The 43,131-nt window shown below is 65.6% G+C and carries 38 protein-coding genes and 3 tRNA genes; 3 read left to right on the top strand and 38 right to left on the bottom strand.

The window, feature by feature from the left end; translation table 11 throughout:
- Positions 1-4: 4 nt before the first annotated feature.
- The 29 genes from QMX81_RS09700 to QMX81_RS09560 form a co-directional block, all read right to left on the bottom strand.
- Positions 5-1,606: a winged helix-turn-helix domain-containing protein gene (locus tag QMX81_RS09700; protein WP_282260981.1), complete on the bottom strand. Its 1,602-nt coding sequence runs from the start codon at positions 1,604-1,606 to the stop codon at positions 5-7.
- A 52-nt stretch (positions 1,607-1,658) separates the two neighbouring features.
- The gene (locus QMX81_RS09695; RefSeq protein ID WP_282260979.1) at positions 1,659-2,843 is read right to left on the bottom strand and encodes a glycoside hydrolase family 18 protein; all 1,185 of its coding nucleotides are present in this window, start codon (positions 2,841-2,843) and stop codon (positions 1,659-1,661) included.
- Positions 2,844-3,179: 336 nt separating this feature from the next.
- Positions 3,180-5,291, bottom strand: coding sequence for a polyribonucleotide nucleotidyltransferase (gene pnp / locus QMX81_RS09690; RefSeq protein ID WP_121038382.1), 2,112 nt, complete (start codon positions 5,289-5,291; stop codon positions 3,180-3,182).
- Positions 5,292-5,438: 147 nt separating this feature from the next.
- Positions 5,439-5,699 carry a 30S ribosomal protein S15 gene (gene rpsO / locus QMX81_RS09685; RefSeq protein ID WP_038687260.1) on the bottom strand — a complete coding sequence of 87 codons (261 nt, stop codon included), beginning with the start codon at positions 5,697-5,699 and terminating at the stop codon, positions 5,439-5,441.
- A gap of 172 nt (positions 5,700-5,871) precedes the next feature.
- Positions 5,872-6,783 (bottom strand): tRNA pseudouridine(55) synthase TruB, encoded by a 912-nt coding sequence (gene truB, locus QMX81_RS09680; protein WP_282260970.1) that lies wholly within the window; start codon positions 6,781-6,783, stop codon positions 5,872-5,874.
- Positions 6,784-6,901: 118 nt separating this feature from the next.
- A complete protein-coding gene (gene rbfA, locus QMX81_RS09675) occupies positions 6,902-7,333 on the bottom strand; it encodes a 30S ribosome-binding factor RbfA (RefSeq protein ID WP_121038388.1) in 432 nt (143 codons plus the stop codon).
- 75 nt (positions 7,334-7,408) lie between these two features.
- Positions 7,409-10,045 (bottom strand): translation initiation factor IF-2, encoded by a 2,637-nt coding sequence (gene infB, locus QMX81_RS09670; RefSeq protein ID WP_259261443.1) that lies wholly within the window; start codon positions 10,043-10,045, stop codon positions 7,409-7,411.
- A 95-nt stretch (positions 10,046-10,140) separates the two neighbouring features.
- Positions 10,141-11,652 carry a transcription termination factor NusA gene (gene nusA, locus QMX81_RS09665; RefSeq protein ID WP_121038394.1) on the bottom strand — a complete coding sequence of 504 codons (1,512 nt, stop codon included), beginning with the start codon at positions 11,650-11,652 and terminating at the stop codon, positions 10,141-10,143.
- A 4-nt stretch (positions 11,653-11,656) separates the two neighbouring features.
- Positions 11,657-12,247 carry a ribosome maturation factor RimP gene (rimP, locus tag QMX81_RS09660; protein WP_121038397.1) on the bottom strand — a complete coding sequence of 197 codons (591 nt, stop codon included), beginning with the start codon at positions 12,245-12,247 and terminating at the stop codon, positions 11,657-11,659.
- Positions 12,248-12,904: 657 nt separating this feature from the next.
- Positions 12,905-12,981 (bottom strand) — tRNA-Met (locus QMX81_RS09655).
- A 153-nt stretch (positions 12,982-13,134) separates the two neighbouring features.
- Positions 13,135-13,211: transfer RNA gene (locus QMX81_RS09650), tRNA-Met, on the bottom strand.
- 121 nt (positions 13,212-13,332) lie between these two features.
- The gene (nuoN, locus tag QMX81_RS09645; protein WP_176989302.1) at positions 13,333-14,793 is read right to left on the bottom strand and encodes an NADH-quinone oxidoreductase subunit NuoN; all 1,461 of its coding nucleotides are present in this window, start codon (positions 14,791-14,793) and stop codon (positions 13,333-13,335) included.
- 36 nt (positions 14,794-14,829) lie between these two features.
- Positions 14,830-16,338: an NADH-quinone oxidoreductase subunit M gene (locus QMX81_RS09640; RefSeq protein WP_282260951.1), complete on the bottom strand. Its 1,509-nt coding sequence runs from the start codon at positions 16,336-16,338 to the stop codon at positions 14,830-14,832.
- A gap of 23 nt (positions 16,339-16,361) precedes the next feature.
- Positions 16,362-18,581: an NADH-quinone oxidoreductase subunit L gene (gene nuoL / locus QMX81_RS09635; RefSeq protein ID WP_282260949.1), complete on the bottom strand. Its 2,220-nt coding sequence runs from the start codon at positions 18,579-18,581 to the stop codon at positions 16,362-16,364.
- Positions 18,582-18,588: 7 nt separating this feature from the next.
- Positions 18,589-18,894: an NADH-quinone oxidoreductase subunit NuoK gene (nuoK, locus tag QMX81_RS09630; protein ID WP_282260947.1), complete on the bottom strand. Its 306-nt coding sequence runs from the start codon at positions 18,892-18,894 to the stop codon at positions 18,589-18,591.
- A complete protein-coding gene (locus QMX81_RS09625; RefSeq protein ID WP_121041162.1) occupies positions 18,891-19,547 on the bottom strand; it encodes an NADH-quinone oxidoreductase subunit J in 657 nt (218 codons plus the stop codon). The genes nuoK and QMX81_RS09625 overlap by 4 nt, the downstream gene beginning before the upstream one ends.
- A gap of 9 nt (positions 19,548-19,556) precedes the next feature.
- Positions 19,557-20,045 carry an NADH-quinone oxidoreductase subunit NuoI gene (nuoI, locus tag QMX81_RS09620; RefSeq protein WP_121038409.1) on the bottom strand — a complete coding sequence of 163 codons (489 nt, stop codon included), beginning with the start codon at positions 20,043-20,045 and terminating at the stop codon, positions 19,557-19,559.
- A gap of 3 nt (positions 20,046-20,048) precedes the next feature.
- Entirely contained in the window at positions 20,049-21,140 is a 1,092-nt protein-coding gene (nuoH, locus tag QMX81_RS09615) for an NADH-quinone oxidoreductase subunit NuoH (RefSeq protein ID WP_121038412.1), read from the bottom strand.
- Positions 21,137-23,371, bottom strand: a complete 2,235-nt coding sequence (gene nuoG, locus QMX81_RS09610; protein ID WP_282260942.1) for an NADH-quinone oxidoreductase subunit NuoG — start codon at positions 23,369-23,371, stop codon at positions 21,137-21,139. Before nuoG ends, nuoH begins: the two co-directional genes overlap by 4 nt.
- Positions 23,368-24,708: an NADH-quinone oxidoreductase subunit NuoF gene (gene nuoF, locus QMX81_RS09605; RefSeq protein WP_123730636.1), complete on the bottom strand. Its 1,341-nt coding sequence runs from the start codon at positions 24,706-24,708 to the stop codon at positions 23,368-23,370. Before nuoF ends, nuoG begins: the two co-directional genes overlap by 4 nt.
- Positions 24,709-24,711: 3 nt before the next feature.
- Positions 24,712-25,239, bottom strand: coding sequence for an NADH-quinone oxidoreductase subunit NuoE (nuoE, locus tag QMX81_RS09600; RefSeq protein ID WP_121038421.1), 528 nt, complete (start codon positions 25,237-25,239; stop codon positions 24,712-24,714).
- Positions 25,240-25,333: 94 nt separating this feature from the next.
- On the bottom strand, positions 25,334-26,641 hold the full coding sequence (locus tag QMX81_RS09595; protein WP_121038424.1) for an NADH-quinone oxidoreductase subunit D: 1,308 nt from the start codon (positions 26,639-26,641) through the stop codon (positions 25,334-25,336).
- Positions 26,638-27,390, bottom strand: a complete 753-nt coding sequence (locus QMX81_RS09590) for an NADH-quinone oxidoreductase subunit C (RefSeq protein ID WP_121038427.1) — start codon at positions 27,388-27,390, stop codon at positions 26,638-26,640. The genes QMX81_RS09595 and QMX81_RS09590 overlap by 4 nt, the downstream gene beginning before the upstream one ends.
- A gap of 32 nt (positions 27,391-27,422) precedes the next feature.
- Entirely contained in the window at positions 27,423-27,977 is a 555-nt protein-coding gene (locus tag QMX81_RS09585; RefSeq protein WP_019182677.1) for an NADH-quinone oxidoreductase subunit B, read from the bottom strand.
- The gene (locus QMX81_RS09580; RefSeq protein ID WP_026069699.1) at positions 27,968-28,324 is read right to left on the bottom strand and encodes an NADH-quinone oxidoreductase subunit A; all 357 of its coding nucleotides are present in this window, start codon (positions 28,322-28,324) and stop codon (positions 27,968-27,970) included. Before QMX81_RS09580 ends, QMX81_RS09585 begins: the two co-directional genes overlap by 10 nt.
- A 112-nt stretch (positions 28,325-28,436) precedes the next feature.
- Positions 28,437-28,521, bottom strand: a tRNA-Leu gene (locus QMX81_RS09575).
- A 49-nt stretch (positions 28,522-28,570) separates the two neighbouring features.
- Positions 28,571-29,011, bottom strand: a complete 441-nt coding sequence (gene secG / locus QMX81_RS09570) for a preprotein translocase subunit SecG (RefSeq protein ID WP_121041164.1) — start codon at positions 29,009-29,011, stop codon at positions 28,571-28,573.
- 55 nt (positions 29,012-29,066) lie between these two features.
- Positions 29,067-29,822, bottom strand: a complete 756-nt coding sequence (tpiA, locus tag QMX81_RS09565) for a triose-phosphate isomerase (protein ID WP_121038430.1) — start codon at positions 29,820-29,822, stop codon at positions 29,067-29,069.
- 357 nt (positions 29,823-30,179) lie between these two features.
- Positions 30,180-31,115, bottom strand: coding sequence for a 2-oxoglutarate and iron-dependent oxygenase domain-containing protein (locus QMX81_RS09560; RefSeq protein ID WP_152154493.1), 936 nt, complete (start codon positions 31,113-31,115; stop codon positions 30,180-30,182).
- Positions 31,116-31,511: 396 nt separating this feature from the next.
- Here QMX81_RS09560 and QMX81_RS09555 point away from each other — a divergent pair, with 396 nt between their 5' ends.
- On the top strand, positions 31,512-32,663 hold the full coding sequence (locus QMX81_RS09555) for a glycosyltransferase family 4 protein (protein ID WP_121038436.1): 1,152 nt from the start codon (positions 31,512-31,514) through the stop codon (positions 32,661-32,663).
- Positions 32,650-33,504 (top strand): polysaccharide deacetylase family protein, encoded by an 855-nt coding sequence (locus QMX81_RS09550; RefSeq protein WP_121038438.1) that lies wholly within the window; start codon positions 32,650-32,652, stop codon positions 33,502-33,504. Before QMX81_RS09555 ends, QMX81_RS09550 begins: the two co-directional genes overlap by 14 nt.
- A gap of 71 nt (positions 33,505-33,575) precedes the next feature.
- Here QMX81_RS09550 and glmM read toward each other — a convergent pair whose 3' ends face one another.
- The 5 genes from glmM to trpB form a co-directional block, all read right to left on the bottom strand.
- The gene (gene glmM, locus QMX81_RS09545) at positions 33,576-34,928 is read right to left on the bottom strand and encodes a phosphoglucosamine mutase (RefSeq protein WP_152154498.1); all 1,353 of its coding nucleotides are present in this window, start codon (positions 34,926-34,928) and stop codon (positions 33,576-33,578) included.
- Positions 34,928-35,812 carry an acetyl-CoA carboxylase, carboxyltransferase subunit beta gene (gene accD / locus QMX81_RS09540; RefSeq protein ID WP_019182669.1) on the bottom strand — a complete coding sequence of 295 codons (885 nt, stop codon included), beginning with the start codon at positions 35,810-35,812 and terminating at the stop codon, positions 34,928-34,930. Before accD ends, glmM begins: the two co-directional genes overlap by 1 nt.
- A gap of 138 nt (positions 35,813-35,950) precedes the next feature.
- Complete coding sequence (gene trpA, locus QMX81_RS09535; protein ID WP_183073746.1) at positions 35,951-36,757, bottom strand: tryptophan synthase subunit alpha; 807 nt, start codon at positions 36,755-36,757, stop codon at positions 35,951-35,953.
- A 7-nt stretch (positions 36,758-36,764) separates the two neighbouring features.
- A complete protein-coding gene (locus QMX81_RS09530; protein WP_282260923.1) occupies positions 36,765-37,463 on the bottom strand; it encodes a hypothetical protein in 699 nt (232 codons plus the stop codon).
- Positions 37,460-38,686 (bottom strand): tryptophan synthase subunit beta, encoded by a 1,227-nt coding sequence (gene trpB, locus QMX81_RS09525; RefSeq protein WP_121038450.1) that lies wholly within the window; start codon positions 38,684-38,686, stop codon positions 37,460-37,462. Before trpB ends, QMX81_RS09530 begins: the two co-directional genes overlap by 4 nt.
- Before the next feature lie 95 nt (positions 38,687-38,781).
- Between trpB and QMX81_RS09520 the strand changes: the two genes are divergently transcribed.
- On the top strand, positions 38,782-39,672 hold the full coding sequence (locus QMX81_RS09520) for a LysR family transcriptional regulator (RefSeq protein WP_282260920.1): 891 nt from the start codon (positions 38,782-38,784) through the stop codon (positions 39,670-39,672).
- Between the two features lie 75 nt (positions 39,673-39,747).
- On the opposite strand, the gene QMX81_RS09515 is transcribed toward QMX81_RS09520, so the two are convergent.
- The 4 genes from QMX81_RS09515 to QMX81_RS09500 all read right to left on the bottom strand — a co-directional run.
- Positions 39,748-40,404, bottom strand: a complete 657-nt coding sequence (locus QMX81_RS09515; RefSeq protein WP_088433287.1) for a phosphoribosylanthranilate isomerase — start codon at positions 40,402-40,404, stop codon at positions 39,748-39,750.
- The gene (gene truA / locus QMX81_RS09510) at positions 40,401-41,174 is read right to left on the bottom strand and encodes a tRNA pseudouridine(38-40) synthase TruA (RefSeq protein WP_282260917.1); all 774 of its coding nucleotides are present in this window, start codon (positions 41,172-41,174) and stop codon (positions 40,401-40,403) included. Before truA ends, QMX81_RS09515 begins: the two co-directional genes overlap by 4 nt.
- A gap of 49 nt (positions 41,175-41,223) precedes the next feature.
- Positions 41,224-41,607 (bottom strand): VOC family protein, encoded by a 384-nt coding sequence (locus QMX81_RS09505; protein ID WP_121038459.1) that lies wholly within the window; start codon positions 41,605-41,607, stop codon positions 41,224-41,226.
- Positions 41,604-43,131 (bottom strand): FimV/HubP family polar landmark protein (locus QMX81_RS09500; RefSeq protein ID WP_282260909.1); only part of this gene is annotated, 1,528 nt, incomplete at its 5' end. The genes QMX81_RS09505 and QMX81_RS09500, both read right to left, overlap by 4 nt.

Here is a 43,131-nt window from a genome sequence, read left to right as displayed (position 1 = left end):
TTTTTTATACCAGACCGCCGGCGGCCGGCGCGGCGGGGGGGCCGGGGTGGGGTGGGGCCCCCCCGGGGGCGCCCAACACCTGGGCACGCTGGGCAGATACGTCCGCCTCGATCGTGTCGAGCAGTCCCTGCCAGCCGGCCGCACCGTGCAGCGGCGCAAACAAGGGGGTGGCGCGCAACCACGCCGCATCGCGGAAGCCGGCGTTCACCGCGTGATGCAGGGCCGCCAGCGCTGCGGCGGCGTCGCCCCGCGCCTGCAGCAACAACGCGCGTTCCAGCGCGGTATCCGACCAACCATCGTCCGCCTGGCCCTCCAGCGCATGCAGGCGCGTGGCGACCCACGCCGGCGTGGCGGCCTCATCGCCATACAGCCCGGCCAGGGTCTGCCCCATCGACTGCTGCGGACGCAGGGCACGGCTACGCTCGAAGGCCTCTGCAGCGCCCTGCCGGTCCCCCTTCAACAGCAGCAGTTCGCCTTGCAGGCGCAGCAGTTGCGGATGCGGCGTGCCGCGGGCCAGCGCCTGATCGAGCGCCTGCTGCGCCTTGCCCGGCTCGCCCATCGCCAGCAGGCTGTGCGGCCAGGCGATGTTGGCGAACACATTGTCGGGATAGAGCTGGAAGTTGTGTGCATGGCGGCGCGCGGCGGCATCGGTGAAACCGAGCAGCTCCAGTTCGCGCGCGACCTGCACGTCGCGGAAGCGAACCCGCTCGGGCGCGCGCAGCGACAGGTTGTCCTGCAGCGCCTGCGCAAGGTACCCGCGTTCCTGACGCAGATAGGCCAGCGAGGCGCGGGTGCGCTCATCATCCGGGTCGCGCTGCAGGGCCTGCTGGTAGTCGGCCATGGCCTGCGGCATCGCGCCGAGGCAATCGTAGGCGTAGCCCCGCGCCGCCCATCCGGCCGCATCGTCCGGCGCCATGCGGACCCCCTGGCCGGCCAGCACCAATGCCTCCTGCGCGCGCTCGCGGGCGCCATTGAACAGGCAGGCATCCGCAGCCAGCGCCCGCGCGAGCCCGCGCCGCGCCGCCAGTGATTCGGGGTCGATCTGCAGCGCCTGGCGGTACAACGCCATCGCGCGCTCGTTGTTGCTGGCCTGGCCGATGCCCGCGTAATACGCAGCACGCTGCAGCACCGGATCGGCAGGCGACACCGGCGCGGTGCCGGGGCGGATCACGATCAACGCGCCAACCGCTGCGGCCGCTGTCATTCCCGCTGCCATCCAGACCCAGTGTGTACGTCCGTGCCTGCGTGTCGCGCGGGCACCCTCAGTGGTACCGGTGGCAACGGTGTCGTGCATCACCGGCTGCGGCGGTGTGCACAGCTGGTAGCCACGGCCGCGCACCGAGCGCACATACCGTGGCCGTCGGCTGTCATCGCCCAAGGCCTGCCTGAGCAACTTCACCCGCTGGCTGATCGCATCCTCGCCGACCACCGCCGGTGCCCACACCTGCTCGGCCAGCGTGTCGAAATCGACGACGGCGTCGCCATGCGCCAGCAGACACTCCAACAGCCGCCAACTCAGCCCGTTGACCGGCAACACCTCATCCCCGCGCCGCACTTGCTGTGCGGTGCGGTCGATGTGCAGATCCAGCAGGCGGACGGTCTCCATGCCGGCAAGCATAGGGCACGTGCCTGCGTCGCGGTGCCCCTTCCCGCGGGGCTTACTTCGCAGGGCCCTGGAACGGCGCCACCATCGCCTTGAGCAGGCTGCCCTGCGCATCGTCGCCGGTCAGCTCCCACATGAAGACACCGCGCAGGCCGCTGTCCTTGGCGAACTTCGCGCGCAGGCCGATCGAGGTGGGATCCTCGAAGCTGACGAAGACCTTCTCGGTGGCGTTGTACAACCACGGGCTCTGCGCAACCCGGTGCCAGTGCCGCTGCCAGCCGGGTTGGCCGAGCATGCTGGCCTGGATCTGCCGCCAGTCGCCGGCCGGATGCGGCACGCTGTAGGGCTGGTAGAGGCCATGATTGGCGTCGCCTTCAAGCTTGAAGCCGCGGCCGTAGAACGGCATCCCCAGCACCAGCTTCTCCTTCGGCACGCCCTGCTGCTCGTAGTAGGCCACCGCGCCGGCCACGCTGTTCCAGCGCTTCAGCCCGGGTGCCAGCGGATCTTCGGGCACCTCGTGCAGCGGCGCGTTGAAGGTGGACACCGCTGAAAAGCCGGTGCCCATGTCGTAGCTCATCAGGTTGATGAAATCGAGCGTGCGGCCGAGCGCCTTGAGCTCATAGCTCCGTGCCGGATCATACGGCCCATCGGTCTGCACGCGGCCGGCCGGCAGTGCGGCGGTGACCAGCCGGTGCTGGCCGTCGGCCTTGTCCAGCGCATCCAGCTGGCGGCGGAACTCGCGCACCAGCAGGGTCATGTTGCGGCGATCCTCCGGGCGGTCGGTGATCTCGGCCGGGCCGCCATACACGGGGAACTCCCAGTCGATGTCCACGCCGTCAAAGCTGCCGCGATGACGCTCGAAGAACATCGCCACGCAGGAAGACACGAAGCGCTGGCGGCTTTGGGCGGTCAGTGCTGCATCGGAGAAGCCCCCGGCGTTCCAGCCGCCGATCGAGATCAACGTGTGCAGCTTGGGATGCGCGCGCTTGAGCGTGGCCAGCGCCTTGAAGTGCGCATCCGCCTCCGGCGCGACCACGCATTGCCCTTGATCGATGGTGGCGAACGCGTAGAACAGATGGGTCAGCGTATCGGCCGGAATGTTCTCCACCGGATAGCGCTCGGCGGAGCCGCCGGGGTAATACGCACCGATCACCTTGGGCAACGGCTCGGCGGCGGAAGCGGCCTGCGGCATGACGCTGGCGATCAGGACGGCGAGGACAGCGACAGTAGAACGGAACATGGGATCTCCCGGATCGAAGGCGAGGCCACGTTAGCAGCGCGATGTGGTGTGTGGGCGCTTTACGCGGTGATGTCCTGCGAATCCGTCCGGCGGACACGCACGGCTGACCCGCGCGGGCCTGGCGACGGTCTGCAGGCCGCGCAGCGCGAGCGGGTAAGCGCCACAGACATGTCACCCGAGGGCGTCGACTGCGGCGCATGAACACGCAATCTGTCCCGCACGCCCCGCTGCGCAGAACGCGGGCACAAAAAAAGCGGGCCGAAGCCCGCTTTTTTCTTGTCTGCGTAGGCGTGAGGACCGACGGTCCTCACCTACCGCGAGATCGGCGTGGGCCGATTACTCGGCGGCCGGGGCGCCCTCGCCTTCTTCGACGGCCTTCATCGACAGGCGGATACGGCCCTGCTTGTCGACTTCCAGCACCTTGACCTTGACCACATCGCCTTCCTTCAGCACATCGCCGACCTTCTCGACGCGGTCGCTGGAGATCTGCGACACGTGGACCAGACCGTCCTTGCCCGGCAGGATCGTGACGAACGCACCGAAGTCCATGATCTTGGCGACCTTGCCTTCGTAGATGCGGCCCGGCTCGACGTCCGAGGTGATCTGCTCGATGCGGGCCTTGGCAGCCTGCGCAGCGATGGCATTGACCGATGCGATGACGATGGTGCCGTCATCCTGGATGTCGATCTGGGTGCCGGTTTCCTTGGTGATGGCCTGGATGGTGGAACCACCCTTGCCGATCACTTCGCGGATCTTGTCCGGGTGGATCTTGATGGTCAGCAGGCGCGGCGCGTAGTCCGACAGCTCTTCGCGCGGGGCGGTCAGGCCGTGGGCCATTTCACCCAGGATGTGCAGACGGCCAGCCTTGGCCTGCTGCAGTGCCTGCTTCATGATCTCTTCGGTGATGCCTTCGATCTTGATGTCCATCTGCAGGGCGGAGATGCCCTCAGCGGTACCGGCGACCTTGAAGTCCATGTCGCCCAGGTGATCTTCATCACCCAGGATGTCGGACAGGACGACGAAGCGCTCGCCTTCCTTGACCAGACCCATGGCGATACCGGCCACCGGCGACTTCACCGGCACACCGGCGTCCATCAGGGCCAGCGAGGAACCGCAGACCGAGGCCATCGACGAGGAGCCGTTGGATTCGGTGATTTCCGAGACCACGCGGATGGTGTACGGGAAGGCTTCCAGCGACGGCATCACTGCCAGCACGCCGCGCTTGGCGAGACGGCCGTGGCCGATTTCGCGACGCTTCGGGCCCATCATGCGGCCGGTCTCGCCCACCGAGTAGGGGGGGAAGTTGTAATGGAAGAGGAAGTTTTCCTTGTACTCGCCGGCGACGGCATCGATGACCTGGCCATCACGGGCGGTGCCCAGGGTGATGGTCACGATGGCCTGCGTTTCACCGCGGGTGAACAGCGAGGAGCCGTGGGTACGCGGCAGGATGCCGGTCTTGACCGAGATCGGGCGGACGGTGTCCAGCGCACGGCCGTCGATGCGGACCTTGGTGTCGAGCACCGAGTTGCGCATGGTGCTGTATTCCAGCTCGCCGAATTCCTTCGACAGCTCGGCCGGGTTCCAGCCTTCGGCGGCCACACGGCCAGCCAGCGACTCGACCACGTCCTTCTTGATCGCCGAGATGGCGTCACGGCGCTGCAGCTTGTCGCGCACCTGGAAGGCTTCGCCCAGGCGCGGGCCGATGGCTTCCTGCAGGGCGCTGATCAGCACGTCGTTCTTGGCCGGGGCTTCCCAGGTCGACGGCTTGGTGCCGGCTTCCACGGTCAGCTCGTTGATCGCGTTGATGACCTTCTGCATTTCGCGGTGACCGAAGGTCACAGCGCCCAGCATCACGTCTTCGGACAGCAGCGCGGCTTCGGATTCCACCATCAGCACGGCGTTGGCGGTACCGGCGACAACCAGCTCCAGCTCCGAATCCTTCAGTTCGGTCACGGTCGGGTTGAGGATGTACTCACCGTTCTTGTAACCCACCTTGGCGGCGGCGATCGGACCCTTGAACGGGGTGCCGGCCAGCGACAGCGCAGCCGAGGCGCCGATCAGGGCAGCGATGTCGCCATCGATGTCCGGGTTCAGCGACATCACCGTGGCGATGATCTGAACTTCGTTCTTGTAGTCTTCCGGGAACAGCGGACGGATCGGGCGATCGATCAGGCGCGAAATCAGCGTCTCTTTTTCGGTCGCGCGGCCTTCGCGCTTGAAGAAACCGCCCGGGATACGGCCACCTGCGTAGAACTTCTCCTGATAGTCGCAGGTCAGGGGGAAGAAGTCCTGGCCCTCACGCGCGCTCTTGGCGGCAACGGCGGAGACCAGCAGCACGGTGTCGTCGAACTTGACGATGACGGCACCGCCGGCCTGACGGGCGATTTCGCCGGTTTCAAGCGTGACGGTGTGCTTGCCGTACTGGAAGGTTTTGGTGATTTTTGCCACGGGGGTTTCCTTGGATGATGCTTTCTTCAATGGACCGCGGGCGACCCTTGCCGCCGACGGGTGACCGGTTGTCCGGCCCATACGTTTGATGCGGTACTGCCAAAACAAAACCGCGGCGCATTCCTGCGCCGCGGTGGGGGTTCGTGCTTAGCGACGCAGGCCGAGCTTTTCGATCAGGGCCTTGTAACGCGGAGCGTCTTTCTTCTTCAGGTAGTCCAGCAGGCTGCGGCGGCGGTTGACCATCTGCAGCAGACCACGACGGCTGTGGTGATCCTTCTTGTGGGTCTTGAAGTGGCCGGTCAGCAGTTCGATGCGGGCGGTCAGCAGAGCGACCTGGACTTCCGGGGAGCCGGTGTCAGCCGCGCTGCGCTTGTTGTCTTCAATGACTTTCTGGGTGTCGATCGACATATCTGTTTTCTCTTGGATGCGTGGCCCGCAGAAACGTCCCATTGACGTACCGCGCGACTCGCCGTTAACGAAAGGATGAACCCGCAGAACGCGGGAAGCCTGAAAAGGCCGCGGAATTGTAACGTCCGCGGGCGTCAGGAACAAGGACCGGGGTGGTGCCCGGGCGGCTCGCTCAGAGGTTGAACAGGCGCTGCGGGGCCAGCAGACCGGTCTCGTCGACCTGGCCCAGGCCCTGGATTGCCTCCGCCGGGCCGAAGACCACCACCCCACCCTGCGGCCAGCTGGCGTCCCGGATCCGCTGCCCGACGCGGAAGCGACGGATCTGCTCGTCGTCCAGCGTGACCCGGGGGTAATGGGCCAGACCCGCGTCCAGCGGCAGCAGCAGGGCCTCCATGCCGGCTTCATCGCCCTGCTCGGCCAAGGCGCGCAGGGTCTCCAGGGTGACCATCGGTGCCTCACGGAAGGGATCCACCCAGAGCCGGCGCAGGCCGGCGATATGGGCGCCGCAGCCCAGCGTCTCGCCAAGATCGCGGGCCAGGCTGCGGATGTAGGTGCCTGAACCGCAGGTCACCCGCAGCGACAGCCGGGTCGGTTGCTGCGCCAGCACCTCCAGGGCGTGGACCTCCACATCGCGCTCCGGCGCTTCGATCGCCTCGCCACGGCGGGCCTTCAGGTACAGCGGCTCGCCGCCCTGCTTGAGCGCGGAGTAGATCGGGGCGCGCTGGCGGATGCGACCGCGCAGCGGTGCCAGCGCCGCCTCCAGTTCGGCCGCACTGATGGCCGGGACCGGGCGCTCGCGCAGCACGGTGCCATCGGAATCGTCGGTATCGGTGGTCTGGCCCAGCACCACCTCGGCGTCATAGGCCTTGGCCGAGCCGAGCAGCAGGCCCGCGATCTTGGTCGCTTCACCGAAGCACAGTGGCAGCAGACCGGTGGCCAGCGGATCCAGGCTGCCGGTGTGGCCGCCCTTCTCGGCGCGGTACAGGCGGCGGGCCACCTGCAGGGCCGCGTTGGAGCTCATGCCGGTCGGCTTGTCGAGCAGCAGGATGCCATCCAGGCGGCGGAATGAAATTCGGGGTGCCATGCATTCAATTCAAAACGGCGCCGTGTGGCGCTGCCGGTCAATCCGGCCTCCGGCGGAGCGGTCGCACTGCGACAGGCCCCGCCCCATAAGACAACAGCCCTTTCGGGCTGTTGGTCCATCAGGCTTTCTTTTCGCCTTCGTCGGCGTCTTCGCCTTCGTCGTCTTCGCCGCCGTCATCACCCTGCCGGCTCTTCTCTGCCGCCAGCGTATCGGGCAGATCGCGCAGGATGTTGTCGATGCGCTCGCCGCGATCCACCGAATCATCGTAGTGGAAGTGCAGCTCGGGCACGTGGCGCAGCTTCATCGCACGCGCCAGCTCCATCCGCAGCTCCCAGGCCAATTCCTTCAGGCCTTTCATGGCCTCCACCGAACGTTCGGGCATCAGCGCGGTGACGAAGATCTTGGCATGCGCCATGTCACGGGTGATTTCCACGTCGGAGACGCTCACCGAAGGCAGGCCGTGTACACGCACGGCGTTGTGCACGAGCGTCCCCAGTTCGCGGCGGATCTGGGCGGAAACACGGTCGGTTCGATGGAAGGTCTTTGGCACGGTAGGCGGACTCGTCTTGAAGGGTGATGCGTAAGCGAAAAAGCCGGACCGCGCGATGCGGTCCGGCCTGGAACATTACAGGGTGCGCGGCACTTCGATACGCTCGAAGCACTCGATCTGATCACCCGGCTTGACGTCGTTGTAAGCCTTCACGCCGATACCGCATTCGGTACCGTTGCGGACTTCTTCGACGTTCTCCTTGAAGCGACGCAGCGATTCCAGCTCGCCTTCGAAGACCACGACGCTGTCGCGCAGGACGCGGATCGGCTTGCTGCGCTTCACCGTGCCTTCGATGATCATGCAGCCTGCGACCGCACCGAACTTCGAGCTGCGGAACACATCGCGGACCTGGGCGATACCGATGATCTCTTCGCGGATTTCCACGCCGAGCAGACCGGAGGCCACCTGCTTCACCTGATCGATCACGTCATAGATGATCGAGAAGTAACGCAGGTCCACACCGTTGGACTCGATGATGCGACGCGCGGAGGCGTCGGCACGCACGTTGAAGCCGATCACGGTGGCCTTGGAGGCAACCGCCGAGTTGGCGTCCGATTCGGTGATGCCGCCCACGCCGGAGTGGATCACGTTGATGCGGATGTCGTCGTTGGACAGCGCGACCAGTGCCTGGCTCAGCGCCTGCACCGAACCCTGCACATCGGCCTTGATCACCAGGTTCAGCACCTGCTGGCCATCGCCCTTGCCCAGAGTCGCCATGATGTCTTCCATGCGGCTGCCCGCGGACTGCACCAGGCGCGATTCACGGCGCTTGGTTTCGCGCTGCTGCGCAACGTCCTTGGCCAGACGCTCGTCTTCAACCACGACGAAGTCATCACCGGCATCCGGCACGCCGGACAGACCCAGCACCTGCACCGGAATCGACGGGCCAGCCTGATCAGGCTGTGCGCCGGTTTCGTCGAACAGGGCGCGCACGCGGCCGTACTGGATACCGCAGACCAGGTAATCGCCCTTCTTCAGCGAACCCTGCTGCACCAGCACGGTGGCGATCGGGCCACGGCCCTTGTCCAGCGAGGACTCGATGACCACGCCGGTGGCGCGACCGTCGGCCACGGCCTTCAGTTCCAGCAGTTCAGCCTGGATCGAGATCGCGTCCAGCAGGTCATCGATGCCCAGACCGGCCTTGGCCGAGATCTCGACCATCTGCACGTCACCACCGAAATCTTCGGAGACGACCTGCTCGGTGAGCAGCTCGTTCTTGACGCGCATCGGATCGGCACCGGACTTGTCGATCTTGTTGATCGCCACGATCAGCGGCACACCCGCCGAACGGGCGTGCTGGATGGCTTCCTTGGTCTGCGGCATGACGCCGTCATCGGCCGCCACCACCAGCACCACGATGTCGGTCAGCTTGGCACCGCGGGCACGCATGGACGTAAACGCCGCGTGGCCCGGTGTATCCAGGAAGCTGATCACGCCCTTCGGCGTTTCAACGTGGTACGCACCGATGTGCTGGGTGATGCCACCGGCTTCGCCCGTGGCAACCTTGGTGCGGCGGATGTAATCCAGCAGCGAGGTCTTGCCGTGGTCGACGTGGCCCATGATGGTGACCACCGGCGGACGTGCCACCGGCTCGCCCTGGTTGCCACCGGCCAGCGCCAGCAGCGCGTCTTCGGCGTCGTTGGTGTTGGCACGGATCACGTTGTGGCCGAGTTCTTCGGTCACCAGCGCGGCGGTGTCATGGTCGATGGTCTGGGTGATGGTCGCCATGACGCCCATCTTGAACAGCGCCTTGACCACATCGCCGCCCTTGACGGCCAGCTTCTGGGCCAGATCGGCGACGGTGATGGTGTCGCCGATGGTGACGTCACGCACGATCGGCGCGACCGGACGTTCGAACCCATGGGCACCACCGCCGCTGCGCGACTGGTTGCTGTCACGGCGGCTGCCGTGCTGCACGCGCCCGGTCGGACGACCGCGCGAGTTGCTGTTGTTGCCGCGGCGGGCACGATCGGCGGCCGACAGATGCAGCTGGCCGGCGAAGCGGTTGCCACCATCGTCATCGCGCTTGGCGCCCGGACGGTTGTTGTTGTTGTTCGAGTTGCGATCGTCCGAACGCGGTGCCGGACGGGCAGCCGACGGTGCAGCCGGGCGCGCGTTGCGGGCCGGTGCATCGGCAGCAGCCGGCTTGGCCGCAGCCGGGGCCGGCGGTGCGTTCTTGGCCGCTTCAGCAGCGGCTTCGGCCGCCTTGCGCTCGGCTTCGGCACGTTCCTTGGCGTCGATTTCTTCCTGACGCTTGCGGGCGATTTCTTCGTCGCGCGCACGGTCCTTCTCGGCCAGTGCGCGCTGCTCGTCCAGATTGCGCTGGCGGGATTCCTCCAGCTTGCGCAGGATGTCGGCGCGCTCCTCATCCGCGGTCATCGGCTTGCCGCTGGCGTCCTTCATGTAGGTACGCTTCTGGCGCACTTCCACGTTGACGGTCGTCTTGCTGCGGCCGGCACTGACGGTCACTTCCTGCAACTTGCGACGGTTCAGGGTGATCTTCTTGGCGGCTTCGTCGGTGCTCTCGACGGGCTGCTCGGTCTTGCCGTGCGAGCGACGAAGGAAGCCCAGGAGCTTCACCTTTTCGGTACTGGTCACGACCTGGTCGGGACCGCTGAACTTCATGCCGGCTTCGGCAAGTTGTACGAGCAGTTTATCGACCGGGGTGTTGACCAGTTCGGCAAGCTTGCGGATGGTGGTTTGCTGCGACATTCGGATCCTATGATCTGGTTGGCGCTCCCTCGAAACGTGCGAAGGCAGCGCGGAGTCTAAGCCCTGAGCGGGTCAGGGCACTGTTCATCGCTGGCTCATTCGCCGCGCTCCAGGCGGGCGATCTCCTCGGCTCGGGCGGCAAGGATCAGGGCGGCGGCGCGCTCCTGGTCCATGTCCTCGATGCCGAACTCGAGGATCTCGTCGGCGGCCAGGTCCGACAGGTCCTCACTGGTACGCACGCCGTGACCGGCCAGGGCGTAGGCAGTTGCCTCGTCCATGCCTTCCAGGGCGAGCAGGTCTTCCGACGGCGAGCCGTCTTCCAGACCTTCTTCCACCGCGAGCGCTTCGTTGAGCAGCGCATCGCGGGCACGGGCACGCAGCTCTTCGACGATGTCTTCGTCGAAGCCTTCCACGGCCAGCAGTTCGCCGACCGGGACGTAGGCGATTTCTTCCACGGTGTTGAAGCCTTCGGTCACCAGGATGGCGGCGATTTCTTCATCCACTTCCAGCTTGTCCATGAACAGCTGGCGGGCAACACCCTGCTCTGCCTCGGACTTGGCGGTCACCTGGTCCTGGGTCATCACATTGAGCTGCCAACCGGTCAGGCGGCTGGCAAGACGGACGTTCTGGCCGCCCTTGCCGATCGCCTGGGCCAAGCGCTCTTCCGCCACGGCCAGGTCCATCGAGTGCTTTTCTTCATCGACGATGATCGACTGCACTTCCGCCGGCGCCATCGCGTTGATGACGAAGTTGGCGGGGTTCTCGTTCCACAGCACGATGTCCACGCGCTCGCCATTGAGCTCGTTGGACACGGCCTGCACGCGCGAACCGCGCATGCCGATGCAGGCACCGATCGGATCGGTACGCGAATCGTGGGCCAGCACGGCGATCTTGGCGCGGTCGCCCGGATCACGTGCACAGGCCTTGATCTCGACCAGGCCCTGGCCGACTTCCGGCACTTCGAGCTTGAACAGTTCGATCATGAATTCCGGGGCGGCGCGGCTGATGAACAGCTGCGGGCCACGCGGTTCGGAGCGAACTTCGGCCAGGTAACCGCGCACGCGGTCGCCAGCGCGCAGTACGTCGCGCGGAATGCCCTTGTCCTTCGGAATGAAGGCCTCGGCGTTCCCGCCCAGGTCCACATAGATGTTGCCGCGCTCGGCGCGCTTGACCACACCGGTGACCAGTTCGCCGACGCGATCCTTCCACGCATCGACCACCTGCTGACGCTCGGCCTCGCGCACGCGCTGGACGATCACCTGCTTGGCGGCCTGTGCGGCGATACGGCCGAAGTCCGGGTTTTCGATCTGCTCTTCGATGTAGTCGCCGACTTCCACGCCGTCGGCTTCATCGATGGCGTCCATCAGACGGATCTGGCGGTCCGGGGACTCCATGACCACGTCATCGGCCACCACTTCCCAGCGGCGGAAGGTTTCGTAGTTGCCGTCCTTGTGGTCGATCGACACACGGGCCAGCACTTCTTCTTCCGGGTAACGCTTTTTGGCAGCCGAAGCCAACGCTGCCTCGATGGCATCGAAGATGACTTCGCGCGGGACGCCTTTTTCGTTGGCGACCGCATCCACTACCAGCAAAAGTTCCTTGCTCATTGGCTCACTCCGCGCGCGGCTTTTTGGCCGCCGGCTCGTTGGATGGTTTCTTGTTCGCCTTGCCACCCTGTTTGGGTGCCGGGCCAGTCGGTTTGGTCGGAGCCAGGCCGAGGGCGGCCCAGTCCGGCATGATGCGCGCCTTGTCGATGTTGTCGATGTCGGCGGTAAACGGGGCATTGTCGACCTTGAAGGTGACCGTGCCTTGTTCGATATCCACGGCGAGGATCTCGCCCTGCAGACGGCGGCGGCCGTCCTGCGGCAGGCTCAGCGTCACCTTTGCCGATTCGCCGATGGCGCGCTCGAACTGGTCGCCGGTGAACAGCGGGCGGTCCACGCCCGGCGAAGACACTTCCAGCGTGTAGTTCGCCGTGATCGGGTCCTCGACGTCCAGCTGGGCGGACACTTCGCGGCTGACGCGTTCGCAGTCGTCGATGTTGACGATGCGCTCGGGCTGTTCGGCCAGCGGCACGTCGATGTACAGGCGCAGCGTGGCACCACCCGGGGCGGTCAGATATTCCACGCCCAGCAGCTCGAGACCCAGCGACTGAACGGTGGGGGCGAGCAGATTCGCGATTTCGGTTGCCTTGTCGCTCACAGTCGGCCTTGATTCGTTGAAAAGAAATACGGGTCTGGTCCGTTGCATGGACCACCTTCCGGAAACAACAAAGGGCCCGTTGGGCCCCTGTCCGGTACAACTCCGGTCATGCTGGATTCCGGTGCAGATGCGCACGTGGTGCGTTCCTGCGAGCCCAGCGTTCCGGGGGTCATGGCGGCCTGGGTACAGGTTGCCGTTCCTGGAAGCCGGTTGCGGGGCCTGTTCATTTCCGTTGACAGGAGATGAGTAGACAGTCCGCTAAGCCACTGATGATAGCCGTTGCACCGCGCTGGTGCAATGGCTGGGGTGGTTTGTGGTGTCTCTATTCGGAAAGCTGAACAGCCAAAGCGGGCTGTTTCGGCTTTCGTCCAGGGCATCGGTGCAGGCAGGTCCGCGGGACGCGCCGTGAACCCCGCTCCGCGGCCCGGCCCAGCCGCTGGCGGCTGTGCGTTCGAACGCATGCGAGGCAGTGCCTCGCAGGCAATGCGCCCTCACCCATGGGGGCTCATGGGCGACATCCATGTCGCCCAATGGTCCCGCCAACCACTACTCGCCATTGATCTTGGGTGCGCTTCGATGCCGATGCCATAACGAAAAAAGCGACCTCGTTGCCGAGATCGCCTTTTCGTCTACTGCATCTGCACTGCAGATTTTCTGTGGTAGCGGGGGCAGGATTTGAACCTGCGACCTTCGGGTTATGAGCCCGACGAGCTGCCAGACTGCTCCACCCCGCAGCAGAAGCGGAATTGTAAGGGACTTTGAGTTCCCGCGCAACCCCTTTGAAACATCGGCTGTGAAAGGCGAGCCAGACCCAGGAACGAAAAAAGCGACACCGTTTCCGGTATCGCTTGATTCGTCCACTGCCTCCGGTTTGCACCGGAGCTATATGGTAGCGGGGGCAGGATTTGAACCTGCGACCTTCGGGTTATGAGCCCGACGAGCTGCCAGACTGCTCCACCCCGCAGCAGAAGCGGATGAGTGCGGAAGACCAGGGGGACTTCCTAGCAACGATGTTCTGGCGAAACCGCTGCATCAACAACTCAGGAGATGAATATTACACGAGTTGCGCACGTTTGTATCGTTTTTTACGAAATATGTGCAAATGCCTGCTGGCACCACACCATGATCGGGTTCCACGCCACACCCAGGGCCAGCAGCGCCAGGGCATTCACGCCCAGCACCACGCCCAGCACGCGGTCGTTGTTGGCCGGCAGCGGCTCACCCACCGGCTCATCGAAGTACATGACCTTGATGACGCGCAGGTAGTAGAAGCAGCCGATCACGGCGCAGATCACGCCGACCATGGCCAGCCACAGCATGTCGCCCTGGATCGCGGCACCGAGCACGGCCAGTTTGGTCCAGAAGCCCAGGAACGGCGGGATGCCTGCCAGCGACGCCATGATGCACAGGACCAGGCCCGCCATCCACGGGTTGCGGGCATTCAGACCCTTGAAGTCTTCGATCTTCTCGGCCTCAAAGCCATTACGCGACAATGCGATGATCGCGCCGAACGCAGCAGTGGACATGATCGCGTAGCTCAGGGCGTAGAACAGCGCCGCCGAGTAACCCCGCTCGCCACCACCGGCCATGCCCATCAGCAGGAAGCCGATGTGCGAGACGGTCGAGAACGCGAGCATGCGCTTGAGGTTGGTCTGCGCGATCGCCATCAGATTGCCGATCACCAGCGACAGTGCGGCCAGACCACCGATCAGGTACTTCCACTCGTCGGCCAGCGGACCCACGCCCATTTCCAGCAGGCGGTAGGCCATGCCGAACGCCGCCAGCTTCGGGGCCGAGCTGATGAACAGCGCGACCGGTGCCGGGGCACCCTGGTAGACGTCGGGCAGCCACATGTGGAACGGGGCGGCACCCAGCTTGAAGGCAACACCGGCGATCATGAACACCGCGCCGGTCAGCAGCAGCATCTTCTCTTCGGTATGCGGAATGGCCGCGTTGATGGCATCCAGGTGCAGCGAGCCGGTGGCGCCGTAGATCAGCGACATGCCGTACAGCAGCAGGCCCGAGGCGAGCGAGCCGAGCACGATGTACTTCATCGCCGCTTCCGAGGCCAGGCCGTTTTCACGGTTGCTGGCGACCAGGGCGTAAGAGCACAGCGCCAGCAGTTCCAGGCCCAGATAGACCATCAGCAGGCTGCCGGCCGAGACCAGGATCATCATGCCCGCGGTGGCGAACAGGATCAGCACCGGGATCTCGCCCTGGTAGAGCTTGCGCTCGCGCAGGTAGCTCCAACCGTAGATCAGGGTCAGGCCGCTGCACAGCACGATCACGGTCTTCATCACGTCGGCCGCGTTGTCGCGGACGAACATGCCGTGGAAGACCTCGCCCTGCCCGCCCACTCCGGTGGCGAGCATGAAGAACACGACCGCCAGCGCAGCGATCGAGAACAGGTGGGTCCAGATCTTGTTCTTCTCACTGATGAAAAGATCAAGCATCAACAGGGCGAACGCACTGCCAACCAGCACCAGCTCGGGAGCGAGCGGCGGGAGGTCAGCGGCGGTCAGTGGCAACAGCGGCGAGGTGGTCATCATCAAATCCTGGAATCAATACTCTCGACGGCCCGATTACAGCAGCTTGCTGGATGCGATCTGCATCGCCAGCTTCGCGATCGAGGGCTCCATCAGGTCGGTCAGCGGCTTGGGGTACAGGCCCAGGGCAAGGGTGCCCACGGCGAATACACCCAACACCAGCCACTCGCGACCGTTGATGTCCTTCAGTTCGGCGACATGGGCGTTGGCCACTTCACCGAAGAACACGCGCTTGTACAGCCACAGCGTATACGCCGCGGTGATCACCAGGGTGCTCGCCGCGCCGAGTGCCAGCCACGGATTGCGCTGGAAGCTGGCCATGATGATCATGAATTCACCGACGAAACCGCTGGTACCCGGCAGGCCGGCATTGGCCATGAAGAACAGCATGGCGAAGGTGGCGAACCAGGGCATCACGTTGACCACGCCGCCGTAATCGGCGATGCGGCGGCTGTGCATGCGGTCGTACAGCACACCCACGCAGGAGAACATCGCGCCGGACACGAAACCGTGCGAGACCATCTGCACCATCGCGCCCTGCAGGCCCAGGCGGGCTGCGTCCGGGTTACCGGCGTCACGCACCAGCCACAGGGCGATGAAGGTGCCCAGGGTGACGAAGCCCATGTGCGCGATCGACGAATAGGCGATCAGCTTCTTCATGTCGTCCTGCACCAGGGCGACCAGGCCGACGTAGATCACCGCAATGAGCGACAGCGCGATCACCAGCCAGGCCCATTCATGCGAGGCGTCCGGCACGATCGGCAGGTTGAAGCGCAGGAAGCCGTAGCCACCGATCTTCAGGGCGATGGCGGCCAGGATCACCGAGCCGGCGGTCGGCGCTTCCACGTGGGCGTCCGGCAGCCAGGTGTGGACCGGGAACATCGGCACCTTGACCGCGAAGGCGATCAGGAAGGCGAAGAAGATCCAGGTCTGTTCCTTGCCCGACAGCTGCAGCTGGTACAGGTCGGCCAGCTGGAAGCTGCCGCCCTTCAGGTACAGGTAGATCAGGGCCACCAGCATCAGCACCGAGCCGAGGAAGGTGTACAGGAAGAACTTCAGCGCGGCATAGATGCGGCGCGGGCCGCCCCAGACACCGATGATCAGGAACATCGGGATCAGCATCGCTTCGAAGAACACGTAGAACAGCATCGCGTCCGTCGCCGAGAAGATACCGACGGTGACACCTTCCAGGATCAGGAAGGCGGCCACGTACTGGTTCACGCGCTTGTCGATCGCGCTCCAGGCACCGATCAGGGCCAGCACCGAGACCAGCGTGGTCAGCAGGATCAGCGCGATCGCGATGCCGTCGACGCCGAGGTTGTAGCCGATGTCGTAGGCGGGAATCCAGGCGCGGGTCTCGACGAACTGCAGCGCGTCGATTCCCGTGTCATAGCCGCTGAGCAACGACAGGCTGGCCACGAAGGTCAGCACCGCGACGCCCAGGGACGCCCACCGGGCGGTTTGGGCATCACGGATGGCAAGGATCAATGCACCGCCGATGATCGGCAGCCAGATGAGAACACTAAGTAGGGGCCAGTTCGACACGTCTTCTTATTCCGTACAGGTCATCAACGCAGGTAATGCATCAGGACGCCCAGAAGGGCAATCAGGCCGATGATCATCGCGAAGGCGTAGTGATAGAGGAAACCGGATTGGGTGCGACGCAGCAGGTTGGCCGCCAGATCGATCAGGCGCGCCGAACCGTTGACCACCACACCATCGACCACATTCGTGTCGATCGCGCGCGAAACCTTGCCGAGCTTGATACCGCCGCCGGCGAAACCGCCGATCCAGAGCTTGTCGAAGCCGTACTTGTTCTCCAGCACCGACACGATCGGCGCGAAGGTCTTGCGGGCCTTGCCGGCCAGTTCCGGCTTCCACAGGTAGAACAGCGCCGCCAGCAGGAAGCCGACCACCGTCAGGATGAAGGCCGGGGCCATCATGCCGTGGATCGCGAAGGCCACCGGGCCGTGGAACTCTTCGGCCAGCGCACCGATGGTGTTGCGCGCCGGGTCGTAGAAATCAACGATGCCGGTGAAGAACGAATGCACCTGGCCCGGGATGGCGGCGTCGGCGTGGTCGCCGGCCCAGTCGGTGCCATACAGCATCGGACCGATGCTGAAGAAACCGATGACCATCGAGGGGATCGCCAGCAGGATCAGCGGCAGCGTCACCACCCACGGGGTTTCGTGCGGCTCATGCGCGCCATGGCCGTGGCCATGATCGTCATGATGCGCGTCGCCGTGGTGGGCGTCGGCGGCATGCGCGTCAGCGGCGTGGTGATCGTCATGGCCGTGACCGGCGTGCTTATCGTCATGGCCGTCGCCATGGGCATCATGCGCGTCGCGGAAGCGCTCCTTGCCATGGAAGGTCAGGAACAGCAGGCGGAAGCTGTAGAAGCTGGTCACGACCACGCCACCCAGCACCGCCCAGTACCCGTAGGTTGCCACCCAGCTCGAGGACACATGCGCGTGGTGCTGCGCGGCCTCGATGATGGTGTCCTTGGAGTAGAAGCCGGAGAAGAACGGGGTACCGACCAGGGCCAGCGTACCGATCCACATGGTGACGAAGGTGATCGGCATGTACTTGCGCAGGCCGCCCATCTTGCGCATGTCCTGCTCGTGGTGCATGGCGATGATCACCGAGCCCGCGCCGAGGAACAGCAGCGCCTTGAAGAAGGCGTGGGTCATCAGGTGGAACACGGCCGCCGAGTACGCCGACACACCCAGGGCGACGGTCATGTAACCCAGCTGGGACAGCGTGGAGTACGCGACGACGCGCTTGATGTCGTTCTGCACGATGCCGATCAGGCCGGTGAAGAACGCGGTGGTGGCGCCGATGAAGAGCACGAAGTTCAGCGCGGTCTGCGACAGCTCGAACAGCGGCGACATGCGGGTGACCATGAAGATGCCCGCGGTGACCATGGTCGCGGCATGGATCAGGGCCGAGATCGGGGTCGGGCCTTCCATCGAGTCCGGCAGCCAGACGTGCAGCGGCACCTGGGCCGACTTGCCCATCGCACCGATGAACAGGCAGATGCATATCACGGTGGCGACCGACCAGATCACCGGCTCGCTCATCACCGGGATGGAGGTGCCGAACAGATCGATCGTGCCCGACCAGATCTGGATCAGCGCATCCGGGTGGCCCAGCACCTGGGCGTTGGCGAACACGGTGGCGTAATCCAGGGTGCCAAACACCCACAACACGCCGGCGATGCCGAGGATGAAGCCGAAGTCACCGACACGGTTGACCAGGAAGGCCTTCATGTTGGCGAAGATGGCGGTCGGGCGCTTGAACCAGAACCCGATCAGCAGGTACGACACCAGGCCCACCGCTTCCCAGCCGAAGAACAGCTGCAGGAAGTTGTTGCTCATCACCAGGGTGAGCATCGAGAAGGTGAACAGCGAGATGTAGCTGAAGAACCGCTGGTAGCCCGGGTCATCCTGCATGTAGCCGATGGTGTACACGTGCACCAGGAAGGATACGAAGGTCACCACGACCATCATCATCGCGGTGAGCTTGTCGACCATGAAGCCGACGTGCGCCGAGTACTGGCCCACTTCGAAGAACGTATAGAGGTTCTGGTTGAACGGCTGGGCGCCGCCCCACAGCAGCATGTACAGCACGTAGCTGGACAGCACGCAGCTGACCGCCACGCCGAGGATGGTGACCGCCTGCGCGCCAGCGCGACCGACCTGACGACCGAACAGGCCGGCGATGATGCTGCCGAACAGCGGTGCGAGCACCACTGCGATCAACAGACTCTTGGAGAGAGTGATTTCCATCTACGGATCAGCCCTTCAGCGAATCGACTTCGCCGACATTGATGGTGCGGCGAGTACGGAACAGGGTTACCAGGATCGCGAGGCCGATGGCGGCCTCGGCCGCGGCCACGGTCAGGATGAAGAAGACGAACAGCTGTCCGGCCGTATCACCCATCTCACGCGAGAACCCGACGAAATTGATGTTGACCGACAGGAGCATCAACTCGACGGACATCAACAGCACGATGATGTTCTTGCGGTTGAGGAAAATGCCGGCAAGGCTGATGCAGAACAGCACCGCACCCAGCGCCAGAATGTGGCCAAGCGTGATCATGGCTGCGCCTCCTCGTTGCTGGACGGCTTGATATTGGTGTGCACGACCGGCTTCTCCACATCCATCTTGACGATGCGCAGGCGATCGCTGCCCTTGACCATGGTCTGCTCGGACGGGTTCTGGGTCTTCAGGCCGGTGCGGCGACGCAGGGTCAGCATGACGGCGGCAACCACGGCCACGGTCAGGATGACGGCGGCGAACTCGAACGGCAGCAGGTACTCGGTGAACAGGCTGCGGGCCAGCCAGGTGATGTTGGAGGTGTCGGCCGCCAGCGCGGCAGCGTTGTCGGCCGGGAACGGATTGACCGCCCTGCCCTTCACGCCGATCAGCACCAGCATCTGCACGAGCATCGTCACCGCCACCACCAGGCCCAGCGGCAGGTAACGTACCCAGCCCTCACGCAGGTTGGAGGGATCGATGTCCAGCATCATCACCACGAACAGGAACAGCACCATGACCGCGCCGACGTAGACCAGCACCAGCGCGACACCGAGGAACTCGGCCCCGACCAGGATCCAGATGCAGGCCACGGAGAAGAAGGTCAGGATCAGGCACAACACGGCGTAGACCGGATTGCGCACGCTGATCACCGCCGCAGCGGAAATGCCCGCCACGATGGAGAAGACCCAGAAACTGATATTTACCCAATCCATCATTCGACCTCAGCGGAAAGCGGCATCGGCGGCGCGACGCTCGGCGATCTCGGCTTCAAGCCGATCACCGATGGCCAGCAGCTGCGGCTTGGTAACGATGTTCTCGCCACGGTTCTCGAAGTGGTACTCGAGAATGTGGGTCTCGACGATCGAGTCCACCGGGCAGCTTTCTTCACAGAAGCCGCAGAAGATGCACTTGAACAGATCGATGTCGTAACGGGTGGTACGGCGGGTGCCGTCCTCGCGCTTGGCCGAATCGATGGTGATCGCCAGCGCCGGGCACACCGCTTCGCACAGTTTGCATGCGATGCAGCGTTCCTCACCGTTGGGATAGCGGCGAAGTGCATGCAGACCGCGGAAACGCGGCGACTGCGGGAACTTCTCCATCGGGTACATCATCGTGTACTTCGGCTTGAAGGCGTACTTCAGGGTCAGCCACAGACCACCGAGCAGCTCAAGGAGCAGCAGGCTTTTGAAGTAATGGGTAATTCGGTTCATCGCTTAGACGCCCTTCTGGATCACGCCGTAAAACACCATCAACGCCGTCACTGCAATCCAGAAGATGGTGAGCGGGATGAAGACCTTCCAGCCCAGACGCATGATCTGGTCGTAACGGAAGCGCGGGAAGCTGGCACGGAACCAGATGTAGGAGCTGGCGAAGAAGAAGACCTTCAGCAGCAGCCACGGCCAGCCGCCCTTCCAGATCCAGTCGATCCACGGCGAGATGTCTGCCGTGATCCAGCCCTGGAGCGGGCTCAGCCAACCACCGAGGAAGAAGATCGAGATCAGGAAGCTGATCAGGATCATGTTGGCGTATTCGGCCAGGAAGAACAGCGCGAATGCACCACCGGAGTATTCGACCATGTGGCCGGCCACGATTTCCGATTCACCTTCCACGACGTCGAACGGCGCGCGGTTGGTTTCGGCGACGCCGGACACCCAGTACACGATGAACAACGGGAACAGCGGCAGCAGGAACCAGTCGAACAGACCGGAGTTGCCCGCCTGCGCCATCACGATGCTGCTCAGGTTGAGGCTGCCCGAGGCGATCATCACGCCGACCAGGGCAAAGCCCATCGCGATTTCGTAGCTGATCATCTGCGCCGAGGCGCGCATGGCACCCAGGAACGCGTACTTCGAGTTGGAGGCCCAGCCGGCCAGGATGATGCCGTACACGCCCAGCGAGGTCATTGCCAACAGGTACAGCAGACCGGCGTTGGCGTTGGACAGCACGATCTGTGCGTCGAAGGGAATCACCGACCAGGCCGCGAAGGCCGGGCCCAGCGTGATCAGCGGCGCAAGGATGAACATCGCCTTGTGCGAGCTGCTCGGCTGGATGATCTCCTTGAACAGCAGTTTGAAGACGTCGGCGAAGGCCTGGAAGATGCCCATGCCGACATACATCGGGCCATGACGCACGTGCATCCAGCCGATCAGCTTGCGCTCCCAGACCACGTAGAAGGCCACCGAGATGATCACCGGCATGGCGATCACCAGGATCTTCAGGATGATCCAGAGCAGCGCGCCGATGTCGCCCAGTGACAGCAGCCACTGGTGCAGCGGGTCAACCGCGTTCAACAGCAATTCGTTCATGCAGCCACCACCGTTACGCGTGCGGCACCCAGCGGTGCGGTTGCACCGTGGCCCGATTCAATCCAGACCGAACCCGCGGCGACGCGGGCATCGACCACCACCGGCAGGGTGGCGCGACCGGCATCGGTGCCGACCTTGGCCATCTGCCCTTCGGCCAACTGCAGGCGGGCGGCATCGGCGATGTTGAGCACGATGCGCGGGGCGGTGTTGAGCGGATGCGACTGCAGTGCCTGGGCGCGACGGACCACCGCATCGGTGCGGTAGATCGCGGCGGTCGAGGTCACTTCCAGGCCCTCGCCTGCCACCGGCGTTGCCGCCGAGGACGAGACGGTGACGCTGACCGGCGCCAGGCTGGCGCGCAGGCCGGCCAGATCGGTGAACTCGAAACCGGCCAGCGACATCTCGCCGCCCAGTGCACGCAGCACACGCCAGCCTTCACGCGCCTCGCCCGGCAGCTTGCCGCCGGCACGGGCCGACTGCTCGCGACCATCGAGGTTGGTCAGGGTGGCATCCACTTCCGGCAGCGCGCCGATCGGCAGGATCACGTCGGCGATGTCGCGGGTCGAGGCACAGGCGAACTGGCTGAAGGCCACCACCTGGGCACCGGCCAGTGCCTTGCGGGCAGCGGCGGCGTCGGCGAAGTCCAGGCCCGGCTCGATGCCGTAGATGGCATAGGCCTTGCGCGGCTGCGCCAGCATGGCGTTGACGTCCTTGCCGGCCGGCAGCACGCCGGCGCGGGCCAGGCCCACGGCATTGGCGCCCTGCGGGATGCGGCACAGCTTGGCACCGGTCGCGGCGGCGAAATCACGCGCAGCGGCGCGGATCGCGGCGGCCTGCGGGTGGTTTTCGGCGATGCCACCGACGATCAGCACGGCGTTGCTCGCGCCCTTCACGGCGTCGCGCAGCGCGGCGTTGCCCAGTGCGTCGATGAAGGCCGACGGGGCGACGATCTGCTTGCTGGCCAGCTTGAAGGCGAAATCGAAGTCCACCGGATTGACGGCGTGGATCTTCGCGTTGCGCGTGGTCTGCGCCTTGCGCAGGCGGGCATGCAGCAGCGGCAGCTCGTGGCGGATGTTGCTGCCGAGCACGACGATGCTGTCCGCGCCTTCGATCTCGGCCAGCGGCAGGCCGAAGACTTCGGCGGTGGCGGCGTCGGAGAAATCGCGGTTGTTGATGCGGTGATCGATGTTCGTGGTGCCCAGGCCGGCGGCGAGACGGGCCAGCAGTGCACCCTCCTCGTTCGAGGCCGACGGGTGCACCAGCACGCCGAGGTCGTCACCCTGGTGGGCGGCGAAGATCTCCTTGGCTGCGGCCAGGCCTTCGGCCCAGCTCACTTCCTTCCACTCGCCATTGACCTTGCGCAGCGGCTTGACCGCACGGTCTTCGCTGTACAGGCCCTGGTGCGAATAGCGGTCCCGATCGGACAGCCAGCATTCGTTGACCGACTCGTTGTCGCGCGGCACCACGCGCAGTACTTCGCCGCGGCGCACGTGCAGGAACAGGTTCGAGCCCATCGCGTCGTGGTAGCCCAGCGATTCGCGCGCGGTCAGTTCCCACGGCCGGGCGCGGAACTGGAACACCTTGTTGGTCAGCGCACCGACCGGGCAGACGTCGACCACGTTGCCGGACAGCTCGGTGGTCAGCGGCTTGCCGTCGTAGGTGCCGATCTGCAGGTTCTCACCGCGGTACATGCCACCCAGCTCGTAGGTACCGGCAACGTCGGCCGTGAAGCGGACGCAGCGGGTGCACTGGATGCAGCGGGTCATTTCGGTGGCGACCAGCGGACCGATGTCCTCGTCGGGCACCACGCGCTTGCGCTCGTTGAAGCGGCTGACCGAACGGCCATAGCCCAGCGAAACGTCCTGCAGCTCGCACTCGCCGCCCTGATCGCAGATCGGGCAGTCCAGCGGATGGTTGATCAGCAGGAATTCCATCACCGAGCGCTGGAACTTCAGCGCCTTTTCACTGCGGGTGGCGACCTTCATGCCATCCATGACGGGCGTGGCGCAGGCCGGCGCCGGCTTGGGCGACTTTTCCACGTCGACCAGGCACATGCGGCAGTTGGCGGCGATCGGCAGCTTCTCGTGGTAGCAGAAGCGCAGGATCGGAATGCCCGCCTTGTCGGCGGCCTGGATGATCATCGAGCCCTTGGGCACGACCAGGGACTGGCCGTCGATTTCGACGGTCACATGATCCGGTGGCACGCTCGGGTTTACGGGTTGCGCGCTCATGCGGCGGCTGCCTCCACCTTCTTGCCGTCAACCATCGAATGACCGTTGACGATGTAGTACTCGAATTCGTCCCAGAACTGGCGCAGGAAGCCCTGGATGGGCCATGCCGCCGCTTCACCGAACGCGCAGATGGTGTGGCCTTCAATCTGGCCGGCCACCGTCTTCAATTGATGCAGGTCTTCCATCGTGGCCTTGCCGGCGACGATGCGCTCCAGCACGCGGTGCATCCAGCCGGTGCCTTCACGGCACGGGGTGCACTGCCCGCAGGATTCCTTGTGGAAGAACTGGCTGATGCGGCAGGCGAACTTGACGCAGCAGACGCTGTCATCCAGCACCACGATGGCGCCCGACCCCAGACCGGTGCCCAGGGCACGCAGGGTGTCGTAGTCCATCTGCAGGCCCTTGAGCTCTTCAGCCTTCAGCACCGGCATCGAAACGCCGCCCGGGACCGCGCCCTTGAGCGTGCGGCCCGGCTTCAGACCACCGGCCATTTCCAGCAGGTCGTCGAAGGTGGTGCCCAGCGGCACTTCGAAGTTGCCACCCTTCTGCACGCAACCGGAGACCGAGAAGATCTTCGGACCGCCGTTCTTGGTCAGGCTCAGGCCTGCGAACCATTCCGGGCCGTTGCGGATGATCGCCGGCACCGAGGCATAGGTCTCGGTATTGTTGATCGTCGACGGCTTGCCGTACAGGCCGAAGTTGGCCGGGAACGGCGGCTTGTAGCGCGGCTGGCCCTTCTTGCCTTCCAGCGATTCCATCAGCGCGGTTTCTTCGCCGCAGATGTAGGCGCCGGCACCCAGCGCACCGTAGATGTCGATGTCCACGCCGCTGCCGAGGATGTCCTTGCCCAGCCAGCCGTTCGCGTATGCGTCGGCCAGGGCCTGCTCGAAGTTCTCGAACGGCTCGTGGTGGAACTCACCACGCAGGTAGTTGTAGCCCACGGTCGAGCCGGTGGCGTAGCAGGCGATCGCCATGCCTTCCACCACCGAATGCGGGTTGTAACGCAGGATGTCGCGGTCCTTGCAGGTCCCCGGCTCGGATTCATCCGAGTTGCACAGGATGTACTTCTGCATGGTGCCCTTGGGCATGAAGGACCACTTCAGGCCGGTCGGGAAGCCCGCGCCGCCACGGCCGCGCAGGTTGGACTGCTTGACCATCTCGATGACCTGCTCCGGCGAGATCTTCTCTTCGAGGATCTTGCGCAGGGCAGCGTAGCCGCCGGTCTTGAGGTAGCTTTCATACGACCACGGAGTGTCGTAATGCAGGGTGGTGTAGACCACCTGGTGCGGCAACGGTGCGGGACCGACCGGACCACTGGGTGCGTGATGATGTGCCATGTCTTACTCCAACCCGTCCAGCAGCTCGTCGACTTTCTCGACGGTCAGGCGCTCGTGGTAATGGCCATTGATGACCATCATCGGCGCACCTGCGCAACCGGCCAGGCATTCTTCTTCGCGCTTGAGGTAGATGCGGCCATCGGCGGTGGACTGACCGGTCTTGCACCCGAGCTTCTTCTCGGCGTGCGCGACCAGGTCTTCGGCACCGTTCAACCAGCAGCTGATGTTGGTGCAGAAGGCGACGTTGTGGCGGCCGACCTTCTCCAGTTCGAACATCGAGTAGAAGCTGGCGACCTCGTAGGCCCACACCGGCGGCAGATCCAGGTACTTGGCGACGCCGGCGATCAGCTCGTCGGTCAGCCAGCCCGCATTCTGTTCCTGTGCGGCGTGCAGGCCCTGCAGGACAGCCGAGCGCTTACGATCCGGCGGGAACTTGGCCAGCCAGTGATCGATGTGCGCACGGGTCTTGTCATTCAAGACCACCATCGGGTCGACGTCACGCGCCGCCTCGAAATTACCTGTCGCCTTCATCGGCCGACCTCAGCGAATACGAAATCGTTAAAAACCAGAGCCTGCAGCGCCGGCAGCAGCCGGCGGGTGTCAGGCGTCGTGCAAGCGGATGCGATCACCGGTCCACCTCGCCGAACACCAGATCGTAGGTGCCGATCATGGCCACCACGTCGGCGAGCATGTGCCCGCGCACGATCGAGTCGATCGAGGACAGATGGGCGAAGCCCGGCGCGCGCAGATGCACGCGGAACGGCTTGTTGGCACCATCGGACATCAGGTAGCAGCCGAACTCGCCCTTGGGCGCTTCGACGGCGGCGTAGGTTTCGCCGGCCGGGACGCAGTAGCCTTCACTGAACAGCTTGAAGTGATGGATCAGCGCTTCCATGTCGTCCTTCATGTCTTCGCGGCTGGGCGGCGCGACCTTGAAGTTCTTGACCATGACCGGACCCGGATTGGCCTTCAGCCAGGTCACGCACTGCTTGATGATGCGGTTGGATTCGCGCATCTCGGCCACGCGGCACAGGTAACGGTCGTAGCAGTCACCTTCCTTGCCGAGCGGGATGTCGAACTCGACCGCGTCGTACTTGGCATACGGCTGCTTCTTGCGCAGATCCCAGGCAATGCCCGAGCCGCGCAGCATCACGCCGGTCATGCCCCAGGCATGGGCCAGTTCCGGGGTGACCACGCCGATGCCGACCGTACGCTGCTTCCAGATACGGTTGTCGGTCAGCAGGGTTTCGTATTCGTCGACGCGCTTGGGGAATTCAACGGTGAAGTTCTCCAGGAAATCCAGCAGCGAACCTTCGCGCGAGGCGTTGAGGTTCTTCAGGGCCTTGCCCTTGTGCCAGCGCGATTCCTTGTACTTGGGCATGTGGTCCGGCAGGTCGCGGTAGACGCCGCCCGGACGGTAATACGCCGCATGCATGCGCGCGCCGGAGACCGCTTCATAGCAGTCCATCAGCTCTTCGCGCTCGCGGAAGGCGTACAGCATGACCGCCATCGCGCCCAGATCGAGCGCGTTGGACCCCAACCACATCAGGTGATTCAGGATGCGGGTGATTTCGTCGAACATGGTGCGGATGTACTGGGCACGCTCGGGCGCCTCGATCCCCATCAGGGTTTCGATCGCGCGCACATAGGCGTGCTCGTTGCACATCATCGACACGTAATCCAGGCGATCCATGTAGCCGATCGACTGGTTGAACGGCTTGGACTCGGCCAGCTTTTCGGTACCACGGTGCAGCAGGCCCACGTGGGGGTCGGCACGCATGATGGTTTCGCCGTCCATTTCCAGGATCAGGCGCAGCACACCGTGCGCGGCCGGATGCTGCGGGCCGAAGTTCATCGTGTAGTTGCGGATCTCCTGCCGGAGTTCGGCCGGATTGCTCGCAAAGGCCTGGCTGGCCTGGTGGAATTCACTCACTTGCTTGCCTCCGTCTGCGCGCTTTCGCCGGCAGCGGTCTGGAAACGGGCGTCGTCACGGATGACACGCGGCACGCCGACGCGCGGCTCGACCGAGGTTACCGGCTCGTAGATCACGCGCTGCTTCTCTTCGTCGTAGCGCACTTCGACGTTGCCGATCAGCGGGAAATCCTTGCGGAACGGGTGCCCGACGAAACCGTAGTCGGTCAGGATCCGGCGCAGGTCCGGGTGACCTTCGAAGATCACGCCGAACAGATCGAACGCTTCGCGCTCGAACCAGTTCAGGCCTGGCCAGATGTTGGTCAATGACGCGACCACCGGCAGCTCCTCGTTCGGCGCAAAGCAACGGATGCGCATCGTGAGGTTGTGCTGGTAGGAACGCAGCTGGGTAACCACGGCGAAACGCTGCAGCGGGATCGGCTGCGGCTGGGCGCCATCGCTGGTTTCGCGGGTGGGGAATTCACCCCAGGCGAAACGGCCGACGGACTTGCCCTCCACGCCACGGCTGAAGCCCTGGGACGACACATCGGCCGTATCCCATTCGTCGCTGCCATAGCCGAGGTAGTCCAGGCCGCACAGGTCAACCGCCTGCTCGAAACCGAATTCGTCGCGCAGCGCCAGAGCGGTGGCATGCCAGTCAGCGGCGGGCACTTCCAGCGTCACTTCGCCGCGGGGTTCGACCACGAAGACCTGCGCACCTGCGAAACGTGCGGAAAGTCGGTCGATGAAGGAATGTGCTTGCTCTGCCATGGGGGCTTGGCGTGCTCTTGTCAGGAGGGATGTCAGCGGGCGATGGTCTGCGTACGCCAGATCTTCTTCTGCAACTGCAGGATCCCGTACACCAGCGCTTCGGCGGTAGGTGGGCAGCCGGGGACATAGATGTCCACCGGCACCACGCGGTCACAGCCACGCACTACTGCATAGGAGTAGTGGTAGTAGCCGCCACCGTTGGCGCAGCTGCCCATCGAGATGACCCACTTCGGGTCCGGCATCTGGTCATAGACCTTGCGCAGGGCCGGAGCCATCTTGTTGACCAGGGTGCCGGCCACGATCATCACGTCGGACTGACGCGGCGACGGGCGGAACACCACACCGTAACGGTCAAGATCCAGACGCGCCGCACCGGCGTGCATCATTTCCACTGCGCAGCAGGCCAGACCAAAGGTCATCGGCCACATCGAACCGGTACGCGCCCAATTCAACAGCGCATCGACGCTGGTGGTCACGTAGCCCTTTTCGAGCAGGGGGTTGTCGCCTTCGGGGCGCAGGATGTCATCGACCCGCCCTTCCGGGACCGGGTTGTTCATCAGGCCGTCGAGCGTCTGAATTACTCCCATTCCAGCGCTCCCTTCTTCCAGACGTAAATGAAACCGAGGAAAAGCATGCCTACGAAGAGGCCCATCGTGACCAGCGAACGTGCGCCGAGTTCCATGAAGACCTGGGTCCACGGCACGATGAAGATGATTTCCAGATCAAATACGATGAACTGAATCGCGATCAGGTAGTAGCGCACATCGAACTTCATGCGCGCGTCCTCGAAAGCCTCGAAGCCGCATTCGTACGGCGAGAGCTTTTTAAGATCAGGACGTCGGGGACCGAGGAATCGGCCAACCAGCATCAGCGCAACGCCGATACCGGTGGCAACGATCAGAAACAGCAGAGACGGCAAATATTCGGCCAGCACAGCGATTCTCTCTTGCCTCTGCCGCTGCGCCTGCAGGCGCTTTGGCATGGGGGAGTGGACGGATACCGCTACCTGGCGCTTTGCGCGCCAGACGAACCCGCTTACAAACAAATGGTGCCCAAGAGGGGACTCGAACCCCTACGACTCTCGTCGCTACCACCTCAAGGTAGTGCGTCTACCAATTCCGCCACCTGGGCTTACGATCGCACCGGTTGTTCTCCAGTGCGCCGCATATTGTAACCGTCTTCAGCGAGTCTGGGTGCCTTCCGAAGGCTTTTCTTCACCAGATTTCGGCGTTTCCGCCTGAGCCGGCACAGTGGCCGACGGAACAGGCTGCTGCGACGGGGTTTCCGGGGCCTTCGGCACGACCGGAAGCTCGCCTGCCGGCGCGACTGGCGCACTGGCGGCCGGCGCCGACATCAGACCCAGATCCTGCTGCGCCGCCGGGCGCGAGCCATGGCTGGCGTACCAGGCCATGAAGAGGCTGATGCCGAAAAACACCACGGCCAGCCACTTGGTCGACTTGGACAGGAAGTTGGACGCGCCACGCGCGCCGAACACAGTGCCCGAGGCGCCGGCACCGAAACCCGACCCTGCGGCCGCGCCGGAACCACGCTGCATCAGGATGAGCGCGATCATGGCCACTGCGACCAGCACGTAGACCACATTGAGGATCAACATCAGCATTTCGAATCCGTCCTCGGACATGTCGTGCCGGCGGTTGGGCCGACAACGTAACTAATTAGCGCCCCGCCGCCGCGGCAGCGATGGCAAGGAAGTCCGCGGCCACCAGGGAGGCGCCGCCCACCAGCCCACCATCGACATCGGGCTGTGCGAACAGTTCCGCGGCGTTGTCGGGCTTCACGCTGCCGCCATAGAGGATCGACAGTGAATCCGCAATTCTAGCATCGAGCTTGGCCACTTCGCCACGGATGAACGCGTGGACCTGCTGGGCCTGCTCCTTGGAGGCGGTCCGGCCGGTACCGATGGCCCAGACCGGCTCATAGGCGACCACGGCCTGGGCGAAGCCGGCGGCGCCGACCAGTTCCAGCACCGGGGCGAGCTGGGCGGCGATGACCGCCTCGGTCTGATGGGCCTCGCGCTGTTCAAGGGTTTCGCCCACGCACAGGATGGGGGTCAGGCCGGCATGCAGGGCGGCGGCGAACTTGCGCGCGACCAGCTCACTGCTTTCGGCATGGTACTGGCGGCGTTCGGAGTGGCCGACCAGGCCATAGCGGGCACCGACTTCAGCCAGCATGGTGGCCGAGACTTCGCCGGTGTAGGCGCCCTTTTCGTTGCTGCTGACATCCTGGGAGCCAAAGGCGACGGCGCGCCCTTCGAAGGCTTCGACCAGTTCGCCCAGGTACGGGAGCGGCGGCAGGACCACGACTTCGACGCCCTGCAGGGGGAGGTCGGCAACCAGGTCACTGACCAGGTCGGTGGCGAATTGGCGGCTGCCGTGCAGCTTCCAGTTACCGGCGACGATCTTGCGGCGCATGGCGGGGCTCCTTTGGGTATCAGCCGGCCATGATAACGGATGCAACGAAATGGCGTTGGCGGGAAAACGCTTACATTTCAATTGGATATTTATTTTTCGTTGCGGCCCCAAGTCAACAGCAAGGGCGACGGGGCCGGTGGACGTGCCCGGACTGGGCGGGCGTGGGTGGGTTGGCGGGACACGCCGTAAACCCCGCTCCGCGTCCCGGCTGGGCATGGCAGCGCTCGCCCAACACGGGGCAGCGAATAGCCAAATGCAACCAGGGCAGCAATGTTTGGAGCCAGCCAGAGGCAGGCAATACGCGAAACGAAGAAGGCCGCCTTTCGGCGGCCTTCGTTCTTGCTCCGGTAGGATCGCTTACTTCAGCTTGATCTCGCGCAGGCGCTCTTCCAGGAAGCCGTGGGCGGTGATCGGCTCCGGGTAGCGGCTCGGGTTTTCCGGGGTGATGCAGGTCGGCAGCACGTCGATCAGGAAATCCGGGTTCGGGTGCAGGAAGAACGGCACCGAATAACGCGGCTGGCGCGCCTGCTCGCCCGGGGGATTGACCACGCGGTGGATCGTCGAGGGATACACATGGTTGGTCAGGCGCTGGAGCATGTCGCCGATGTTGACCACGATGGTGTCCGCGTCCGAGGTGAACGGCACCCACTTGCCCTCGTGCGACTGCACTTCCAGGCCGGCGGCGCTGGCGCCGACCAGCAGCGTGATGAAGTTGATGTCGCCATGGGCACCGGCGCGCACGTTCGGGATGTTCTCCGCGGTGATCGGCGGGTAGTGGATCGGACGCAGGATCGAGTTGCCGTTGTTGGTCTTGTCGGCGAAGAAATCCTCCGGCAGGCCAATGTGCAGGGCCAGCGCCGACAGGACGCGCGAACCCAGCGTGTCCAGCGCCTGGTAGATGGCGTAGCCGCGTTCACGGAAGTCCGGGACCTCGCTCGGCCACAGGTTCGGGGCCATCACGTCACGGTACTTGGAGTCGTCCGGGATCTCACGACCGATGTGCCAGAACTCCTTCAGATCGAAGTGCTGCGAACCCTTGGCGGTCTCCACGCCGAAGGCGGTGTAGCCGCGCGCGCCGCCGCTGCCGGGCACGTGGTACTGGCGCTTGGTCTCTTCCGGCAGCGCGAAGAAGGCCTTGAAGACCTCATACGCGGCGTCGATGTCGGCCTGCGGAATGCCGTGGTTGCGGATGCCAGCAAAGCCCCATTCGCGGTAGGCCGCACCCAGCTCGGCCACGAACGCGTCGCGGTCGGTGTCAAAACGGGTGATATCGAGGGTGGGGATCTGGCTCACAGCGATTCCTGCTTGTTCATGGTGGTCGGTGGGCCAGCTGTGGCCCGGCTGAACATTGTGCCAGATCGGGCCAACCCCGCCACCGATACATTGATACAAACCGATACAATGCGCGCGCCCAGACGGCCAGAACGGGCTAACGGCGACGCTCACGCGCCGCCCCTTTTACTCCCAGCGTCGCCCGGTCCGCCTCATGGATGCCCTGCCCTCCCCTCATCGCCGACGGCGTTGCGCTGGCTCACGCCGGCAGGGCCCAGCGTGTGGCCGATGGACCCGCATGACCTTCCACCCACGGCACCGCACAGCGCATGGGATGCGCTGGCGCGATCCCGCAGGCAATGACGATGGCCGCCCGCGAATGCCACGGGCGCTTTTCCACACATGGACTGTCCACCGATGAACGTGCCACTGAAAATTCTCCATACCGAGGCTGCCAAGGGATTTGGCGGGCAGGAGATCTACATCTATCGCCACATGCTGGCCATGCGCGAGCGCGGCCATGACGTCTCCCTGCTCTGCCAGCCCGGCGCCCGCCTGGGCGAGATGGCGCGCGAAGCCGGCTTCACCGTCCACGCGCTGAAAATGGGCGGCCTGCTGCGCATGCTGCGGGGGATCTGGTCAGTCTCGCGCCTGGTGCGCCGCCAAGGCTACGACGTGGTCAACACCACCAGCCGCCGCGACAGCCTGATCGCCGCTGCCGGCGCACGCCTGGGCGGCACGCCACTGGTGGTGCGCTCGCGCCACCTGATGAGCCCGATCAACTCGCTGCTGACCTACACCGGCCTGCCCCACCGGGTGATGACGGTGAGCAGTTTCGTGAAGAAGCTGATGGTCAGCCGCGGCATCGAGGACGCGCACGTCGGCATCGTCCCGCCGATCGCAGTACCGCCGCAGTGGTCGCAGATCGCCAAGCGCGATCCTTGGCAGTGCCTGCAGGACACCCGCGCGGACGTGCGCGCGGAGCTGGGCTTCAACGACGAACAGATCGTGGTCGGCTGCGTCGCGGTGCTGCGCGAGCCCAAGGGCCACCTGGAACTGCTGCAGGCCATGGCGCCGCTGTGCCGCGCCGATGCGCGCGTGCAGCTGGTGATCGTCGGCGACGGCCAGCCGGTGATGGACCGCCTGATCGCCCTGCGCGAGCAGCTCGGCATCGCCGCCCAGGTGCACTTGCTGGGCTACCGCCAGGGCGCTTGCCGGCTGATGACCGGTTTCGATATCTTCGCCCTCGCTACCCACAAGGAGGCAGCCGGCACGGTGTTTCTCGAAGCGGCGTACGTCGGCGTGCCGATCGTCGCCACGCGCGTGGGCGGCGTGCCGGAGATGGTGGTGGAAGGCAGCAACGCCCTGCTCGCGCCGCTCGGCGATCAGGCTGCGTTGACCAACGCACTGCGCACCCTGATCGAGCAGCCCGACCGCCGCCAGCAGATGGGCCTGGCGGGCTGGGAGTGGATGCGCAGCGCCCACCGTTTCACCCCGACCGGTCACACTGAAGCGACCGAACACTATTACCACCAGTGGTTGAAGGAACTGGGCCATGGCCAACGCTAGATCCGTCCCGGTGCTGATGCACCACCATGTCTCCCCCTCTCCGGGGATGATCACGGTGTCGCCGGAGAACTTCGAAAGCCAGATCGCCTGGCTGGCGGCCAACGGCTGGACCTCGCTGACGCTGGACCAGTACGCCGGCTTCCTCGCTGGCAAGCCGACCCCCGCCAAGTCGATCGTGATCACCTTCGATGACGGCTACCTGGACAACTGGGTGTACGCGCACCCGATCCTGGCCAAGTACGGCATGCACGCGGTCGTGTTCGTGGTCACCGGCTGGATGGGCGAAGGCGATGTCCGCCCGCATGCCGGCCAGGCCGGCGCCACCCTGCCCGCAACGCCGGACCATCGCGGCTGCGAGGCGGCGATCCTGCGCGAGAACCGCCCGGACGAGGTGATGATGCGCTGGAGCGAAGCGCGCGCGATGATCGCCGCCGGCACGTTCGAGGTGCACTGCCATACGCACACGCACACGCGCTGGCTCAAGCAGGATATCTCCCGCGAGCACAAGCGCCAGGGCATCAGCGGCGACCTCTCGGTGGCACGCGAAGTGCTGCAGCAGCAGCTGGGAACGGTCTCGGACACGCTGTGCTGGCCGTACGGCGATTTCGACGAGGACTACGTGCAGATCGCACGGGCGCAGGGCTTCAACTACCTGCATACCACCCATCCGTTCGGCCGCAACGTGGTCGGCGGCGATCCGGGGCACATCTATCGGTTCGCGATCCGCAACCGGCCGGCGAGCTGGCTGCGCAAGCGCATCGCCTACAGTTACCACCCGTTGATCGCACCCCTGTTCAATCGCTTCAAGGCGAAGAAAAAGAAGATGGTGGCGGGGCCGTAACGCGCCACCGCGCTGCAACGAAAACGCCCCGGTCTCCCGGGGCGTTTTCAGTTTCCGGCATCCTGCCCGGCTCAGGCCGCGGCAGCTGCCTTCACCGCTGCCGAGAGGCTGTCCAGCGTGGACTGCATCAGCTCTGCGCTGTCTGCCTCGACGGTGACGCGCACCACCGGCTCGGTGCCCGAGGGGCGCAGGAACGCACGCCCACGCCCTTTCACTGCCTGCTGCGCAGCCGCCAGCGCGGCCTGCACGCTCTCGGCCTGCACGGTCGCCTTGGCCGCGCCCTGCAGACGCACGTTGACGGTCTTCTGCGGCACCTTGTTGAGCACCGACAGCACCTGGCGCAGCGAGGTCCCGTCACGGCGCAGCACTTCCAGCACCTGCAGCGCGCTGACGATCGCATCACCGGTGGTGGCGCGATCCAGGCACAACAGGTGACCGGAGGCTTCGCCGCCGAGCACGCCATTGTTTTCCACCAGGGCCTGATGCACGTAGCGGTCGCCGACGTTGCTGCGCTGGAACGGGATGTTCAGCCGTTCCAGTGCCTGCTCCAGGCCAAAGTTGGTCATCAGCGTACCGACCACCGGGCCATGCAGTCGCCCACTGCGCTGCCAGGCCTGGGCCAGCACGAACAGCAGGTCATCGCCATCGACCGGATTGCCCTGGTCATCGGCCATCAGCACGCGGTCGCCATCGCCGTCGAAGGCGATACCGAAATCGGCCCCAACCTCACGCACTTTCGCCGCGAGATTGTCGATGTGCATCGAGCCGACGCCATCGTTGATGTTCAGGCCGTTGGGCGCATCGCCGATGCTGATCACCACCGCGCCCATCTCGCGGAACAGCAGCGGGGCGACGTGGTACGTAGCACCGTGCGCGCAGTCGAGCACGATCTTCAGCCCGCGCAGATCGAACCCGCGCGGCACGCTGGCCTTGCAGAATTCGATATAGCGGCCAACCGCATCGCGGGCACGCATGGCCTTGCCCAGCCGCTCGGACTCGACCGTGGTGAACGGCGCATCGAGCGCGGCCTCCAGCGCCAGCTCGGTGGCGTCATCGAGCTTCTCGCCATCGGCGGAGAAGAATTTGATGCCGTTGTCGTAGTGCGGGTTGTGCGAGGCGCTGATGACGATACCCGCATCCGCACCGAGGGTGCGGGTGAGGAAGGCCACCGCCGGCGTCGGCATCGGGCCGAGCAGCTGCACATCGGCGCCGGCGGCGACCAGCCCGGCTTCGAGTGCGGCTTCGAACATGTAGCCGGAGATACGGGTGTCCTTGCCGATCACCACCACCGGGCGGTGCCCGTTGCGCTCGGTCAGCGCACGCCCGAGCGCATTGCCCAGGCGCAGCACGAAATCGGCGGAGATGACGCCCTCACCGACCTTGCCGCGGATGCCGTCGGTGCCGAAATACTTGCGCGACGCCATCAGGCCGCCGCATCCGGTGCGGGTGCGGGCTGACGCGCCAGCATGGCCAGGATCTCCGACAGGCGGTCGCGCATCTCGCGGCGGTCGCAGATCTGATCGATCGCACCGTGCTCGAGCAGGAACTCCGAGCGCTGGAAGCCTTCGGGCAGCTTTTCGCGCACGGTCTGCTCGATCACGCGCGGGCCGGCGAAACCGATCAGTGCCTGCGGCTCGGCGATGTTGATATCACCCAGCATCGCGAACGAGGCCGACACGCCACCGGTGGTCGGATGGGTCAGCACCGAGATGTACGGCAGCCCGGCATCGCGCAGGCGACCCAGCGCGGCCGAGGTCTTGGCCATCTGCATCAGCGAGAACAGGCCTTCCTGCATGCGCGCGCCGCCACTGGCGGAGAAGCACACGTAGGGCGCGCCGATCTCCAGCGCCTTTTCCGCAGCCAGCGAGAAACGCTCACCGACCACCGAGCCCATCGAGCCGCCCATGAAGGCGAAATCGAAGGCCGAGGCAACCAGCGGGCGGCCCTTCATCAGGCCCTGCATGGCGATCAGTGCGTCGTACTCGCCGGTGTTCTTCTGCGAGGCCTTGATGCGCTCGCTGTACTTTTTCTGGTCCTTGAACTTGAGCAGGTCCGTCGGTCCCAGGCGCGCACCGATCTCGGTGGTGCTGTCCGCATCGAACAGCGCGGCCAGGCGCGCACGCGCGCGGATGGCCATGTGATGGCCACACTTGGGGCAGACTTCCAGGTTCTCTTCCAGCTCAGGACGGTAGAGCGCGCTGCCGCAGCTGCTGCACTTCTCCCACAGGCCCTCGGGGACGCTGCGCTTTTTGCTGGGGACGTTGTCGGTGCGGATGCCAGACGGCATCAACTTGCTGAGCCAACTCATGCGGGATGCTACTTCCGTTCAGGGCGGCCCGGGGGCCGCAAAGGCGGACAGTCTAGCTCACCGTTTCCATGCTCGGGCACCCCCCGGCGGTTGCCGGGGGGCTGACGTAAACCATTCTGGTACGTACGTTTACGTGCTTCAGGCGGCGTCGAGGGCACGTCGCAGCGGCGTGAGGAATGCCTGCGCGGTTGCTGCCGCAGCCGTGGCGTCGGGCGCCTCACCCAGTGCAGCCACCAGCGCACTGCCTACCACCACGCCATCGGCCTCCACGGCCATGGCCGCGGCACTGGCCGCATCCTTGATCCCGAAGCCGGCCACCACCGGCACGCTGGAGCGGCGGCGCAGGTCGCGCAGGCGGGCACTGGCCGCACTGCTGTCCAGGCGTTCGGACGCGCCGGTCACGCCGGCGAAGCTGACGTAATACAGGTAGCCCTGGGCCATCGCGGACAGCGTATCCAGGCGGGTATCGGCGGTCGTCGGCGAAGCCAGCAGGATCAGCGCCAGGCCGGCCGCGGTGAAGATCTCGCGGGTTTCTGCCGCTTCTTCCGGCGGCAGATCGACCAGCAGGATGCCGTCCACGCCGGCGGCGATGGCGGACTGCGCGAAGCGGGCCGTGCCGTGGATCTCGACCGGGTTGAGGTAGCCCATCAGCACCACCGGGGTAGTGGCGTCGTCCTTGCGGAACGCGGCGACGGTTTCCAGCACATAGCGCAACCCTGCCCCACGGGCCAGCGCACGCTCGGAGCTGCGCTGGATGGTCGGGCCGTCGGCCATCGGGTCGGAGAACGGCACCCCGAGCTCGATCACGTCCGCACCGGCGGCGGCCAGTGCATGCATCACCGGCACGGTAGCCTCCAGGCCTGGATCGCCGGCGGTGATGAAGGGGATCAGCGCCTTGCGGCGCTCATCGCGCAGGCGGGCAAAACAGGCATCGATACGGTCCACGGACATCTCAGGCACATCCTTCAATCAGTTCAACGGCGCCACTGGCGCCCCAGTACAGCTTCGATATCACCCCGTCGAAGATCTCCAGCCGGATCGCCAGATCCGAACCGGGGTCCTGCCAGGTCAGGTACTCGCCCGTTTCCGGGTCATAGGCATGCGGTGCGCGCGTACTGCCGGGCGGCAGACGCTTGAGCGCTTCATCCAGCGTCATGCCCAGGCGCAGCCCGAACGGCCCCGGCTGGGTGATGGCCTCGTAGGATTCCTCGATCGGGGCCAGCTCGAAGCGCTGCACGTGGTCCTCCTCGACCATCATCGAGACGCCTTCGGGCAGGTTGCCACGCTCGTAGTACTCGCAGGCGCCGCTGGGCTCGCCTTCGCTCAGGCCGGCCGAATGCCACGGGCCATCGGCGGCGAGCTCGGTGAAGCGCTGCCCGATCACCACATCGCCGGCATGATCCAGCGCGACCGAGACTACCGACGGCGCAGCGTCATCCACAACGGGCGCATCGGCAGCCTTGGGCGGTTCCGGCGCGTCCTCGATCGGGCGGTTGGCAATGTCATCGTCATTGCTCGCCAGCTGCCGCGCCGGCGCCACCGCGCCCACAGGCGCGGCAGGGGCCGGCAACACCGGCGGATCCGGCGGCGCGCAGCCGGTCAGGCCGACCACCATCAGCAGCGCACTTCCCTGGCGCAGCAGCGGATTCACAGAACGAGACCCTCGCGGGCAGCGATGGTGTGCACGTCTTTGTCGCCACGGCCGGACAGGTTGCACAGCACCAGCTTGTCGCGCGGCAGATCGCGCGCGATCTTGATCGCCTGGGCCACCGCATGGCTGGATTCCAGCGCGGCCAGGATGCCTTCGCTATGCGCCAGTTGATGGAACGCGGCCAGCGCTTCGTCATCGGTGATACCGACATACTCGGCGCGGCCGGCATCGGCCAGGAACGCATGCTCCGGGCCGACGCCCGGATAATCCAGGCCGGCCGAGACCGAATGGGTTTCGGTGATCTGGCCGTCGTCGTCGCAGATCACATAGGTGCGGTTGCCGTGCAGCACGCCCGGGCGACCGGCCGCGATGGAGGCAGCATGGCGCCCGGTCTCGATGCCGTCGCCGGCGGCTTCGGCGCCGACGATGCGCACGTCGCGGTCGTTGAGGAAGGCATGGAACAGACCGATTGCGTTGCTGCCACCACCGACGCAGGCGGTGATCGCATCGGGCAGGCGGCCGTAGTCGGTCAGCATCTGCGCGCGCGCTTCACGGCCGACGATCGCGTTGAAGTCACGCACCATGCGCGGGTACGGGTCCGGGCCGGCGACGGTGCCGATGATGTAGAAGGTGTCGCGCACGTTGGTGACCCAGTCGCGCATCGCTTCGTTGAGTGCATCCTTGAGCGTGGCCGAGCCGGAGGTGACCGGCACCACCGTCGCCCCGAGCAGCTTCATGCGGTAGACGTTGATCTTCTGCCGTTCGATGTCGGTGGCACCCATGTACACCACGCATTCCAGGCCCAGCCGGGCGGCCACGGTGGCACTGGCCACGCCGTGCTGGCCGGCGCCGGTCTCGGCGATGATGCGCGTCTTGCCCATCCGCGCGGCGAGCAACGCCTGGCCGATGGTGTTGTTGATCTTGTGCGCGCCGGTGTGGTTCAGGTCCTCGCGCTTGAGCAGGATCTGCGCGCCGCCGACCTGCTGGCTGAGGCGCTCGGCGTGATAGATCGGGCTGGGACGGCCCACGTAGTGGGTCAGGTCCTTGTCGTAGGCGGCGATGAAGGCCGGATCGCGCCGCGCTTGGTCATAGGCGGCCGCCAGCTCCTGCAACGGTCCGATCAGGGTCTCGGCGACGAAACTCCCGCCATAGCGGCCGAAATGGCCGTTGGCATCGGGGTAGGCGTGGAAATCGACGATGGGGGAGACGGGGGAAGCAGACATAGCGCGACAGCCGGTGGAGACAGGCTGCCAATTTAACGCACCTGTCATGACAGGAATATCGATAATATCTGCCACGACCTGTCAGGAAAACTCACATGACCGACGGACCGTTGCCCCCGCTCAATGCCCTGCGCAGCTTTGAAGCGGCCGCGCGGCTGGGCGGGGTTGGCCGTGCCGCCGAGGCACTGCATGTCACCCATGGCGCGATCAGCCGCCAACTGCGCCTGCTGGAGGAACACCTCGGCGTCGTGCTGTTCCAGCGCGAAGGGCGTGGGCTGCGCCTGACCCGCGCCGGCGAGGATCTGCAGGCCGCCTGCGAAGGCGCGTTCGAGCAGATCCGCGAGGCGGTGGTGGCGCTCAAGCGCCAGCAGCGGCCCGAAGCGTTGGTGCTCGGCTGCAGCGGCAGCATCCTGGCGCGCTGGATGATTCCCCGCCTGCAGGCGTTGCAGACCGCCCTGCCCCAGCTGCCGCTGCATTGGTCCGCCCAGGACGGGAGCTTCACCGCCGGGCAGCAGGGCCTGGATGCCGTACTGCTGCTCGCCCAGCCGCCGTGGCCACGCGGCTGGCAGGTGCGCGAGCTGGCGCCGGAGCGGGTGGGCGTGGTGGTGAGTCCGCAGCACCCGGCCGCGGCGCGGCTGGCGCATCAGCCGCCCGCCTCCTTGTTGGGCGAATCGCTGCTGCATACGACCTCACGTCCGCAGGCGTGGCCGGCCTGGGCCCTGTCGCATGGGCTGGAGCCGGCACAGCTGCAGCTGGGCAGTGGCTTCGAGCATCTGTATTACCTGCTGGAAGCGGCGGTTGCCGGACTGGGCGTGGCGATCGCGCCAGAACCGCTCGTGGCCGATGAGCTGGCCGCCGGCCGGCTGCTGGCACCCTGGGGATTCGGCGCGACCGGGGGGTTTTGGGTACTGGCAACGCCGGAGGGTGCGGCCGATCCGCGGGTGGATGCGCTGGCCGGGTGGCTGCAGGAGCAGCTGAAGGGGTGAGTGCGCGGGTGTATCACGTTGCCGGCCAGCGGCCGGCACTACCAGGTGCTGGGTGCCAGGCCCAGGGTGGGCGGATCAATCCGCTTCGTGGCAATCGGCGCGGCGCACTTCTTCGACGAACTTGCGCATCTTGTAGCCGTCCTTGATACCCGGTTCGGACTCGATGCCACTGGATACATCCACGCCCCACGGCAGCGTGGCCACGATCGCGTCGAACACGTTGTCCGGGGTGATCCCGCCGGCCAGCAGGAACGGCCGGTGCAGGCCGGTCGGCAGGCGGGTCCAGTCGAAGGCCACGCCCGTGCCACCGCCGCCACCGGGGGCGTGGCTGTCGAAGAGGAAGCCGGCCGCGCTGGGATAGCGCAGCTGCAGCTGACGGGCATTGACCTCGTCCTTGCCGCCCATCGCCACGGCCTTCAGGTACGGCATGTTGAAGCTGCGGCAGAACGATTCGTCTTCGTCACCGTGGAACTGCAGCAGGGTCGGCCGCACAGTGCGCAGCACTTCGCGCACCTCTTCCTTGGTGTTGTCGCGGAACAGGGCGACCACGTCGACCATCGGGGCGATTGCCTGGCGCATGGCGCGCGCCTCGGCCGGCGCGACCCGGCGTTTGCTCTCGCGGGCGAAGATGAAACCGACCGCGTCCACGCCGAGCTCGCCGGCCAGGCGCACATCGCCGGCACGGGTCATGCCGCAGAACTTGATACGGGTGCGGTAGAAGGAGCGGCTCATAAGGTGACCTCGGCAGGCAGCTGCCAGTTGTCGGGGTACAGGGGACCAACGAAGACCAATCCCTGCGGCGGGGCAGTCGGGCCGGCCACGGTGCGGTCGCGCCCGGCCAGCAGTTGCCCCATCCACGCGACCGGCTGCTCACCACAACCGACCAGGATCAATGAACCGACGATATTGCGCACCATGTGATGAAGGAATGCATTGGCCTGAACGGCGACCTCCACGACCTCGCCCTGACGGGTCACCGAGAGCGACTGCATGTGCCGGCGCGCGTGCAGGGCCTCGCACTGCACGCTGCGGAAGGCGCTGAAGTCGTTCTCACCCAACAGAGCCTGCCCGGCCGCGTGCATCAGCTCGGCATCCAGCGGCCGGCGCTCCCAGCTCAGGGTCTGCCGATAGAGTGCCGGGCGGACCTGGCGGTTGAGCAGACGGTAGCGGTAGCGGCGCGCGCGCGCGGAGAAGCGCGCATGGAACTCGTCGGCCACCGGTACGCACCAGCGCACAGCGATGGAGCGCGGCAGGCGCGTGGTGGTGCCCAGCATCCAGCTGCGCGGATCACGCACGACATCGGTATCGAAATGCACGACCTGGCATTCACCGTGCACCCCGGCATCGGTACGCCCCGCACACACGACCTGGATCGGCGCATTGGCCACCGAGGACAGCGCATCCTGCAGGCTGGCCTGCACGCTTGGGCAGCCGCTCTCACCGAGCTGCTGCCAGCCTTTGAATTCGCTGCCGTCGTATTCCACGCCCAGTGCGTAGCGCATGGTGAACCTCAATGGTTTGGGGGGGCCGGCGCAGGCGCCGGGTAGTGCATCAGACGGCGTCGCGCTCGGACCATACGGCCAGCTCGTTGCCGCCGGGCTCCACGAACTGGAAGCGGCTGCCACCGGGGAAGGCGAACACCGGTTTGATGATCTGCCCGCCTTGGGCAAGCACGGCCTCGAGCATGGGCTGCAGATCATCGGCGTAGATCACCAGCAATGGCGCGCCGCCAGCGGAGGCCGTCTGCGGCTCAGCGCGGAAGAAGCCGCCCTGGAAACGGCCATCGTCGAAGGCGGTGTAGTCCGGGCCGTAATCCACGAACGACCAGCCGAACACCTGCTCGAAGAAGTGGCGGCTGGCGGCGGGATCGCGCGAGGCGAACTCGACATAGTCCAGGCGCCGTTCGCGGGCGGCCAGCGGGCGGGCGTCGCTCATCCCAGTCGCGCCAGCAGTTCGCGCGCCTCGGCCTGGCTGTGCGGGTCGGCGCCGACGGCCACTTCGTGCAGCAGGGTCCGCGCGGTCTCGGCATCGCCGAGGTCCAGGTAGGCGATGGCCAGTTCCAGTCGATCACGACCGGGGCTGCCGATGGGCGCGGTGGGCGCGTTGTCGGCGACCGAGTCGGCACTATCGAGGGTGACGTCATGGCCGGCAGTCACCGGCGCAACGTCGGCCGCGAGGGTGTCATCGCTTTCGACTGCTGGACGTTCGGCAGTGGCCGTTTCATCGGGGAATTCGAACACGCCGCGGAACGACGGCTGCGCGGCAGCTTCCAGCGCATGCGCTGGCGGCTCGATCAGCGGCGTCGGCTCGCGGAACAGCGCCTCATCCACGTTCACATGCTGAGCGTCGGCCTCGATGCTGTACGCAGACGCCGCCGTCGCCTCTACCTCGGGCAACACCGGTGCTTCGTCCGTCGCGGTCGCACTCCAGCGAGGATCGTCGAGGGCATCATGCGGATCGGCGTCGTGCGTGGATGACGCCAGCGGGAAGACCGGCTCGCGGCGCAGCCCGGCGTAGACGTCGGCCTCTGCAATGGTCTCTTCGTCGGGCACGCGCTGCGCGTCCTCCTGCTGCGCGGCCAGTTCGTCCACATAGTCGGCCGCGGGGACGGCCGCGGCCAATGCCGCGCCATCGAGCCCATCGCGCGACAGCGGCGGCAGCGGCGATGGCTTGCGGCGGCGTACCAGCGCCCATCCACCGACCACCAGCAGCAGCACGACCAGGCCCAACCAGTACCAGCCACCGCCGGCGCTGTCACGCGTGCCGGGTGCCTGCTCCAGGCGCTGTTGCGCAGCGGCCAGATCGTTGTCCTTCATTGTGATCAGCGACTGCTGCTGAGCCTTGAGCTTTTCCAGCTCGGCCACGCGTTCGCGCAGTTCCTGGATCTCGGCATCGCGCGTGGCGACGTCTTCCTTGGCCTGTCGCAGTTGTTCGTTACCCAGCATGTCGCCCTCGGTGCCGGCAGCGGTGCCGGTGGTTGTGCCTGCGGTGGTGCCGGCGGCGGCGACGGCCGGCGCGATTTCCAGGCGTGCGCCCTGGCCAGCAGCGGTCGGTGCGGCCGGGGCCGGAGACGGCGCGGCGGCCACCCCGCTGTCGGCGGGCTGCGGGGTCGCCGCGCGCGACTGCCGCCATTGCGCGGTGTGCTCGCGCACAATCGCCGCAGCCTGTTGTGCATCGATCTGGGCAAGCCCATCGGCGCCCGGCGTGCGCAGCACCGCACCCTGCTTGAGCAGGTTCACGTTGCCACGGATGAAGGCCTCGGGGTTGGCCCGCAGCAGCGCGATCATCGCCTGGTCGCGGTTGATGCCCTGCTCGCGCGCCAGCGGACCGGCGATCTGCGAGAGCGTCTGTCCGCGCTGGACGGTGACGCTACCATCGGCGGCGACGGGCGCGGCCGGGGCGGCCTGTGCAGCCCTCGGCGCGGCCGGCCGGGGTGCGGCGGCGGGTTCAGCACGGCGC

Origin of the sequence: Stenotrophomonas sp. PS02301, assembly GCF_029959485.1 — a bacterium.
GTDB classification, from domain to species: Bacteria; Pseudomonadota; Gammaproteobacteria; order Xanthomonadales; family Xanthomonadaceae; genus Stenotrophomonas; species Stenotrophomonas maltophilia_Z.
The sequence above is the reverse complement of the archived record's forward strand: the minus strand, read 5'-3'. Positions and strand labels throughout refer to the sequence as shown.

Excerpts from the sequence above, each read along its gene's own strand:
- QMX81_RS09700 (WP_282260981.1), bottom strand. The coding sequence starts at position 1,606 with ATGGAGACCGTCCGCCTGCTGGATCTGCACATCGACCGCACCGCACAG.
- QMX81_RS09695 (WP_282260979.1), bottom strand. The coding sequence starts at position 2,843 with ATGTTCCGTTCTACTGTCGCTGTCCTCGCCGTCCTGATCGCCAGCGTC.
- rpsO (WP_038687260.1), bottom strand. The coding sequence starts at position 5,699 with ATGTCGATCGACACCCAGAAAGTCATTGAAGACAACAAGCGCAGCGCG.
- truB (WP_282260970.1), bottom strand. The coding sequence starts at position 6,783 with ATGGCACCCCGAATTTCATTCCGCCGCCTGGATGGCATCCTGCTGCTC.
- infB (WP_259261443.1), bottom strand. The coding sequence starts at position 10,045 with ATGTCGCAGCAAACCACCATCCGCAAGCTTGCCGAACTGGTCAACACC.
- nusA (WP_121038394.1), bottom strand. The coding sequence starts at position 11,652 with ATGAGCAAGGAACTTTTGCTGGTAGTGGATGCGGTCGCCAACGAAAAA.
- nuoN (WP_176989302.1), bottom strand. The coding sequence starts at position 14,793 with ATGACCACCTCGCCGCTGTTGCCACTGACCGCCGCTGACCTCCCGCCG.
- nuoL (WP_282260949.1), bottom strand. The coding sequence starts at position 18,581 with ATGGAAATCACTCTCTCCAAGAGTCTGTTGATCGCAGTGGTGCTCGCA.
- nuoK (WP_282260947.1), bottom strand. The coding sequence starts at position 18,894 with ATGATCACGCTTGGCCACATTCTGGCGCTGGGTGCGGTGCTGTTCTGC.
- QMX81_RS09625 (WP_121041162.1), bottom strand. The coding sequence starts at position 19,547 with ATGGATTGGGTAAATATCAGTTTCTGGGTCTTCTCCATCGTGGCGGGC.
- nuoI (WP_121038409.1), bottom strand. The coding sequence starts at position 20,045 with ATGAACCGAATTACCCATTACTTCAAAAGCCTGCTGCTCCTTGAGCTG.
- nuoH (WP_121038412.1), bottom strand. The coding sequence starts at position 21,140 with ATGAACGAATTGCTGTTGAACGCGGTTGACCCGCTGCACCAGTGGCTG.
- nuoG (WP_282260942.1), bottom strand. The coding sequence starts at position 23,371 with ATGAGCGCGCAACCCGTAAACCCGAGCGTGCCACCGGATCATGTGACC.
- nuoF (WP_123730636.1), bottom strand. The coding sequence starts at position 24,708 with ATGGCACATCATCACGCACCCAGTGGTCCGGTCGGTCCCGCACCGTTG.
- nuoE (WP_121038421.1), bottom strand. The coding sequence starts at position 25,239 with ATGAAGGCGACAGGTAATTTCGAGGCGGCGCGTGACGTCGACCCGATG.
- QMX81_RS09590 (WP_121038427.1), bottom strand. The coding sequence starts at position 27,390 with ATGGCAGAGCAAGCACATTCCTTCATCGACCGACTTTCCGCACGTTTC.
- QMX81_RS09585 (WP_019182677.1), bottom strand. The coding sequence starts at position 27,977 with ATGGGAGTAATTCAGACGCTCGACGGCCTGATGAACAACCCGGTCCCG.
- secG (WP_121041164.1), bottom strand. The coding sequence starts at position 29,011 with ATGCTGATGTTGATCCTCAATGTGGTCTACGTGCTGGTCGCAGTGGCC.
- tpiA (WP_121038430.1), bottom strand. The coding sequence starts at position 29,822 with ATGCGCCGCAAGATCGTCGCCGGTAACTGGAAGCTGCACGGCAGCCGC.
- QMX81_RS09555 (WP_121038436.1), top strand. The coding sequence starts at position 31,512 with ATGAACGTGCCACTGAAAATTCTCCATACCGAGGCTGCCAAGGGATTT.
- QMX81_RS09550 (WP_121038438.1), top strand. The coding sequence starts at position 32,650 with ATGGCCAACGCTAGATCCGTCCCGGTGCTGATGCACCACCATGTCTCC.
- glmM (WP_152154498.1), bottom strand. The coding sequence starts at position 34,928 with ATGGCGTCGCGCAAGTATTTCGGCACCGACGGCATCCGCGGCAAGGTC.
- accD (WP_019182669.1), bottom strand. The coding sequence starts at position 35,812 with ATGAGTTGGCTCAGCAAGTTGATGCCGTCTGGCATCCGCACCGACAAC.
- trpB (WP_121038450.1), bottom strand. The coding sequence starts at position 38,686 with ATGTCTGCTTCCCCCGTCTCCCCCATCGTCGATTTCCACGCCTACCCC.
- QMX81_RS09520 (WP_282260920.1), top strand. The coding sequence starts at position 38,782 with ATGACCGACGGACCGTTGCCCCCGCTCAATGCCCTGCGCAGCTTTGAA.
- QMX81_RS09515 (WP_088433287.1), bottom strand. The coding sequence starts at position 40,404 with ATGAGCCGCTCCTTCTACCGCACCCGTATCAAGTTCTGCGGCATGACC.
- truA (WP_282260917.1), bottom strand. The coding sequence starts at position 41,174 with ATGCGCTACGCACTGGGCGTGGAATACGACGGCAGCGAATTCAAAGGC.
- QMX81_RS09505 (WP_121038459.1), bottom strand. The coding sequence starts at position 41,607 with ATGAGCGACGCCCGCCCGCTGGCCGCCCGCGAACGGCGCCTGGACTAT.